At 49.0% G+C, this 56,144-nt stretch carries 56 protein-coding genes and 1 tRNA gene (1 of these 57 running past the window's edge); 35 read left to right on the top strand and 22 right to left on the bottom strand.

What is annotated here, in order from left to right; all coding sequences use genetic code 11:
* From QEZ41_RS05625 to QEZ41_RS05610, 4 genes are all read left to right on the top strand, one after another.
* Window positions 1–581, top strand: the 3' portion of a protein-coding gene (locus tag QEZ41_RS05625) for a GNAT family N-acetyltransferase (RefSeq protein WP_289410417.1). 319 nt of this gene lie to the left of the window's left edge; 581 of the gene's 900 nt are visible here — the last part of the coding sequence; its start codon lies off the left edge, out of view; its stop codon occupies window positions 579–581.
* Window positions 582–793: 212 nt separating this feature from the next.
* The gene (locus QEZ41_RS05620) at window positions 794–1,093 is read left to right on the top strand and encodes a helix-turn-helix domain-containing protein (RefSeq protein ID WP_289410416.1); all 300 of its coding nucleotides are present in this window, start codon (window positions 794–796) and stop codon (window positions 1,091–1,093) included.
* Complete coding sequence (locus QEZ41_RS05615) at window positions 1,080–2,336, top strand: type II toxin-antitoxin system HipA family toxin (RefSeq protein WP_289410415.1); 1,257 nt, start codon at window positions 1,080–1,082, stop codon at window positions 2,334–2,336. The genes QEZ41_RS05620 and QEZ41_RS05615 overlap by 14 nt, the downstream gene beginning before the upstream one ends.
* A gap of 79 nt (window positions 2,337–2,415) precedes the next feature.
* Entirely contained in the window at window positions 2,416–3,816 is a 1,401-nt protein-coding gene (locus tag QEZ41_RS05610) for a PIG-L deacetylase family protein (RefSeq protein ID WP_289410414.1), read from the top strand.
* Between the two features lie 6 nt (window positions 3,817–3,822).
* Here QEZ41_RS05610 and QEZ41_RS05605 read toward each other — a convergent pair whose 3' ends face one another.
* Entirely contained in the window at window positions 3,823–4,581 is a 759-nt protein-coding gene (locus QEZ41_RS05605; protein ID WP_289410413.1) for a Nif3-like dinuclear metal center hexameric protein, read from the bottom strand.
* Between the two features lie 90 nt (window positions 4,582–4,671).
* On the opposite strand from QEZ41_RS05605, the gene QEZ41_RS05600 reads away from it, so the two are divergent.
* From QEZ41_RS05600 to cysZ, 5 genes are all read left to right on the top strand, one after another.
* Window positions 4,672–5,820, top strand: coding sequence for a trypsin-like peptidase domain-containing protein (locus QEZ41_RS05600; RefSeq protein ID WP_289410412.1), 1,149 nt, complete (start codon window positions 4,672–4,674; stop codon window positions 5,818–5,820).
* Window positions 5,821–5,946: 126 nt separating this feature from the next.
* Complete coding sequence (trxB, locus tag QEZ41_RS05595; RefSeq protein ID WP_289410411.1) at window positions 5,947–6,900, top strand: thioredoxin-disulfide reductase; 954 nt, start codon at window positions 5,947–5,949, stop codon at window positions 6,898–6,900.
* 15 nt (window positions 6,901–6,915) lie between these two features.
* Entirely contained in the window at window positions 6,916–7,953 is a 1,038-nt protein-coding gene (gene galE, locus QEZ41_RS05590; RefSeq protein WP_289410410.1) for a UDP-glucose 4-epimerase GalE, read from the top strand.
* An 8-nt stretch (window positions 7,954–7,961) separates the two neighbouring features.
* Complete coding sequence (gene rfaH / locus QEZ41_RS05585) at window positions 7,962–8,456, top strand: transcription/translation regulatory transformer protein RfaH (RefSeq protein WP_289410409.1); 495 nt, start codon at window positions 7,962–7,964, stop codon at window positions 8,454–8,456.
* 8 nt (window positions 8,457–8,464) lie between these two features.
* Window positions 8,465–9,208, top strand: a complete 744-nt coding sequence (gene cysZ / locus QEZ41_RS05580; protein ID WP_289410408.1) for a sulfate transporter CysZ — start codon at window positions 8,465–8,467, stop codon at window positions 9,206–9,208.
* Window positions 9,209–9,231: 23 nt separating this feature from the next.
* Here the strand turns inward: cysZ and rfbD are convergent, their stop codons facing one another.
* The 3 genes from rfbD to rfbA form a co-directional block, all read right to left on the bottom strand.
* Window positions 9,232–10,122 carry a dTDP-4-dehydrorhamnose reductase gene (gene rfbD / locus QEZ41_RS05575; RefSeq protein WP_289410407.1) on the bottom strand — a complete coding sequence of 297 codons (891 nt, stop codon included), beginning with the start codon at window positions 10,120–10,122 and terminating at the stop codon, window positions 9,232–9,234.
* 15 nt (window positions 10,123–10,137) lie between these two features.
* Entirely contained in the window at window positions 10,138–10,680 is a 543-nt protein-coding gene (gene rfbC / locus QEZ41_RS05570) for a dTDP-4-dehydrorhamnose 3,5-epimerase (protein ID WP_289410406.1), read from the bottom strand.
* Window positions 10,681–10,777: 97 nt separating this feature from the next.
* The gene (gene rfbA / locus QEZ41_RS05565; protein WP_289410405.1) at window positions 10,778–11,659 is read right to left on the bottom strand and encodes a glucose-1-phosphate thymidylyltransferase RfbA; all 882 of its coding nucleotides are present in this window, start codon (window positions 11,657–11,659) and stop codon (window positions 10,778–10,780) included.
* Window positions 11,660–11,823: 164 nt separating this feature from the next.
* Between rfbA and QEZ41_RS05560 the strand changes: the two genes are divergently transcribed.
* Genes QEZ41_RS05560 through dinB form a run of 3 tightly spaced genes read left to right on the top strand, consistent with a single transcriptional unit; the run spans window position 11,824 to window position 14,830 of the window.
* The gene (locus tag QEZ41_RS05560) at window positions 11,824–12,969 is read left to right on the top strand and encodes a methionine aminotransferase (RefSeq protein WP_289410404.1); all 1,146 of its coding nucleotides are present in this window, start codon (window positions 11,824–11,826) and stop codon (window positions 12,967–12,969) included.
* Window positions 12,957–13,757, top strand: a complete 801-nt coding sequence (locus tag QEZ41_RS05555) for an amidohydrolase (protein WP_289410403.1) — start codon at window positions 12,957–12,959, stop codon at window positions 13,755–13,757. The genes QEZ41_RS05560 and QEZ41_RS05555 overlap by 13 nt, the downstream gene beginning before the upstream one ends.
* An 11-nt stretch (window positions 13,758–13,768) precedes the next feature.
* The gene (dinB, locus tag QEZ41_RS05550; RefSeq protein ID WP_289410402.1) at window positions 13,769–14,830 is read left to right on the top strand and encodes a DNA polymerase IV; all 1,062 of its coding nucleotides are present in this window, start codon (window positions 13,769–13,771) and stop codon (window positions 14,828–14,830) included.
* Between the two features lie 12 nt (window positions 14,831–14,842).
* Here dinB and QEZ41_RS05545 read toward each other — a convergent pair whose 3' ends face one another.
* From QEZ41_RS05545 to QEZ41_RS05505, 9 genes are all read right to left on the bottom strand, one after another.
* Window positions 14,843–15,592 (bottom strand): sulfite exporter TauE/SafE family protein, encoded by a 750-nt coding sequence (locus QEZ41_RS05545; RefSeq protein WP_289410401.1) that lies wholly within the window; start codon window positions 15,590–15,592, stop codon window positions 14,843–14,845.
* A 43-nt stretch (window positions 15,593–15,635) separates the two neighbouring features.
* Window positions 15,636–16,736, bottom strand: coding sequence for a redox-regulated ATPase YchF (ychF, locus tag QEZ41_RS05540; RefSeq protein ID WP_289410400.1), 1,101 nt, complete (start codon window positions 16,734–16,736; stop codon window positions 15,636–15,638).
* A gap of 67 nt (window positions 16,737–16,803) precedes the next feature.
* Window positions 16,804–17,388, bottom strand: coding sequence for an aminoacyl-tRNA hydrolase (pth, locus tag QEZ41_RS05535; protein WP_289410399.1), 585 nt, complete (start codon window positions 17,386–17,388; stop codon window positions 16,804–16,806).
* A 173-nt stretch (window positions 17,389–17,561) separates the two neighbouring features.
* Window positions 17,562–18,200 carry a 50S ribosomal protein L25/general stress protein Ctc gene (locus QEZ41_RS05530; protein ID WP_289410398.1) on the bottom strand — a complete coding sequence of 213 codons (639 nt, stop codon included), beginning with the start codon at window positions 18,198–18,200 and terminating at the stop codon, window positions 17,562–17,564.
* Window positions 18,201–18,296: 96 nt separating this feature from the next.
* Window positions 18,297–19,238 carry a ribose-phosphate pyrophosphokinase gene (locus tag QEZ41_RS05525; RefSeq protein ID WP_289410397.1) on the bottom strand — a complete coding sequence of 314 codons (942 nt, stop codon included), beginning with the start codon at window positions 19,236–19,238 and terminating at the stop codon, window positions 18,297–18,299.
* 85 nt (window positions 19,239–19,323) lie between these two features.
* Window positions 19,324–19,398, bottom strand: a tRNA-Gln gene (locus tag QEZ41_RS05520).
* 4 nt (window positions 19,399–19,402) lie between these two features.
* Complete coding sequence (ispE, locus tag QEZ41_RS05515) at window positions 19,403–20,269, bottom strand: 4-(cytidine 5'-diphospho)-2-C-methyl-D-erythritol kinase (RefSeq protein ID WP_289410396.1); 867 nt, start codon at window positions 20,267–20,269, stop codon at window positions 19,403–19,405.
* A 1-nt stretch (window position 20,270) separates the two neighbouring features.
* Window positions 20,271–20,885 carry a lipoprotein insertase outer membrane protein LolB gene (lolB, locus tag QEZ41_RS05510; protein ID WP_289410395.1) on the bottom strand — a complete coding sequence of 205 codons (615 nt, stop codon included), beginning with the start codon at window positions 20,883–20,885 and terminating at the stop codon, window positions 20,271–20,273.
* A complete protein-coding gene (locus QEZ41_RS05505; protein WP_289410394.1) occupies window positions 20,882–22,786 on the bottom strand; it encodes a tetratricopeptide repeat protein in 1,905 nt (634 codons plus the stop codon). Before QEZ41_RS05505 ends, lolB begins: the two co-directional genes overlap by 4 nt.
* Window positions 22,787–23,039: 253 nt before the next feature.
* Here QEZ41_RS05505 and QEZ41_RS05500 point away from each other — a divergent pair, with 253 nt between their 5' ends.
* The 6 genes from QEZ41_RS05500 (at window position 23,040) to ligA (ending at window position 33,502) form a co-directional block, all read left to right on the top strand.
* Window positions 23,040–24,242 (top strand): sensor histidine kinase, encoded by a 1,203-nt coding sequence (locus QEZ41_RS05500; RefSeq protein ID WP_289410393.1) that lies wholly within the window; start codon window positions 23,040–23,042, stop codon window positions 24,240–24,242.
* A complete protein-coding gene (locus QEZ41_RS05495; RefSeq protein WP_289410392.1) occupies window positions 24,242–25,606 on the top strand; it encodes a sigma-54-dependent transcriptional regulator in 1,365 nt (454 codons plus the stop codon). The genes QEZ41_RS05500 and QEZ41_RS05495 overlap by 1 nt, the downstream gene beginning before the upstream one ends.
* Window positions 25,607–25,714: 108 nt before the next feature.
* Window positions 25,715–26,437, top strand: a complete 723-nt coding sequence (locus QEZ41_RS05490) for a hypothetical protein (protein ID WP_289410391.1) — start codon at window positions 25,715–25,717, stop codon at window positions 26,435–26,437.
* Between the two features lie 27 nt (window positions 26,438–26,464).
* Entirely contained in the window at window positions 26,465–29,956 is a 3,492-nt protein-coding gene (gene smc / locus QEZ41_RS05485; RefSeq protein ID WP_289410390.1) for a chromosome segregation protein SMC, read from the top strand.
* 251 nt (window positions 29,957–30,207) lie between these two features.
* Window positions 30,208–31,014, top strand: a complete 807-nt coding sequence (zipA, locus tag QEZ41_RS05480) for a cell division protein ZipA (RefSeq protein ID WP_289410389.1) — start codon at window positions 30,208–30,210, stop codon at window positions 31,012–31,014.
* Between the two features lie 121 nt (window positions 31,015–31,135).
* Entirely contained in the window at window positions 31,136–33,502 is a 2,367-nt protein-coding gene (gene ligA, locus QEZ41_RS05475; RefSeq protein ID WP_289410388.1) for an NAD-dependent DNA ligase LigA, read from the top strand.
* Between the two features lie 501 nt (window positions 33,503–34,003).
* Here ligA and QEZ41_RS05470 read toward each other — a convergent pair.
* Together QEZ41_RS05470 and upp are read right to left on the bottom strand one after the other, a co-directional pair.
* Entirely contained in the window at window positions 34,004–35,233 is a 1,230-nt protein-coding gene (locus QEZ41_RS05470; RefSeq protein ID WP_289410387.1) for a uracil-xanthine permease family protein, read from the bottom strand.
* Window position 35,234: 1 nt separating this feature from the next.
* On the bottom strand, window positions 35,235–35,873 hold the full coding sequence (upp, locus tag QEZ41_RS05465) for a uracil phosphoribosyltransferase (RefSeq protein ID WP_289410386.1): 639 nt from the start codon (window positions 35,871–35,873) through the stop codon (window positions 35,235–35,237).
* 250 nt (window positions 35,874–36,123) lie between these two features.
* Here upp and QEZ41_RS05460 point away from each other — a divergent pair, with 250 nt between their 5' ends.
* On the top strand, window positions 36,124–36,681 hold the full coding sequence (locus QEZ41_RS05460) for a hypoxanthine-guanine phosphoribosyltransferase (protein WP_289410385.1): 558 nt from the start codon (window positions 36,124–36,126) through the stop codon (window positions 36,679–36,681).
* A 12-nt stretch (window positions 36,682–36,693) separates the two neighbouring features.
* On the opposite strand, the gene QEZ41_RS05455 is transcribed toward QEZ41_RS05460, so the two are convergent.
* The gene (locus QEZ41_RS05455) at window positions 36,694–37,155 is read right to left on the bottom strand and encodes a DUF721 domain-containing protein (RefSeq protein ID WP_289410384.1); all 462 of its coding nucleotides are present in this window, start codon (window positions 37,153–37,155) and stop codon (window positions 36,694–36,696) included.
* Window positions 37,156–37,369: 214 nt separating this feature from the next.
* Here QEZ41_RS05455 and secA point away from each other — a divergent pair, with 214 nt between their 5' ends.
* Both secA and argJ read left to right on the top strand, forming a co-directional pair.
* Window positions 37,370–40,087 (top strand): preprotein translocase subunit SecA, encoded by a 2,718-nt coding sequence (secA, locus tag QEZ41_RS05450; RefSeq protein ID WP_289410383.1) that lies wholly within the window; start codon window positions 37,370–37,372, stop codon window positions 40,085–40,087.
* Between the two features lie 96 nt (window positions 40,088–40,183).
* Window positions 40,184–41,398 (top strand): bifunctional glutamate N-acetyltransferase/amino-acid acetyltransferase ArgJ, encoded by a 1,215-nt coding sequence (gene argJ, locus QEZ41_RS05445; RefSeq protein ID WP_289410382.1) that lies wholly within the window; start codon window positions 40,184–40,186, stop codon window positions 41,396–41,398.
* A gap of 329 nt (window positions 41,399–41,727) precedes the next feature.
* Here argJ and QEZ41_RS05440 read toward each other — a convergent pair whose 3' ends face one another.
* The 4 genes from QEZ41_RS05440 to QEZ41_RS05425 are packed head-to-tail and all read right to left on the bottom strand — an operon-like array spanning window position 41,728 to window position 45,139.
* Window positions 41,728–42,672, bottom strand: coding sequence for a Nudix family hydrolase (locus QEZ41_RS05440; RefSeq protein ID WP_289410381.1), 945 nt, complete (start codon window positions 42,670–42,672; stop codon window positions 41,728–41,730).
* Window positions 42,665–43,240 carry a cob(I)yrinic acid a,c-diamide adenosyltransferase gene (locus QEZ41_RS05435; protein ID WP_289410380.1) on the bottom strand — a complete coding sequence of 192 codons (576 nt, stop codon included), beginning with the start codon at window positions 43,238–43,240 and terminating at the stop codon, window positions 42,665–42,667. Before QEZ41_RS05435 ends, QEZ41_RS05440 begins: the two co-directional genes overlap by 8 nt.
* A 10-nt stretch (window positions 43,241–43,250) precedes the next feature.
* The gene (locus tag QEZ41_RS05430; RefSeq protein WP_289410379.1) at window positions 43,251–44,174 is read right to left on the bottom strand and encodes a 2-dehydropantoate 2-reductase; all 924 of its coding nucleotides are present in this window, start codon (window positions 44,172–44,174) and stop codon (window positions 43,251–43,253) included.
* Entirely contained in the window at window positions 44,171–45,139 is a 969-nt protein-coding gene (locus QEZ41_RS05425) for a response regulator (protein WP_289410378.1), read from the bottom strand. The genes QEZ41_RS05430 and QEZ41_RS05425 overlap by 4 nt, the downstream gene beginning before the upstream one ends.
* Before the next feature lie 148 nt (window positions 45,140–45,287).
* On the opposite strand from QEZ41_RS05425, the gene QEZ41_RS05420 reads away from it, so the two are divergent.
* On the top strand, window positions 45,288–45,767 hold the full coding sequence (locus tag QEZ41_RS05420; RefSeq protein ID WP_289410377.1) for a YajQ family cyclic di-GMP-binding protein: 480 nt from the start codon (window positions 45,288–45,290) through the stop codon (window positions 45,765–45,767).
* Window positions 45,768–45,818: 51 nt separating this feature from the next.
* On the opposite strand, the gene QEZ41_RS05415 is transcribed toward QEZ41_RS05420, so the two are convergent.
* Complete coding sequence (locus QEZ41_RS05415; RefSeq protein ID WP_289410376.1) at window positions 45,819–46,733, bottom strand: DMT family transporter; 915 nt, start codon at window positions 46,731–46,733, stop codon at window positions 45,819–45,821.
* Between the two features lie 164 nt (window positions 46,734–46,897).
* Here QEZ41_RS05415 and erdR point away from each other — a divergent pair, with 164 nt between their 5' ends.
* Entirely contained in the window at window positions 46,898–47,551 is a 654-nt protein-coding gene (gene erdR / locus QEZ41_RS05410; protein ID WP_289410375.1) for a response regulator transcription factor ErdR, read from the top strand.
* On the opposite strand, the gene metR is transcribed toward erdR, so the two are convergent.
* The gene (gene metR, locus QEZ41_RS05405; RefSeq protein WP_289410374.1) at window positions 47,546–48,472 is read right to left on the bottom strand and encodes a transcriptional regulator MetR; all 927 of its coding nucleotides are present in this window, start codon (window positions 48,470–48,472) and stop codon (window positions 47,546–47,548) included. The genes erdR and metR overlap by 6 nt on opposite strands.
* 410 nt (window positions 48,473–48,882) lie before the next feature.
* Between metR and QEZ41_RS05400 the strand changes: the two genes are divergently transcribed.
* The 12 genes from QEZ41_RS05400 to QEZ41_RS05345 form a co-directional block, all read left to right on the top strand.
* The gene (locus tag QEZ41_RS05400) at window positions 48,883–50,427 is read left to right on the top strand and encodes an ABC transporter transmembrane domain-containing protein (protein ID WP_289410373.1); all 1,545 of its coding nucleotides are present in this window, start codon (window positions 48,883–48,885) and stop codon (window positions 50,425–50,427) included.
* On the top strand, window positions 50,331–51,002 hold the full coding sequence (locus QEZ41_RS05395) for an ATP-binding cassette domain-containing protein (protein WP_353061891.1): 672 nt from the start codon (window positions 50,331–50,333) through the stop codon (window positions 51,000–51,002). Before QEZ41_RS05400 ends, QEZ41_RS05395 begins: the two co-directional genes overlap by 97 nt.
* Window positions 51,003–51,070: 68 nt before the next feature.
* Entirely contained in the window at window positions 51,071–51,562 is a 492-nt protein-coding gene (locus QEZ41_RS05390; RefSeq protein WP_289410372.1) for a hypothetical protein, read from the top strand.
* Window positions 51,559–51,774, top strand: a complete 216-nt coding sequence (locus tag QEZ41_RS05385) for a hypothetical protein (protein WP_289410371.1) — start codon at window positions 51,559–51,561, stop codon at window positions 51,772–51,774. The genes QEZ41_RS05390 and QEZ41_RS05385 overlap by 4 nt, the downstream gene beginning before the upstream one ends.
* A 13-nt stretch (window positions 51,775–51,787) precedes the next feature.
* Entirely contained in the window at window positions 51,788–52,426 is a 639-nt protein-coding gene (locus tag QEZ41_RS05380; RefSeq protein ID WP_289410370.1) for an SPM autocatalytic domain-containing protein, read from the top strand.
* Between the two features lies 1 nt (window position 52,427).
* Window positions 52,428–52,733 carry a hypothetical protein gene (locus tag QEZ41_RS05375; RefSeq protein ID WP_289410369.1) on the top strand — a complete coding sequence of 102 codons (306 nt, stop codon included), beginning with the start codon at window positions 52,428–52,430 and terminating at the stop codon, window positions 52,731–52,733.
* Between the two features lie 106 nt (window positions 52,734–52,839).
* Window positions 52,840–53,178: a hypothetical protein gene (locus QEZ41_RS05370; protein ID WP_289410368.1), complete on the top strand. Its 339-nt coding sequence runs from the start codon at window positions 52,840–52,842 to the stop codon at window positions 53,176–53,178.
* 44 nt (window positions 53,179–53,222) lie between these two features.
* On the top strand, window positions 53,223–53,513 hold the full coding sequence (locus QEZ41_RS05365) for a hypothetical protein (protein ID WP_289410367.1): 291 nt from the start codon (window positions 53,223–53,225) through the stop codon (window positions 53,511–53,513).
* Window positions 53,492–53,995 carry a hypothetical protein gene (locus QEZ41_RS05360; RefSeq protein WP_289410366.1) on the top strand — a complete coding sequence of 168 codons (504 nt, stop codon included), beginning with the start codon at window positions 53,492–53,494 and terminating at the stop codon, window positions 53,993–53,995. The genes QEZ41_RS05365 and QEZ41_RS05360 overlap by 22 nt, the downstream gene beginning before the upstream one ends.
* A complete protein-coding gene (locus QEZ41_RS05355; RefSeq protein WP_289410365.1) occupies window positions 53,992–55,011 on the top strand; it encodes an SPM autocatalytic domain-containing protein in 1,020 nt (339 codons plus the stop codon). The genes QEZ41_RS05360 and QEZ41_RS05355 overlap by 4 nt, the downstream gene beginning before the upstream one ends.
* Before the next feature lie 12 nt (window positions 55,012–55,023).
* Window positions 55,024–55,665 (top strand): hypothetical protein, encoded by a 642-nt coding sequence (locus QEZ41_RS05350; protein ID WP_289410364.1) that lies wholly within the window; start codon window positions 55,024–55,026, stop codon window positions 55,663–55,665.
* Window positions 55,658–56,144, top strand: a 487-nt coding sequence (locus tag QEZ41_RS05345) for a hypothetical protein (protein ID WP_289410363.1), incomplete at its 3' end; no start/stop codon positions are given. The genes QEZ41_RS05350 and QEZ41_RS05345, both read left to right, overlap by 8 nt.

Below are 56,144 nucleotides of genomic sequence, written 5' to 3'. Positions count from 1 at the left end.
TGCGGCACCAAGTGCGTTACGTATCGGAGCTTAATCACGGCCGAATCAGCACGCTTAAACAGCAGCAAGAAGGTTTGGCTTTGGCACGAAAACCAGAAGATTACAGCAAGAAATTTCGTTACAACCAGCGTCGTGAATTGCGTTTACTGGAAGAGCAGGGCGGTAAGATTTTACCTTTTACTGAGTTATCGAGTGCTGAGCAAGCAGCAATGTATATTGACTTGTTTGAAAAGCGTTGGGATTTTGCCGCGCCGGGTAAGGAGCATTTAGCTGAGGTGCTGGAGCTGTTGCGTCCTTTTGTAACGGGTTCTTTTATTTGTATCGATGAGCTGCCAGCGGCCGCACAAATTCTTTACCGGGTGGAATCGCCTGAGTGGATTAGTGTTGAATATATCAATGGCGGAGTGGATCCGCAGTTTAGTGCGCACAGTCCTGGTAGCGTATTGAGCTTTGTAAATACCCAAGCTGAGTGGGCGTATGCACGGGAGCAGAATAAACCGCTACGTTACTCGTTTGGACGCGCCGATCGTGAGTACAAAGGCCGTTGGTGTAACACTGCCCCTGTCTACGAGGTGCGCTAATGCAGAGCTCTTAGCAGCCGGTATTTCTTAAACAGTTCTCCCGCTGCTACCCTGCATCCTTTATCTCCGCTATTGATTTCATTTTTCTTATCGAGCCTGCCGAGAAGGTAATCGCTGTTATTTTTGTGTAATAGCGCTGTATATGTTGCTTTTTTTATATAAAGCAACGAAGATGTTGCTTGATCTAATCAAAAGCAACCTGTGTATTTGCCATGCCTTCACTATTAGAACAAATTAAAGCGCGCCGCTTGGCGCTGGGTCTGCGCCAAAGTGATATGCAAGAGCGCACCGCTATGCTGCGACAGCAATATCAGCGCTTGGAGTCGCAGGGCAATCCGCGTTTAAGCAGTCTTGAGCAGGTGGCAACTGGGTTAAATGCTGACTTAATGCTCATACCTCGTGAAAAAAAATATGCTGTTTTAGCCCTGTTACAAGATGACGGTAGCCCCGAAAAGCAGCCTTATGAAGATATTTGGCAGGGTATCTTGGGTGATTTAGATGACGACGATTAGCGTGCTTAAAGTAACGCTCCACGGGCAGCTAGTGGGGCACTTGGTGGGTGAGAAAGGCGGGCGCAACACACTGATTTTTCATAGTGTTTTCCAGCAAGACTCAGATAAGCCAACACTCACCTTGGCGGCTCACCCACGTTTTCCAAAAGCAGATGTTTTTTTTAGCACGCCATGGAAAACTCAGTTTGTTTTGCCTCCCGTATTGTCGAATTTGCTACCCGAGGGGGCTTTAAGGGAGCTGTTGTTGCAGCGCTTGCAAATACATACAAGTCACGAATTCGAGCTGTTAGCTCATTTGGGTGGTGATTTACCCGGCGCTTTAGTGGTCCAGCCAGTGTTGGCAGAAGAGGTGCCGCAAGAAGTGTTGGCGCTGAATAAAAAAGCGGTTGTGATAGCGCCTGAAGCCACTTTGCCGAATAACAAGTTTTCGTTAGCCGGTGTGCAAATGAAATGGTCATTGCAAAGGCAGGGCGATCGTTTCACCTTGCCTGGCAAAGGAGCGTTTGGCGATTGGATTATCAAAACGCCTTCTTTTCATCATGCGGGCGCACCTGTTAACGAATACACCGCTATGCGGCTCGCCCAGCTTGTGGGTGTGGAAACTCCGGAAATATGCCTAGTAGAGCTGAGCCATATTGAGGGCTTACCACCCATAAAACTGCCAGATGAGCCTTTTGCCTTTGCTATTAAGCGCTTCGATAGAGTGGCTGGGCAGCGCGTACATACTGAAGATTTTGCCCAAGTGCTGTTGATGCAGCCGCGGGATAAGTACCAAGCAGCTAACTATGAGCAAATGGGTCGATTGCTATATGAGTTTTCAGGTAATGGATTAGCTGATGTGCAGCAGTTTGCTAAACGTTTACTGGTGAACATTTTGCTAGCCAATGGTGATGCCCATCTTAAAAACTGGAGTCTCATCTATCCTGACCAAAAAACACCACGTCTTGCGCCTGCTTATGATCTAGTGACTACAAAAGTTTATATTCCCGGTGAAAAAGGGGCCGCGCTTAATATGGTTAAAACTAAAGCGTGGGAGAGCTTATCGTTGGCCCATTTTGAGCGTTGGAGTCGTAGAGTCGGGGTTTCTTGGCCCGTGGTACAGAAGCAGCTTGGACAATCTATGGAGATGGCGCGTGAATTTTGGCCGCGGGCCCTTGATGAGCTGCCTATGCACAGCACACATAAGGCACAATTAAAACAGCATTGGGCGAGCTTGCATTTGGATTTTAGAATACAGTCCTAGCAGTGCATGTACGGCTCCGCTCGTGTCATAACTGTTTGTTATACTGCCGTGCCACATCCACCATCTACGAGGTACGTTAATGCAGAACCGTAAACAGCAGCTTCTTAAGCAGCATCGTCGGCAAAAACGCATCAGTATGTTGGTCATTGTTGCGTTTGTGTTGTTATTGACCCTTTTTGTGAAGTGGTGGTTGCTGCCGGTTGGGTTATTGGTGGCTTGGTTGATTCATGAAACTTGGTTTGCGGACCATTTGTTTTATGCGCCGAGCGAGGATTATCGTTATCGGTTTCCTGAAAGCGCGCCAAGTTGGCAGCTAGAGGTTGCTCATGGCTGGCTTAAACTGCCGGATAATGCTGAGATCACGCCAGAAAGCACGCTTATCCTCGAAATTCAGCTTAAAACTGGGATTCTGGGGCGTTTGTTTGATCCGCTGGTGCATGTGGGTGATGACCAGCAGGTGTTTGAGCGAGGTGCGCAAGGTGTGCGTTACCTAAATTTAACCGGCCAAGCGCAGGAGCTACAAGAGCAAGGGCTGCACATCAAGGGCGAGTATTGTCAGCTTGCCAGCAGCGCAAAACTCGTTGCGTTTAATGTGCTTAATCCAGCAGCGCAGCGCCTGATGATTCTGGCGCCTCATGCCGATGATGCGGAGTTGGCAGCTTTTGGTTTATACAGCCAAGCGCGTGAGGTGAGCATTGTCACGCTGACGCAGGGTGAAATCGAGGCTGAGTATTATCAACGTTTAGGTCTTAGCAGTGAGCAGGCGGCCACGCTTAAGGGGCGCTTGCGTGCTTGGGATAGCATGGCGATTCCTTTATGGGGTGGCGTGCCGCAAAGCCAGTGTGTACAGCTGGGTTATTACTGCTTGCAGCTGCCGCAAATGGCGAAGCAGCCTGAACAGGATTTTGCGTCGCGCGAGTCTGGCGAGGTGGATATTCGTACAGTACGTCAGCATAATCCATTCGCTTTGCCTGGCGATACAGACGGTCGGCCGAACTGGACTAATTTAATTGCTGATTTGCGCGCCTGCTTGGAACATTATCAGCCGGACATTGTTGTGCTACCGCACCCAGAACTTGACCCGCACGCTGATCATATTGCTACGGGGCAGGCATTTTTCCAAGCGGTCCAGCAAAGCGTTTACAAACCCAGCGGCTTATTGCTGTATGCCAATCACTTGCATGATAACGACCGTTGGCCGATGGGTAATGCCAATACCGGTGTCGCCTTGCCGCCGGCGATGATTGAATTGTCGACAGATCAGCTGTATTGCTATGTGCTCAGTGCGCAGCAGCAGATTGATAAAGCGCAAGCGCTATTGATGCAGCATGATTTGCAAACTCCGTTAACGCTGAAACGACGCTTACGCCGTCTGGTTCAGCGCTGGCTCACGGGCCGTCAATGGCCTAAGACCGGTGATAATGAGTTCTTGCGCAAAGCCGTGCGCAGGCACGAGCTGTTTTGGTACCGCAAGCTCTAATAGGCATTACACCGGATTCGGACAATCAATAAACTGATGCTCAATCCCAAAGCGTTCTGCTATCCACTCGCCAAGGGCTTGCACACCATAGCGTTCGGTTGCGTGGTGGCCAGCGGAGAAATAACTGAGATCGTTCTCCAAGGCGCTGTGGGTGCTGTGCTCTGAAATTTCGCCGGTAATAAACGCATCAACGCCTGCAGCAATGGCGTGCTCGATGTAACCCTGTGCTCCACCTGTGCACCATGCGACGGTACGAATGGGTTTTTCGCAATCAATCACCAGCGGCGTGCGTGCCAGTTTTTGCTCGATGAGTTGAGCAAATTCTTGGCTCGTCATAGGAGTGTCCAGCTCACCAATTAAACCAACGCTGCGTGGATTATTTGCTTCCAGTGGCCCAGTAACGTTTAAACCTAATAACTTGCCCAGCAATGCGTTGTTGCCGACCTCGGGATGGATGTCCAAGGGCAGGTGGTAGGCCAATAGATTAATGTCATGCTGGATAAGACTTTTGATACGACGGTGTTTCATGCCGACGATACAGGGGTTTTCGCCTTTCCAAAAATATCCGTGATGCACCAAAATAGCGTCGGCTTGCTGTTCAATGGCGGCATCAATTAGAGCTTGGCTGGCGGTTACTCCGGTAACCAGACGTTTGATTTGTGGGCGACCCTGTACTTGTAGTCCGTTGGGGCAGTAATCGCTGATACTGGCTGCATCTAAGTATTTATCAAGTGCGGCTAAAAGTGTTGTGGTGCTGACATTCATGGGTAACCCCTGCAAAATTAACGTATTTCTTTATTAATGCGCACTATAATATAGCGTTTTGCGCTAATGGTTAAATTGTCGGGTATGTTTATGCGTAGGCTTTTACGCCACTATGGCTGGCCGCTAGTCAGTGGTTTGCTGTTTGCTGCACTGATTATGGTTTTATTTCCCAGCTGGATTGGGCTATCTAAAAATAGGCTGCAAGTACAGATTGCACCCGACTATACACATGCGCGTACGGGACCGGAATCCTATGCACATGCGGTGAGCATGGCCTCTCCTGCGGTAGTTAACCTCTATAGTACTAAGATGGTCAACAAGGCCATTAATCCGCTGCATGAGGACCCTTCGCTGCAGCATTTTTTTGGTGATAATTTACCGCAACAGAGGCGTTTAGAGTCTAGCTTGGGCTCTGCGGTGATAATGAGCAAAGACGGTTACCTACTCACCAATAACCATGTAACTGCTGGAGCTGAGCAGATCGTGGTGGCGTTAAAAGATGGGCGTGAGACCTATGCCAGAGTCATAGGCAGTGATCCAGAAACAGATTTAGCGGTTTTGAAAATTAATTTGACTGATTTGCCGGCGATTACCTTGGGGCACTCGGATAGCGTGCAAATTGGCGATGTGGTGCTGGCGATTGGTAACCCCTATGGCGTGGGGCAAACAGTGACCATGGGCATAGTGAGTGCGACTGGACGCAATCAGTTGGGCATTAATACCTACGAAGACTTTATTCAAACCGATGCGGCGATTAATCCCGGTAACTCGGGCGGTGCATTAGTGGATGCGCGAGGGAACTTGCTGGGTATTAATACAGCTATTTTCTCGCGTTCGGGTGGTTCGCAAGGTATAGGTTTTGCGATTCCGGTGAAGTTGGCGATGAGCGTGATGAACTCCATTGTTGAGCACGGTAAGGTGGTTAGAGGCTGGCTCGGTATTGAGGTGCAGGCGTTAACCGCGGAGTTGGCAGAGTCTTTTGGTTTGCCTGAGCGTTCGGGCATTTTGGTAGCAGGTGTGTTTCGTGATGGTCCCGCGGCTAAAGTCGGTTTGCTACCCGGTGATGTCATTTTAGAAATCGCTGGTGAAGCAGCGCATGATGGGCGTATCTCGATGAATCAAGTGGCGCGCATGAAGCCGGGCGAGAAAATGAGTTTAAAGGTCTTGCGTGAAAATAAGCAGCTGACCTTTAAAGCTGAGGTGGGCGTACGGCCTATCATTGCCAGCCCAAAGCAGTAGTCTGTTGCCACCCAGAGTTAGCGCTAGCCCCATCTGCGTCCTTAAATCAGCTGCGTAACGCTTAGCGTTTTAGTATAGTCTAGGCAGTATTTATATGATTTTAGTGCCATTCGTTGGAGAAGAGTTATGTCAGAAGTGCGTCATACCAAGGTATTGATTTTAGGTTCAGGGCCTGCAGGCTACAGCGCTGCAGTGTATACCGCGCGGGCCAATTTAAAACCGCTATTAATTACCGGAATGCAGGCAGGTGGCCAGCTGACCACCACGACCGATGTAGACAACTGGCCGGGCGGCCCAGAAGGATTAACCGGCCCAGAACTGATGGTGCAGATGCAGGCACATGCTGAACGCTTTGACACAGAAATAGTGTTTGATCATATCCATACCGCTAAGCTCGATAGCAAACCCTTTACCTTAATTGGTGACAGTGGCACCTATACCTGTGATGCGCTGATTATTGCAACCGGTGCTAGCGCGCGCTATTTAGGCCTGCCTTCCGAAGAGGCGTTTAAAGGCAAGGGTGTCTCGGCCTGCGCCACCTGTGACGGTTTCTTCTATCGCAATCGTGATGTAGCGGTGGTGGGTGGTGGTAATACGGCGGTAGAAGAAGCGCTGTATTTGTCTAACATTGCTAATAAAGTCACCCTAATTCACCGCCGTGAGACCTTCCGTGCGGAAAAAATCCTGCAAGACAAGCTTTATGCGCGGGTTAAAGAAGGCAAAATTGAGCTGGCATTAAATGAGCAACTCGATGAAGTGCTAGGCGATGACATGGGCGTCACCGGTGTGCGCGTACGTCATAACGACGGCAGTACCCGTGAACTAGCCGTAGACGGCGTATTTATTGCTATTGGTCATTCGCCCAATACGGACTTGTTTACCAACCAGTTAGAGATGAAAGACGGCTATTTGGTGGTTAAAAGCGGTCGTGAAGGTAATGCTACAGCCACTAGCATTGAAGGTGTTTTTGCAGCCGGCGACGTGGCGGATGATGTCTACCGTCAGGCGATTACCTCAGCAGGTGCGGGCTGTATGGCGGCTTTGGATGCGGAAAAATATTTGGATAGCCTAGAAGCATAACAGCAGGTGCGCGCTATGAGCCTTACGCAAAATGCAGCAAAAAAAATACTGGTCACCGGGGGTGCGGGCTATATTGGCTCGCACACTTTGGTTGAGCTGTTCGCCGCAGGCTATGAACCGCTAGTGCTGGATAACTTGTGTAACTCTAGCCGAGAGTCGTTAGCTCGTGTTGAGCAAATCACGGGACATCAAGTGAGCTTTATTCAGGGCGATATCCGTGATGCTGCCCTGTTAGAGCAGGTTTTTGCCGAGCACAGTGTTCGTGCAGTGGTGCATTTTGCCGGTCTTAAGGCGGTGGGTGAAAGCGTTGAGCAGCCACTGAGCTACTATGACAACAATGTACATGGCAGCCAGGTTTTGTTGCAGGCGATGCTTAACGCCGGTGTGTATCAGTTGGTATTTAGCTCCAGCGCCACTGTCTATGGTGAGCCGGCAGAAATGCCAATCAGTGAGCAGTGCCCTGTGGGTCGACCGACCAATCCCTATGGTCGTTCCAAGCTGATGGTGGAAGATATTTTGCGTGATTTGGCCATCAGTGAACCACGTATGCGTATTGCTGTTTTGCGCTATTTTAATCCTGTGGGTGCGCATAGTAGCGGCTTGATCGGCGAAGATCCCAATGGCCTGCCTAACAATTTACTGCCTTATATCGCGCAAGTTGCAGTGGGTAAACTCCAGCAGTTGTCTGTTTTTGGCGATGATTACGCCACTGCCGACGGCACCGGCGTGCGCGACTATATTCACGTGGTGGATTTAGCCCAAGGGCATGTGGCGGCGCTGGCTTATTTAGCCAAGGAGCCGGGTGTGCATACTTGGAATCTGGGCACTGGCAAGGGCTACTCTGTATTGGAAATGGTCAAAGCCTTTGAAGAGGCCAGTGGTCAAAGCGTGCCTTATCAAATTGCACCCCGTCGTGCCGGTGACATCGCTCAGTGCTATGCCAATCCTGACAAAGCCAAGCGCGAACTTGGTTGGCAAGCGCAGCTGGGGCTGTCGCAGATGATGCAAGATACCTGGCGTTGGCAAAGTCAAAATCCGCATGGGTTCCGTTAACTAGCAGCATGAGCAATAACGACTGGTACATTGTTCTTACCAAGCCACGGCAAGAATCCCGCGCTGCTCAGCAGTTAGAGAATCAAGGTGGTGAGGTGTTCCTGCCTATGCTTGAGGTTGAGCGCATCCGGCAGGGCAAGCGCATAAAAAAAATCGAAACTTTGTTTCCCGGCTATCTGTTCTTGCGTGTTGGCGAAGATGACATGTTGCTGAGCCGAGTACGCTCGACATTTGGCGTCAACAAGCTGCTCACCTTTGGTGCAGAGGTGATGCAAATACAGGATGCGTTGATCGAAGATTTGCGTACAAGACTTGCCCAGCGCGAGAGTGCTCCCGCCTTTAAACAGGGTGATGTGGTTACTCTAGCTGATGGACCCTTTCGAGATTATCAGGCTATTTTTCATCAATATAACGGTGAGGAGCGCGCCGTTATTTTGATTAAACTGCTAGGGCAACAAAACCAATTACTGATTGATTTAGCCCAGCTATACCCAAAACTTTAGGAGAACTTATGCCAGCACAGGTTATATCAGGGCCGCAGTTTTTTAATGCCGGTTTTCAGATGGTTTTACGTCCTGGGCTGCGCAAGTTTGTCCTTATGCCCTTTACGATTAATCTGCTGGTATTCGTGGCTTTGGTGAGTTTTGCAGTACAACGATTTAATTATTGGGTGGCTGAATTAATGCCTAAGCTGCCCAGTTGGCTTAGTTTTCTTGACTATCTGCTCTGGCCGCTGTTTGTGCTGTTGGTGTTATTGATGATTTTTTTCACCTTCACCACCCTAGCGAATTTAGTGGCTGCGCCTTTTAATAGTTTCTTAGCGGAAAAAGTAGAAGTAGTTGCGCGCGGACATGATCCTTTCCCATCATTTAGCTGGACCGAGCTGCTGGCGATATTGCCGCGCACTATGATGCGTGAGCTACGTAAGCTGGGTTATTTTCTACCGCGCAGTCTGGGATTGTTTATTCTGTCGTTTATTCCGGGAGTAAACCTCATCGCTGCGCCGTTATGGGTGCTGTTTAATATTTGGATGATGGCGGTGCAGTATCTGGATTACCCAGCGGATAACAATAAAGTCGACTGGCTAGCGACCCTGCGCTGGATTCGTGAGCATCGCTGGGCCAGTTTAAGTTTTGGTGGGGTGACGTATTTGGCACTGATGGTGCCAGGATTTAACCTGATAGCCATGCCTGCTGCTATTGCTGGTGCGACGCTGTTGTGGGTTGAGAATAATCCGATTGTAACGCAACAGTAGAGTGCGGCTATAAATTACCAGTTCTAGGCTTGTGAGTGGGCGCGCAAGCTTAGTAGTACTGCGCTCAACTCCTGACGCCAATCTAATGGATTAATGCCGAATTTCTCACTAAATAACTGATTATCAAGCACTGAGTAGGCAGGTCGCTTTGCAGCCGTAGGGTAGTCGGCGGTGGTGATAGGGTTTAGTGATGGCTGAGCAGCAATTAAGCCCAATTGCAGTGCCTGGGCAAAGATTTCCGTAGCAAATTCATACCAAGTGCAGCTTGGTGTGCCGCTGTAATGGTAGGTACCCCAAGGCTGGCTGGGATTCGTTTGATATAGGTTCACGATGCGCCACAAAGCCATTGCGATACTGCGTGCGGAGGTTGGGTTGCCATGCTGATCGTCTACCACGCTTAGTTCAGTGCGGGTTTGTGCTAAGCGCAGCATCGTTTTAACAAAATTATTGCCATCAATGCCAAAGACCCAGCTGGTGCGCAGAATAATATGCTGTGGGCAGTGTTGTGCTATCGCCTGTTCGCCAGCGAGTTTGCTAGCGCCGTAGATGCTTTGTGGCTGACACAGATCGCTCTCGCAATAAGGCTGTGCTGCCTGACCAGAAAACACATAGTCAGTGGAAATATGCAGTAACGGGATATTGGTTTGTTGAGCAGCATGCGCCAAATGCAGACAGGCATCACGATTGACCGCATAGGCGCGTTCGGTATCGGTTTCAGCTTGGTCAACTGCAGTGTAAGCGGCCGCATTAATAATTAGCGCGGGCTGATATTCAGCTACGGCTTGGTTAACCTGTGCAGCACTGCTGATATCCAGCTCGTGCGAGCCTAGAGCAATGAGCTCGAAAGCCGGTGGTGCTTGGCGTACTAGCTCATGACCAACCTGACCGCGAGCACCAATGATTAAAACACGCATGGTAAATCCTGCAAGTTAGAGTGAGTGGCGCAGCAAATCTTTGAGTAATGGCAGTTGCTTGTCTTTCTCTGAGAGCAACGGCAGTGTGATGGGCCAATTAATATTAAGCTGTGGATCGCTCCAAAGTACACCTGCCTCATCCTGCGGATCGTAGTATTCAGTACAGCGGTAATGAAAGTCGGCACAGTCAGAAAGTACGCAAAAACCATGGGCGTAGCCGGGTGGAATCCACAGCTGTAAATGGTTTACATCGCTTAATTCGATACCAAAATACTGACCAAAAGTAGGTGACCCAGGATTAATGTCAGCTGCGACGTCATAAACCGCACCCTGACTCACATTAATGAGCTTGCCTTGTGGCTTGGTCTGTTGGAAATGTAGACCACGCAGGACACCTTTTTGTGAGCGTGAGTGATTGTCTTGCACAAAGTTGGCAGCAATACCAGCTTGGCGATAGCGCTCAGCCTGAAAGGTTTCTAAGAAAAAACCTCGTGCATCTTTAAAAACTTTAGGCTGAATAACCAGCACGCCGGGAAGATTGGTTTGTGTGATTTGCATAGTTAGCCTGTTTATAAATGCTTATTTTTAAAGTTGACTTTATAAAACAAAGGGGGCTGGGGTCTATGTTAATAACGCCCAGCTTCCTTAGGGCTGTCTAGCCCAGTATGCGTTGCAAGTATTGACCATAACCTGTTTTTTCCAAGGCTTTGGCTTGCTCGGCGAGTTGCGCCGCATTGAGCCAGCCGTTGTGGTAAGCAATTTCCTCTAAGCACGCCACTTTGAGTCCTTGGCGGGCTTCGATGGTTTGTACAAATTGCCCCGCTTCCATCAACGAGTCGTGTGTGCCCGTATCAAGCCAAGCAAAGCCTCGACCTAACCGTTCTACATGCAGATCGCCACGCTGCAAATAGGCATTGTTCACATCGGTTATTTCTAGTTCGCCACGAGCAGAGGGTTTGATTTGTTTAGCTATGTGGGTGACATCGTTGTCGTAAAAATATAAACCGGTAACGGCGTAGTTAGATTTTGGTTGTTGCGGTTTTTCCTCGATGGAGACTGCTTTACCGTTCTCATCAAACTCAACCACACCAAAGCGCTCAGGGTCGGTAACGTGATAGCCGAAAATAGTTGCACCAGACTGGCGCTGTATGGCCTGTTTGAGCGTGGCGCTAAAGCCGTAACCATAAAAAATATTATCACCGAGAATAAGACACACATTGCTGGTGCCAATAAAGGTTTCACCGATGATAAAAGCTTGTGCCAAACCATCCGGTGAAGGCTGCTCGGCATAGCTCAGCTGTACGCCAAACTGACTGCCATCACCCAATAACTTGCGGAAATTAGGCAGGTCGTCGGGTGTCGAAATAAGTAAAATATCGCGAATACCTGCCAGCATTAATACCGATAACGGATAGTAAATCATCGGCTTGTCGTAAATGGGCAGCAATTGTTTGGAAATGCCTTGGGTGATGGGATACAGGCGTGTGCCGGAACCGCCAGCCAAAATAATGCCTTTAGTTGTGTGGGTGTTATGCATGGGCAGCCAAAGTCTCTTTATTTTCTACGATGATAGCGAGTATATAAGACTTTGCACTGTAATGAAGCCATAGAGCCTTTGGCTGGCAATGGTTTATTATATGAGGCGCTAACATTATTCAGCGTTTCCTATAGCTACTTTGTTCAAACACAAGGCTTACCTTCATGATTCAGTCCAAGCTTCCTGATGTGGGTTTAACCATCTTTAGTCAAATGTCGCAGCTCGCACAGCAGCATGGTGCGCTTAATCTGTCGCAGGGTTTTCCGGATTTCCAGGCGCCCGAACCCTTAATTGCCGCCTTGGGGCGTTATGCACAAGCTGGGCACAATCAATACGCCTCCATGGTAGGTGTTGCGCCCTTGCGTGAGCAGCTAGCGCAAAGTATCACGCAGCTTTATGGCGCTACACTGTGCCCGGAGCAGGAGCTCACCATTACGCCCGGCGCAACTCAGGCGTTGTTCTGTGCCATACAGGCCATCGTCGGACTGGGTGATGAAGTCATAGTGTTTGATCCCTGTTATGACAGTTATGCACCGGCCGTGCGTTTGGCAGGAGGACGTACAGTACATGTGCCGCTAAGCAGCGACTTTAGCTATGACTGGCAGGCTTTTGCTCAAGCGCTTTCGCCGCGTACGCGTTTGGTTATTATCAATAGCCCGCACAATCCCAGTGGTGCCACCATCACGCAGGAAGATTTAACCCAGTTGGCCCAGCTAACGCAGGAGCAGGGTATTTATATTCTGAGTGATGAGGTGTATGAGCATTTGTTGTTTGACGGACGCCAGCATCAGTCGGTGTTAAATCATCCGCAGCTTTTTTCGCGCGCCTGTGTGGTGGGCTCCTTTGGCAAAACTTTTCATGTGACGGGTTGGAAAACCGGTTACCTGGCTGCGCCGCCTGCATTGACAGCTGAGGTGCGAAAAGTGCATCAGTATGTGAGCTTTTGTGCGCCCACGCCTATCCAGCTAGCTTTGGCCGATTTTATGCAAAACCATCCTGAACACATTCAGGAGTTGCCCGCGTTTTATCAGGTCAAGCGTGATCAGTTATGTGCAGCGCTAACAGAGTCTCGATTTACTTTTAGCCCCAGCGCCAGTACCTATTTTCAATTGGTGGATTACCGAGCTATTCGTGATGATTTGGATGATGTAGCTATGGCGCGCTGGCTGACTGAGCACAAAGGTATCGCCAGTATTCCGTTGTCGGTCTTTTACCAGCAGCCACCTGAGCAGCAGTTTTTGCTAAGGTTATGTTTTGCTAAAACCACCGCCACCCTTGAACAAGCAGGAGAATTACTATGCGCGATATAAATGATCTGACTGACTTGCAGTTAGCCTTGGTGCAAGCACCCTTAGTGTTTGGGGATGTAAAAGCAAATTTGGCAAACTTTGAACGCTTACTTACCCAGGTTCAGGCTGCTGATTTGGTCGTGTTGCCCGAAATGTTTAATACCGGTTTTAGCATGGAGTCCGCCGCACATGCAGAAGAAATTAACGGGCTAACGACCCAGTGGCTGTTGGTGCAGGCTAAACAGCTTAACGCTGTCGTTTGCGGCAGTTTGATTGTACGTGTGGCAGAGGGTGATTATCGCAATCGATTACTGTGGGCTTGTCCGGATGGCAGTTTGCAGCATTATGACAAGCGCCACTTGTTCCGCATGGTTGGTGAGCACGAGCACTATACTGCCGGTCAGCGGCAGCTGGTGGTCGAACTTAAAGGCTGGCGTATTCGTCCGCTGATTTGTTATGACCTGCGCTTTCCAGTGTGGAGCCGTGATGCGCAAAATACCGATTTACTGCTGTATGTCGCCTGCTGGCCAAAAGTGCGCCGCTCGACCTGGAATCGTTTGTTAGCCGCACGTGCCATTGAAAATCAATGCTATGTGGCGGGTGTTAACCGCATTGGTGAGGACCATAATGGTTACCCACACAGCGGCGACTCCCAAGCGCTGGATTATTTGGGTGATCCATTGTTGCTGGCGTATGAACAAGAAGGCGTTTACCACGTGCGCCTTAACGCGCAATCCTTAGCGCGCTTTAAACAGAAATTTCCTGCCTATATGGATGCAGATGATTTCAGTATTTCAGACAGGGATTGAGTAAGGCAGCCGTGGCAGAGCGCAAAATCATCCATATCGACGCGGATTGCTTCTATGCCGCGGTGGAGACGCGCGAAGACCCGGGTTTGCAGGGCAAGCCTGTGGCAGTGGGTGGTAATGAGCGTCAGCGCGGTGTGGTGGCGACCTGTAACTATGAGGCGCGTAGTTGGGGAGTGCACTCAGCGATGCCCATGGCGCAGGCACTTAAGCTGTGTCCTGACTTAATCGTCATTCACCCCAAAATGGATATATATCGCCAAGTTTCACGTGAGATTCACGCCATTTTGCAGGACTACAGCGACATTATCGAACCCTTATCCTTAGATGAGGCTTTTCTTGATGTAACTGCTAGTGAAAACTGTCATGGCAGTGCGACCCTGATGGCGCAAGAGATCCGCAGTCGCGTTTGGCAAGAGTTGCGTTTGGTGGTCTCGGCAGGCGTAGCGCCGAATAAGTTTTTAGCCAAAATCGCTTCGGACTGGCGCAAACCCAATGGCTTATTTGTGATTACGCCAGCCGAGGTGGATGAGTTTGTTTTGCAGTTGCCGGTGACGAAATTGCATGGTGTGGGGCGAGTGACTGCACAAAAGCTTGAGCGATTAGGAATCAGTGATTGCGCCACCTTACGCAAGTTTGAGCCGCTGCAGTTAATCAAACACTTTGGCAAGTTTGGCGAGCGTTTATGGCAACTGGCTCATGGCAGGGACGAGCGTCCTGTAGAGGCCAATAGTCGACGCCAAAGTGTGAGTGTTGAGCAGACATTTAACCAAGATCTGCCGGATTTGGCGGCCTGTTTGGCGCAAATACCTATGCTCATGGAGAGTTTAAATAAACGTTTGGCGCGCGTAGGTGAGGAATATCGAATTGACCGTCCCTACGTAAAAATCAAGTTCCATGACTTTACCCAAACCACTTTGGAGCAGGCGGGCGCGTTGGTGAGCCAAGAGCGTTACGCCATGATGCTGTCTGCCGCTTATGCCCGCGGTAACAAACCGGTGCGTTTGCTGGGTTTGGGGATTCGCTTGGAAGACTTGCAAGGGCAGGCGCAACAGCTTGAGCTGCCTTTTGATTGAAGTGCGTTAAAATTAATTGAGCAGCTTTTGTGCTGCTATTGTCAGGCTAACCGTCAGTAATACCAAAGCAAATATTCGCTGCAGGGTCGGACCGCCGAGTTTGTAGGCCAAACGATTGCCGAGTAAAACGCCAATTGCACCACCGCTAAACAGTCCAGCCAGTAAGCCAACGGGCGGACTAGCTGAGCTTATATAGATCAAAAAGCCTGAGCCAGAAACCAGCGCAATCACTGCCATGGATGTAGCTGTTGCCGCCAGCATGGACAGTGAGCTAAACCACAGCAGGGCAGGAACGATTAAAAAACCACCGCCAACGCCCATTAAGCCAGAGAGTACGCCGACCAATAAGCCAATACCGACCAAAATAGCAGGGCGGTGTTGGCGTTCTGTAGTATCAGGTAAGCGTGCTTGACGCCACATACGCTGCGCGGACCAAAGCACCAGCAAGCAAAAGGCGATAACCAAATAGGTTTCATTGGTATAGTGCCCCAGAAACTGTCCGATCCAACTGCCTGGCACGCCGGTAATGGCTAGGGTGAGCACGGTACGCGAGTGGATATGGCCGCTACGCCAGCGGCCGATGGCGCCAATCAAGGCGGATAAACCCACAACACCTAAACTTATTCCGATAGCGTCGCGCATGGGTAAGTGTAGGCTGAGCAGTAATGGCAGGGCAACCAGCGAACCCCCAGCCCCAGTTAGGCCCAGCAGGCTGCCTAAAATCAAACCGATGCCAAGTGCTTCTGGGGTAAGTAAAGTCATTAGCGGGGGACTGGATTGCCTATGGTGTAGCTATTAGAACCTATTACACATTGAAGCGGAAGTGCATTACATCGCCATCTTTAACGATATATTCCTTACCTTCCAAGCGCCACTTACCAGCTTCTTTAGCACCGGCCTCGCCTTTGTACTGAATAAAATCGTCATAGCTAACAACTTCTGCACGAATAAAACCGCGCTCAAAGTCCGTATGGATCACTGCTGCTGCTTGCGGTGCAGTAGCGCCTACTTTTACTGCCCAAGCGCGTACTTCTTTAACGCCCGCAGTGAAGTAGGTTTGTAAATTTAACAGTTGATAGCCTGCACGAATAACACGGTTTAGACCGGGTTCATCAAGACCTAAGTCTTCAAGTAGCATGTCTTTGTCTTCGCCATCGTCCAGCTCAGCCAGCTCAGCTTCAACTTTGTTACATACTGCCACAACTAGGGCGTTTTCTTCGGCGGCAATTTCGCGCACTACATCCAGCAGAGGGTTATTTTCAAAACCATCTTCAGCCACGTTAGCAATGTACATGACGGGCTTGCTGGTTAAAAAATGAAAACCTTTAACGATGCGTTGTTCTTCTTCGCTCCAGTCTTTGATAAGTGAGCGCGCTGGCTTAGCTGAAGTAAAGTGATCCAGTAGCTTTTCTAAAATAGCTTTTTGTTGCAAAGCTTCTTTATCGCCACCCTTGGCATTACGGCTTATACGCTGTAATTGTTTTTCGCCACTTTCTAGGTCGGCAAAAATAAGCTCCAAGTCGATAATTTCAATATCTCGTTTTGGGTCAACGCTGTTGGCAACGTGAATGATGTTATCATCTTCAAAGCAGCGCACCACGTGGGCGATAGCATCTGTTTCACGGATATTAGCCAAAAACTTATTGCCTAGGCCTTCTCCTTTAGAGGCTCCTTCCACCAAGCCAGCGATATCCACAAACTCCATACTGGTGGGCAGCACGCGCTCGGGCTTGACGATTTGCGCTAAAGCATCTAGGCGTGGATCCGGTACAGGCACAATGCCGCTGTTGGGGTCTATAGTACAAAAAGGGAAGTTTTCAGCAGCAATGCCAGATTTGGTTAGCGCATTGAAAAGAGTGGATTTGCCGACGTTGGGTAGGCCGACGATACCGCATTTAAACCCCATAAAACGTACCTCAAAATAAAAGAAAGGCTGCTAGGTGGCTAGTGCCGAACAAAAAGGTGGCAGCAGGCTAGGCTTTGTAACTGTGTAATTGTTGCGTGGCGCGTGACCATTGTCCGTCAAGGATTTCAGGCAATACAGCAATGGCGTGCTCTATTGTAGAGTCAATCAGTTGTTGCTCGCTACTAGGCGCACGGCCTAGAACAAAGCCGGTAACCTGACTGCTATGACCTGGGTGGCCAATACCAATGCGTAAGCGATAAAATGTATTCTGATTGGCAAGGCAGGCAATAATGTCTTTTAAACCGTTATGACCACCATGTCCGCCGCCCTGTTTAAGTTTGCAAGTACCGGGTGGCAAATCTAATTCATCATGAACGACAAGGATTTCTTCAGGCTTGATGCGGAAAAAATTAGCCAGCGTAGCAACAGACTGACCGCTACGGTTCATGTAGGTGGTAGGAATAAGCAGACGCACATCTTGGCCTTGATGAGTAAATTTTGCACTAAGGCCAAAATATTTTTTATCTGGGCTGAGCGTACAGTGCATGGCATCTGCGAGTCGCTCAACAAAAAGAGCCCCAGCGTTATGCCTTGTCTGTTCGTATTGTGGACCCGGGTTACCTAGGCCAACGATCAGTTTTACAGCAGTCACGACTGGGGCTCCTTAAGGCAGAGGCAGAATCAGGAAGCCTCTGAATAACTACCTGCGTAGCTATCACTGCGTTAAAAACGTACTCAAAATGCTCATTTACTTGGTGTAAACTGCGCTTTTTCATGCGTTTTTGCCTTGTGCTAGCGTCCTCGGTAACGTTATTCAGACGTTCCTTAGTCTTCTGCTTTCTCGTCTTTTGCTTCTTCAGCAGCATCAGCTGCTTCAACTACTTCGTCTTCTTCTGCAGATACGCGTGCTGCGGTTACCGTAACTACGGCAATACCAGTGCCAACAAACTCAACACCCTTAGGTGCTTTAATGTCTTCAACGTGAATCACCTGACCCACTTCAAGGTTGGCAACATCAACTTCGATGGTATCTGGCAGATCTTTAGGCAAGCAAGAAACTTCTAGCTCAGGAGACGGACGGAACAGTTCACCGCCATCACGCTTAACACCCACACAGTTTTCTTCGTTGATGAGTGTAACTGGGATTAATGCAGTCAGCTTCTGGTTAGCAACAACGCGGATAAAGTCAGCGTGTAACACAAAGCCTTTGGCCGGGTGGCGCTGCAGGTCTTTGATCAGTACGTCTTCTTTTTTGCTGCCAATCTTGAGGGTCAAGATGCTGTTAAAAGCAGCTTCGTTAAGCAATAGCTTAGCCATCTCACGGTTTTCAAGGCTGATTGAGGCAGCTTCTTTACCTGCGCCATAAATGACAGCAGGAATCAGATTGGCGTTGCGACGTAGGCGGCGGCTCGCACCTTTCCCTAAGTCAGAACGCTCTTGGGCATTCAGAGTAAATTCGCTCATTGTGTATCTCCAGTAAACAACACCGCCTAACACCTGCGACCAGTGTTAGGCGGTTGATTTATCAGCCTGTTAATCAGGCTGTAGTTACCAGCGCTATTAACGGAACATAGCGCTGATGGATTCTTCATTGCTGATGCGGCGAACTGCTTCTGCAACTATAGGGCCTATATCGAGTTGGCGAATTTTGCTGCACGCCTGAGCGGCGGCTGACAATGGAATGGTGTTGGTAACAACAATTTCATCCAGTTGTGAGCCTTCAATGTTTTCTAGGGCGCGGCCCGAGAAAATAGGGTGCGTACAGTAGGCTAAAACTTTGGCAGCTCCGCGCGACTTAAGCGCTTTGGCAGCAGTGCACAGTGTGCCGGCAGTATCCACCATGTCATCAACTAGTATACAAGCGCGTCCTTCAACATCACCAATGATATGCATCACTTCTGATTCGTTGGGCTTTGGACGACGTTTGTCGATAATGGCTAAGTCTACACCCAGAGATTTTGCGACAGCACGCGCACGTACTACCCCGCCAATATCGGGTGAAACAATAATTTTATTCTCGAAACGTTGCTCTTGAATATCGTCAACCAAAACAGGCGAGCCGTAGATGTTATCTACTGGTATATCGAAAAAGCCTTGAATTTGGTCAGCGTGCAAATCTACGGTTAAGAGGCGATCTACACCGACGGTGGAGAGCATGTCAGCCACGACCTTGGCGCTAATAGCTACACGAGCTGAGCGCGGACGACGGTCTTGGCGGGCATAGCCAAAATATGGAATAACCGCAGTAATGCGAGATGCAGAAGAGCGACGGAAGGCGTCAACCATTAATACGAGTTCCATAAGGTTGTCGTTGGTTGGTGCGCAAGTAGGCTGAATTAAGAAAACATCCTTACCGCGAACGTTTTCATTAATTTCAACACTGACTTCACCGTCAGAGAACTTACCTACGGACACGTCGCCCAAAGGCATGTGTAACTGACGTGCAACGCGGCGGGCTAAGTCGGGGTTTGCGTTCCCCGTAAAGATCATCATCTTGGACACGCGCAGTACCTGTTTTACTGAGGGTGGGCCTGACGAAAAAAACCTTTGTGGTTTTGCTTTCGCGAACCACAAAGGTTTCGGAATATGGCAGGGGCGGCTGGATTCGAACCAACGCATGACAGGATCAAAACCTGTTGCCTTACCGCTTGGCGACGCCCCTAAATCTAGCGTTCTAGTTTGTTTTGTAATTCTTTGTGCAGTAAAGAAACATTACTGCCTTTAGCAACGAAACAATCAAGTTTGCTTGAAAGCTGGTGCGATACTTTAACAGCATCTATCTCATTTGGGAAGACCCCAAATATGCAGCTTCCAGTTCCTGTTAACCTTGCTTGGGCGTGTTGCTCTAGCAGTGCTAGGGCTTGTCCAACTTCGGGATAATGTTTAACTACTACAGCTTGGCAATCATTTCGACCGCCTTGCTCAAGAACGGTGCGTACTTTAATTACTGCGCTGTCGCGTGTCAAGCCGGGATCGCTAAAAACTTTTGCCGTGCTAATAAAAACGGCTGGTTTAACCACCAAATACCAAGGTTCGGCGAGCTCAACAAAGGTTAGTTTTTCACCAATGCCTTCAGCGAAAGCCGCTTTACCATGGACGAAAACGGGTACGTCAGCACCCAGTTGCACGCCCAGTTCGGCCAGTTGCTCTAAGGATAAACCTAGGTGCCAGAGATGATTTAGCCCCAGCAAGGTGGTTGCAGTATTGGAGCTGCCGCCGCCAACACCACCACCGATGGGAAGGTTTTTCTCTAACCAGATGTCAGCACCCAGCGAGCAGCCTGTGTGCTGCTGTAGCAACTTAGCGGCTTTAACGATGAGGTTGTCATGAGGCAGCACGCCAGCAATGGGTGTTTGTAGCTGAATAAGCCCGTCGGTACGAGAATTAAAGTGTAGATAGTCCGCATAATCTAGAAACTGAAACAGTGTCTGTAGCTCGTGATAGCCGTCATCGCGCTGCCCAACAATATGCAGCATCAGATTTAACTTGGCGGGAGCAGGTAGGCTTAAACAGCCTTGTACCGGTGGTTGCATATCAATCTTGCCATTGTTTAATAAACAAAGTGAGTTCGAGTCCGGGGCCGTAAGCTTTGATACGCTGGGGTAAGCGCGCGCCCGTCTTGGTGGTTTGATAGCTTAGATAATCTAGTTTCCAATTAGCCTGTTGAATTTGGTAGGCAAGGCTGTCGTCATTAAGCATCACCTGATGTTTAATTTTGGGCGCTGGCAGACCGCGCACCCACCAGAGCAGGTGATCCAGTGGAACACTCCAGCCTAGTAACTGTTGCATGAGGTGTTCGACGGAGTTGGACGTGACTTTGTGTGTGTTGGTGGTCAGTTGTACTTGGTTGGGCAGACCGCTGAGGCGTAAGTTGCCTTGCCCTAAGGGGCCGCTGACTTGAATATCGAAGTGTTTTTGCTCTTGCAGCCAGCTTAGTGCGCCGCTGCCCGATTGTTGATTGCTGCGTATGGCGATTTTTCCAGTGATCTGCCAGCTATCTACTTGGCTTATCTGCTGTTGGTGGGCTTGCCAGAGTTTTTCATTGCCTAGACCTGTGGGTTTCTCTGTTTTAGAGAGATTGCTACAGGCGCTAAGCAGTATGAGTGTGGTGAGTAGAAGTAGCGGTCGGCTAAAAAGTTTAAGTCTCATTTAAACCAGTTTTTCCTGTTATCTAGACGTTTGAGCGTATCTAGTAACACGGGGTGCTCTGCGTCCAAGTCGAGGCCTTGCTGCCAGATTTTTCTGGCTTGGCGTTTATCACCTCGCTCCCATAAAACTTCCCCCAGATGTGCGGCAATTTCGGCGTCGGGGTAGGCAGCAAAGGATTGCTCTAAGTATTTAAGCGCTTGCTCAGGCTGTTTGAGCTTGAAATAAATCCAGCCCAAGCTATCAAGAGTGGCTGGATCCTGTGGGTCTATTTCATGCGCTTCTTGAATAAGTTGTAATGCTTCTTCGTATCGATCAGTGCGATCGGCCAGAGTATAGCCTAGTGCATTGAGGGCGATGCTGTGCTTGGGGTCTTGCGCGATGATGGTGCGTAAGTCGCGCTCAAGCTGTGCTAAGTCGCCTCTTTGGTCGGCCACCATAGCTCGGGTGTACAGCAGTCTGTGATCATCAGGAAACTCAAGCAGGGCATGTTCAAGGCGCTGCCAAGCAAGGTCGAGCAGTTTAAATTTGCTTAGCGTTTCAACTTCTATTAGGTAGAGCTCAACGGCTTGCTCGCTGTTGTTTTGCTGCGCTTGCTCAAACAGTAGTGAAAAATTGATCAGGTTGTTTTCGCTTAGCAGTAGGTTGGCTTGGCGCTGGATGGCGGCTAGATAGTTACGGCCCTCGTTCACGGAGCTGTATGCCGTTATAGCGTGCTCGTTGTTGCCCAGCTCTTCGTAGCAGCGCCCCAGATTGTAGAGTGCGGTATCGGTGTAGCTATCGCGTGCTAACAGCTCTTCAAAATAGACGATTGCTTCTTCCCAAGCTTCCAAGTCCAGATTGATGTAACCCAGCGCAAGGCGATAATCATCATCGAAGGGATTGAGCTGTAATAATTCTAAAAACTCGGCACGCGCATCTTCTAAGCGGTTTGCGCTGATTAATTGTCGAGCGTAGCTGAGACGAATGGACTCGTTGTCAGGTTGCTGTTCGAGTATTTGCTGGAATACAGCAAGGCTGGCATCGGTTTGCCCTAATTGTTGTAGCAGTTTGGCTTTAAGGGTGAGTACGGCGACTGCTGCTTGCGGGTGGCTAATCTGGTTGACTAGGTGTAATGCCTGCTGCGGGTTGTTTTTTTGTAGCAAAATAGCTTTAGCCAAAATTAGCGGATTATGGTTTGGGTATTTATCCAGCAAAGCATCAAAATGAATTAATAGTTCTTGTTGCGTATGTTGGTCTGCATGGCTGGCAGAAAAAGCAATCCAATCAAAATAGCTGCTACCTTCTGGATCTAAAGCAATGGCGTGTTCCATATAATCCATAGCTTCTTGGTAGCGCTGCGTTTTAATCAATTCAGCCGCCGCTGCGCGCTGTGCTTGCGCCGAGTTTTCATCCAGTTGCGCCCAGAGTAGAGCATTGCTCAGTGCGGGTTTTTGGAGATCAAGAAACTCTGCGATTTTATAAGCGCGTTCAGCGATTTGTGCGTTTTGAGTTGTTTGCGCTTGAAGGCTGTAATTTTCTAGCGCGATGTAAGGTCGGTTACGATGCCCGGCTATCTCAGCCGTTAATAGACTGAGCATGGCCTCTGTAGAGAAGTTTGCTATGGCTTCCTGCTCATCCTTGGTGGGCTGCTGTTCTAGGCTGTCTTGTGGGTCGGGCGCAGGTGTTGACAGTGTTTGGCAGCCGCTGAGTATGTAAATCAAGATGCCAATAAAAGTCAGCTGGGTGATAAAGCACATGCGGCTGGAAACAAGCTGTACTAAACGAGCAGGCAAGGTTGTGTGCTGGCTGGATTCGGCTGCGCAGGCACACTGAGTTGCACTGGCTAGACGTGCGAGTGTGTTTTTTTCCTGAGCTTGTTCAGGGTATGACTGGGGTGACTTGGACTTGATTTGGTTTTCCATAATTTACACTAAAAGTAAAGATTTCTATGCGTGCATAATGACACAAGCGCCACTTGATTGCATATGCGACGGTAAAAATACTACGCGATTAAATGAAGCGTTGCAGGGGTAAAATTCGCATTGTTTGCTTTATAAAGAGCGCTCATATTTAGAGAGCTTTGCGGCACGAGGCGAGTGTTTTTGATGGTTAGGCACGTAAATTGCTTCTTGCAGGTTAACTGTCTGTTTTTTGACGAATCTGTTGAGGTTGTTTATGTCTGCCAATTTACCGTTGCGTGCTGAATCTGAGCTTGATGCCGTGCATTCAAGCGCACCTGTGTCTGCAACACCGGCTGACTTAGCAGCAATAAGCCAGCTTTCTGCTAGTTTGGCCCAGTCTTTGGAGCTTATGCAACAGCGTTACGCGCAAATCCAAGATGAGCTAGCCAGTGTTAGCCGTCAACGTTTGGATGAGTTGGCTGAGAAAGAGCGTTTAGCGCAGCGCTTACAAAGTACTTTAGACGCCTTACCTAGCGGCGTGATTGTTCTAGATGCGCAAGGCTATGTGCGTCAAGCCAACCCGGCGGCGCAGCATATTCTACAAGTAGAGCTTACGGGCAGACTGTGGCGTGATTTGATTCTGCAATGCTTTCAGCCGCAAGCCGATGATGGACATGAGATTTCTTTGCGTAATGGCAAGCGTATCTCTTTGGCGATTCAAAGTCTGCACGGTGAGCCCGGGCAGCTTATTTTATTAACGGATTTAACCCATACGCGCCAGCTGCAAGATCAGCTGGCGCATCAAGGACGGCTGTCAGCGTTAGGTAAAATGACCGCGGCTTTGGCGCATCAAATTCGTACACCGCTGTCTGCAGCGCTGCTGTACGCAGAGCATTTGCAAGAACCACTACCTGAACCGATGCAGCAACGTTTTGCTCAGCGTGTGCAGCAAAGCCTGTATGAGCTAGAACGGCAGATTCGCGACATGTTGCTCTTTGCGCGCGGCCCTTTGCCGCTTGAAGAGCAACTCACGGCGCAGCAGCTATTGAGTGCGCTGCAGCAGGCGGCTGAACCACATATTAGCGGGCGGCAAGTACGCTGGTGTCTATCCGCCCCAGCAGCGCAACTGCGCTGTAGTCAAGACATGCTGATTGGTGCGCTAATGAACTTGTTGCACAACGCTCTGCAAGCAGCTGCACAGCAAGCAGTCAAGGTGCATATTTATCGTAAACATAAGTATTTACGCATCGCCGTAGTAGATAACGGTCCGGGTATGTCGGCAGATATTTTGCAGCAGGCGGGTGAGGATTTTTTTAGCCGTAAAAGTACCGGAACCGGTTTAGGGCTAATGGTAGTGCAGGCCGTAGCTAAAGCACATCAAGGACAATTTATGTTGCGCTCTAAGGCGGGCTGGGGAACCTGTGCGATTTTACAGCTTCCACTCATGCCACAGGCGCAAGAAGCAGGAGAATACTAATGCAGCGTCATATTTTATTGGTTGAAGATGACCGCGCCTTGCGCGAAGCGCTGTCAGATAGTTTGCAGTTAGCAGGTTTTCAGTGTGAGGCCGCCGCTGATGCCAAGCAGGCGATTGTCGCCTTGCAAGAGCGTAGTTTCAGCATGGTGCTGAGCGATATCAATATGCCGGGCATGGATGGTCAGGAATTACTGGGCTATATCGTTAAAAACGCACCCGGCACACCCGTAGTATTAATGACCGCCTACGGTGATGTGCAAGGCGCTGTCCACGCCATGCGCAATGGCGCGGTGGATTATTTATTAAAGCCTTTTAGCAGCAAAGCTTTGCTTAAACTGGTTGAGCGCTATGCATTGGGCGCTATGTCCGATGAAGAAACCATAGCGGTCGATCCGGCTAGCGTTGAACTGCTTAAACTAGCCAAGCGCGTTGCACTAACCGATGCCACTGTGCTCATTACCGGAGAGTCGGGCACAGGTAAAGAAGTGTTGGCGCGCTATATCCACCAGCATTCGGCCTGCAGCCAAGGGCCTTTTGTCGCGATTAATTGCGCTGCTATTCCAGAAACCATGCTGGAAGCAACGCTGTTCGGTCATGAGAAGGGCGCCTTTACCGGTGCTGTAGCCAGTAAACCGGGTAAGTTTGAACAGGCCAATGGCGGTACGTTGTTGTTGGATGAGATATCAGAAATGCCGGTGGAGTTGCAAGCTAAACTGTTGCGCGTATTGCAGGAGCGCGAAGTTGAGCGTGTCGGTGGCAGCAAGGTGATAAAACTAGATGTGCGGGTATTGGCAACCAGTAATCGCGATCTGCCACAAAATATTGCACAGGGGCGTTTTCGTGAAGATCTGTACTATCGTTTGTCGGTCTTTCCCTTGGCTTGGCTGCCTTTGCGTGAGCGACCCTTGGATATAGTGCCTTTGGCCGAGCGTCTGCTGGCGGTGCATGCAGCAAAGCAGGGGCGTGCTGGTGTATGTTTTGCGCGGTCTGCGCAACAGGCTTTACAGCAGTACGGTTGGCCCGGCAATGTGCGTGAACTGGATAATGTGGTGCAGCGCGCGTTAATTTTGCAGCAGGGTCATTGTATTGAAGTGCAAGACTTGGGATTGCAGGGTTTTTTCTTAAGCGCGACGAGCGCGCAGACAGCAGTAGCGCAGCAAAATGAGACGAGCGTCACAGCGGCAGCCAGTAATGATTTAGAACAAGATACGCGTATGCATGAATTTCATTTAATCGCTCAAGCGTTACGCCAAGAGAATGGGCATCGCGAGGCGACAGCTAAGCGCTTGGGGATTAGTTCGCGCACACTGCGTTACAAGTTAGCGCAAATGCGTGACATCGGCTTGTTGGAACAGTCAGCCTAATACTTATACCTAGGTTGCTGAATACTAATCAGAAGTTGCCTAGTTTTGCTGAACTTTTGGCGTTATCATCAGACTCATTTCATCATGAGCCAGATCGAGGACACATCAATGAGTGAGCTGCAAAAGAAAGCCGGACAGACTTTTAGTGAGGTTAAGTACTCCCATATTAATTGGGGCGTACATATGCTACCGACCATCAAACAAGCTGCTGATGAGTTTAATCAGGAGTTGTCTAGCCAGGAACTTCCACCAGTAAAGCTCTTAATCCATAGCGAAGAAAGCAAAGGTCGTTCAGCCAAAAAGCAAGAGCTAATGGGTGACCAGATTGAGTTTTATTACGATGCTCAGCCTATTGACGTACCTGAGTCAGTACCGGGACGTGACAGCATTGTTGAGCTGGAAGAAGAAAAAGCACGCTTAGTGTTTTCGCAATCGCTATCGGGCGGCATCAGCGCGGAAATTTACCCGCCTCACTCAGAAATTGCCCATCCCGTTAAAGAATCCTATGTGGTCAATAGTTGGGAAAACCCAGGTCTTATCGGTAAAGACGATATTCTGGACTTGTTACGCCTAACCACCAAACTTAATGCGTATTGCGGCTCGATTAACTATCCTAACCCTACCGGCTATAAGCTGTTAGCCAAACTAGAAGCAAAAGATGCCATTTTAAGTCAGGGTAAATCCAAACTATGGACTTGGATTAACTACTACACTCGCGACTCTAAAGCAGGCGGACGTTTTTATAGCCGAGAAGCCGAGTCCGTAGAGGCCGCTGCAGTTACGGAAGAAAAAACCAAGCGTAAACCACGTGCCGCTGCGAAAAAGAAATAATAAACAGCTAACTTTAGCGAGCCATTTGTGCGACTAAAATGCATACGTTTAGCCGGCTTTAAATCCTTTGTTGACCCAACCACTGTTAGTTTCCCCAGTAATATGACAGCAGTGGTGGGGCCTAACGGCTGTGGTAAGTCCAACATTATTGATGCCGTACGTTGGGTGCTGGGTGAAAGTTCCGCCAAAAACCTACGCGGCGAAGCCATGACGGATGTGATTTTTAATGGCTCCAATACCCGTAAGCCGGTTTCCCAAGCTAGCATTGAGCTGGTGTTTGATAACTCTGCCGGTACCTTGCCGGGTGAATATGCCAGTTACGCCGAAATTTCTATCCGCCGCACCGTCACGCGAGAATCCCAAAGCACCTATTACCTTAACGGCACCAAGTGTCGTCGCCGTGATATTACCGATATATTCCTAGGTACGGGTTTAGGCCCGCGTAGCTACGCCATTATCGAGCAGGGCATGATTTCGCGGCTCATCGAGGCACGTCCTGATGATTTGCGAATTTTTATTGAAGAAGCTGCTGGGATTTCCAAATACAAAGAACGCCGTCGCGAGACAGAGAACCGCATTCGACGTACCCAAGATAATCTGGCGCGCTTAAGTGATTTGCGTGATGAGCTAGGCCGCCAAATTGAACGACTGCACCGTCAAGCACAGGCGGCAGAGCGCTATCAAAATCTACAGCAGCAGTTAGAGCAATATAAAAGCCAGTTAACTGCCATGCGTTGGCAAGCGTTGGCGCAGCAGGGCGAACAGCTGGAGCAGTTGCTCGCCAGCCAAGAAAATCATCTGCAAGAGCATATCAGCGCGCAATACCAAGCCGATGCGCAAACAGAGCAGTTGCGTGATCAGCAGCATGAGCTCAACGAAACGTTCAATAAAATACAGGCGCGATTTTACGCCCTAGGTGCCGATATTGCCCGCACTGAACAAAGTATTCAGCATGGTCAGCAACGTCTGCGTCAACTGCATGATGACTTGCGTGATGCGCAGCGCCAGCAGCAAGAAACCCAAGCACATTTGGCGCAGGATCAAGGGTTACTGGAAGAGCTGACTGAGCAGCAGATCTTGTTAGAAGAGAGCTACACCGCTGCCTGTGAGCAGGACGAGATAAATCAGGCCGCTTTTTTGCAGGCAGAAGAACAACTGCAAGAATGGCAAGAACAATGGCAGCGCTTTAACGCAATCAGCAGTACGCCTAAGCAACAGGCTGAGGTTGAACGGCTACGTATACAACAGCTCAGAACGAATATTCAGCAATTACAACAGCGCATCAGCAACCTGAGTAATGAGCAAGAGCAACTGGTTACTGCGGTAGCCCAGCAAACCGCTGCCGAGTTGCAGGAACAGCTGGCCATGCTCGAAGAACAGTTGGCTGAAGTTGCGTTGCAACAAGAAATCAGTAACGAGCAGCAGCATCACCAGCGCCAACGTATTAAAGAATTGCAACACAAGCGCCATGAACAGCAGACCCAGCTACAGCGCTGCCAAGGTCAGCTCAGTGCCTTACAGGCTTTGCAGCAAGACGCTGTGCAATCAACTGATGAATTGCAGCAATGGTTGTCTGAGCAGCATCTGTCGCAAGCACCGCGCTTGGCTGACGTGTTACGGGTGGAGTCTGGCTGGGAACGTGCTGTTGAAAGCGTGCTGGGTGAAGATGTACATGCCCTCTGTGTTGCCCAGTGGCCCAGTGATTTTGCCAAGCTGGATAACGCCCATGTACGTATGCTCAAGCAATCAAGCGCAGATAGCGAGGTTAATCCGCACACATTACTGACTAAGGTTTTAAGCTCAGAGGTTGATTTAAGTGCTTGGCTGGCTAAGGTGCATTGTGCAGAAAACCTCGACCAAGCGTGGACGATGCTCGACAGTCTTGCCGCTGATGCCAGCGTGGTAACACGTGATGGCTTTTGGCTCAGCTCGCATTTTTTAAGGGTGCAGTTAGGGCAGGATAATCAACAGGGTGTATTGCAGCGCGCGCAGCAGTTAGAACAGTTGGCGGAGCACGAGCACATGCTGGTGCAACAGCTGGAGCAAAACACACATGCGTTAGAAGGTGCGCAAAACCAGCTGGCAGAGTTAGAGCAGTCGGCACAGAGGTTGCGTCAGCAGGAGCAGAGTTACAGTACCCAGCTCAGCGAGAAAAAAAGCCAGCTGGCAGCCATACAGGCACGTGCGGAACAGCTGGAAAAACGCCAGCAACAAATATCCGAACAGCTGCAAGAGCTGCATGAGCAGCAGGCTATCGATCACGAGCGGCTAGCCGAATCTGAACTGCTACTCGAACAGGCCGAACAGGCCGTGGCTGATGCGCAAGGGCAAGCGCAGCGGTTACAGCAACAGCAAGCAGATAAGCGCCATGCTTATGAGCAAGCGCGCAACCAAGCGCAGACGAGTCAGCAGCAGGCACAACAGCTCAAGTTGCAGCTGAGTACCGTAATCACGCAAAAGCACTCAACCGAACAGGCGCTGGAACGCTTACGCGTACAAATTGAGCGTGTTAATCAACGTCAAGAACAGCTTGGTTTGGACTTGGAGGAAGGCGAATCACCCATTGAAGAGTTACGTGCCAAGCTTGAAGAGCAACTCCAGCAGCGTTTAGCCGTAGATGAAGAGCTACGCGGCGCACGTATGGCGGTAGAAGAAACAGAGCAACAGTTGCGTCAGCTAGAAAAACAACGTCACCAAGCACAGCAGCAGGCCGAGCAGGTACGCAATGAAGCAGAAAAACTGCGCTTAAATAAACTGTCTCTTGAGGTGCAACAGCAGGCGCACATCGAACAATTAGCCACTACAGGGCTAGCGGTGCATGAGGTATTACTTGGCTTGCCCAGCGATGCGGCCATGGATAGCTGGCAAGCAACGACTGAGCAATTAAATGAGCAGATCCAACGTCTGGGAGCGATTAACTTAGCGGCAATTGAAGAATACCGACAGCAATCCGAGCGTAAAAATTATCTGGATACGCAAAACGAAGATTTAGAAGAAGCATTGTCGACACTGGAAAACGTCATTCGTAAGATTGATCGTGAGACACGTCAGCGCTTTAAGGAAACATTCGACAAAATCAATGCGGGCTTACAAGACTTGTTCCCGAAGGTGTTTGGTGGCGGCATGGCCAGTCTTGAACTTACGGGCGAAGATTTGCTCGATACTGGGGTGGCGATTATGGCGCGGCCACCGGGTAAGAAAAACAGCACCATTCATCTGTTGTCCGGTGGTGAAAAAGCATTAACCGCCTTGGCGCTCGTATTTGCCATTTTCCAGTTAAATCCAGCGCCATTTTGTATGCTGGATGAAGTGGATGCGCCTTTAGATGATGCAAACGTGGGTCGATATGCGCGTTTAGTGAAAGAAATGTCGGATAAAGTGCAGTTTATTTATATCACCCACAATAAAATTGCCATGGAGATGGCGCATCAGCTTTTGGGGGTGACAATGCAGGAGCCGGGCTGCTCAAGGATGGTTGCAGTGGACTTGGAAGAGGCGGCGGCAATGGCTGAACAATAGTCTAATTGTTGTTTATAATATTTAATTACTTAACCTAGGTTCAAAATGAGCTGTGTATTTTGTTAAGATACGCACATTGAAGGGGTAGGCGAATCGAAATACTCATTTATCAAGTGAAAACTGCGTTTATATCTACTTTGCTTTCGCTGCTTGATTTAGGTTGTGCAGAGGTTTCTTGGTAGGTTTTTCCCAATATACTTATTAATTATTGGCTTATTTATTTTTAAAAGTTTTGCGGTTTTGAGGGTTGTATGGATATGGGTTTGCGCGAGTGGCTAGTTATTTGTGGCTTGGTGGTGGTGCTGTTAGTTATTTTAGATAGCGTACGCCGACATTTTGGGCGAAATTCACTTAAATTTAAGCTGGATCGCAAGCTAATCAACCAGTTTTCTGAAGATGTTGATAATCCGGAAATAGTGGGGCCTGTACGTGTAGCTAAGAACAAAGCTGCCAAAGAAAAAACGGTCAAAGAGCCTTACTTAGGTGTGCCTGATTCAACCATTGATGACGCCATGAGGGAATATGAGGAGCGCCAGGCCAACCTTTATATCGATGAGCCTATTCAAGCCAGCCAGGATGCCTTTGAGTTTGCTGATGACGAACCAGAGGTGAGTGATACTCCGGTCGAGTTTGAAGAGATTTTGGTCGTTTATGTAGAGTCGTTTGATGAAGCAGGGTTCCACGGACAAGACCTGCTGCAGTGCTTACTAGAGAGTGGTTTGCGCTTTGGAGAGATGGATATTTTTCACCGTCATGAAACCATGTCCGGTAAGGGTGCAAAGCTTTTCTCCATGGCCAATGCGCTTAATCCTGGCGTGTTTGATCTGGATAATATGGACGACTTTAGCACCAGGGCCGTATGTTTCTTTATGAGCCTACCCGGACCCAAGCAGCCTAAACAAGCCTTTGACTTGATGCTGAATGCAGCACGTAAACTAGCCAACGATCTAGGTGGAGAGCTTAAAGACGATCACCGCAGCGTATTAACTACGCAAACTATTGATCTATTCCGTCAAAGAATTACCGACTTTGAGCGTCGTAACATGCTGCTTAAATAGTAATAGTATCGGTAAAAGTTAACACCCAGCTATCCTGTAGGTCGGGTTTGACGAGACGGCTTACATTAACCATCGCTTCACGCAGCCTTATTGCTTCACGCAGCATTTCAAGGTATTCGCCATGTCCCAGTCTTTGTCCCCCGTACAGCAGTTGGCGCAGTTGCGCGCGCAAATCCAGCAGTATGATTATCAATATTATGTATTGGATAACCCCAGTGTTCCCGATGCTGAATATGATCGTTTATTCCAACAACTGCAAGAATTAGAAAGCCAACATCCTGAGTTAATTACCTCGGAATCCCCCAGTCAGCGCGTGTCCGGCAAACCTATGGAAGGCTTTCAGCAGGTGCGCCACAGTATTCCTATGCTCAGTTTGGGTAATGCATTTGAGCAAACGGATATGCAGGCGTTTGTGCAGCGTATCGAGCGCGCCTTGTCCGGCGGACAGGCGCAGAACGACCTATTTGCTCAGCCGGAGCCCATTATTTTTTGCTGTGAACCCAAGCTTGATGGTTTGGCGGTTAGCATCAGTTATGTGGATGGTGTATTGGAGCAGGCGGCCACTCGTGGTGATGGTGCTGTGGGCGAAGACATTACTCATAACGTACGCACGATTCGTAATGTGCCGCTGCGTTTACTTGGACAGGGCTGGCCGCAACGTTTGGAAGTGCGCGGCGAGGTGTATATGCCCAAGGCCAGCTTTGCTGCACTTAATGAGCGCGCTATTGCTGCCGGAGAGCGGGTTTTTGCCAATCCTCGTAATGCGGCAGCGGGCAGTTTGCGCCAATTAGATGCCAAAATTACAGCGCAGCGACCGTTAGAGTTTTGCTGTTACGGGCTGGGTGACAGTCATATTGCTGAAACGCAAAGCGATATTATGAAGCAATTACAGCAGTGGGGTATTCCTATCAGTCCAGAGTTGCGCGTGGTTGAGGGTGTGCAAGGCTGCTTGGATTACTATCAGGATATTGGCGCACGCCGCAATGATTTACCCTATGAAATTGATGGGGTGGTGTTTAAAGTTAACGCTATTGAACAGCAAGATGAGCTGGGTTTTCGTGCGCGTGAACCGCGCTGGGCAATTGCATATAAATTCGCTGCCCAAGAAGAAATTACTATTTTGCAGGACGTTGAATTTCAGGTGGGGCGCACAGGCGCTATTACCCCAGTAGCGCGTTTACAACCCGTGCAAGTAGGCGGCGTTACTGTGTCTAATGCAACGCTGCACAACATGGATGAAATTGAGCGTTTAGGATTAATGATTGGCGATACGGTGATAGTGCGCCGTGCCGGCGATGTTATTCCCAAAGTAACCCAGGTGGTACTGGAGCGTCGACCTGCCGATGCGCGCGCCATCACGCAGCCGCAACACTGCCCCGAATGTGGTTCACTGGTTGAGCGCACGCAGCTTCGGCGTCACAGCAAGGCGGGTGAGGTGTTAAGTCAGGGCGCTATTTGGCGCTGTGTGGGTCGCTTAAGTTGTCCTGCGCAGCTCAAACAGGCGCTATTGCACTTCGTCTCGCGCAAAGCCATGGATATAGATGGCTTAGGCGAGAAAATTATTGATCAGCTGGTCGAGCGAGGGTTGGTGCGTTCACCGGCGGATTTATACCACTTAACCTATGAACAGGTTATCGAGCTGGAAGGCTTTGCCCAGCTGTCTACGGAAAACCTCCTGAACGCCGTCAGTGCGAGTAAACAACCAGAGCTAGCGCGGTTTCTGTATGCCTTGGGTATTCCCGATGTGGGCGAAGAAACCGCCAAGGTGCTGGCGCGTTGCTTAGGTAGTCTGGCCCGTGTTCAGCAGGCTTTGCCGCAAACCTTGCAGTGGTTGCCGGAAGTGGGGCATGAAGTAGCCCATGAGATTTTTAACTTCTTTCAAGGTGAGCATAACCAGCAGGTTGTCGCAGCGTTATTGGCCGCAGGCATTGAGCTGCAGGACGAAACGGAGCTGGCGGCAGAGCTGGCAGGCTCTGTCACTTTTGCCGACTTTATTGAGCAGTGGCAAATCAGCGGTATTGCCCGCACCACGGCGCAGCGTGTAGCAGAGCATTTTTCCTCATTGAGCGAATTACTTACCGCCGACTGGCTGGCGCTTGCGGCTGTGCCTAAGTTGCCGGAAAAAGCGGCGCAAAACCTATTGTTTTTTTTACAAAGTGCTGAACAAGTGCAGTGCATTGAGCAAGCGGAACAGCAGTTGCTGGAGTTTGGTATGCATTGGACATGCGAGCAGCAAGCACAAGAACAAGCAGCGCTGAGCGGACAAACCTGGGTGTTGACCGGCACGCTTAGTCAGTTGACCCGCAGTCAAGCTAAGCAGCGATTAGAGGCGCTTGGGGCTAAGGTGGCAGGCTCTGTGTCCAATAAAACAGCTGTGGTTGTGGCAGGTGAAAGTGCGGGTTCTAAACTGACTAGAGCGTTAGAGTTAAAGATTCCAGTATTAAATGAACAAGAATTTATCCAGCGTTTAACTGAGCTTGAAAGCTAAGGAACCTCTGAATAACGTTACCGAGGACGCTAACACAAGGCAAAAACGTGCGAAAAAGCGCAGTTTACACCGAGTAAATGAGCATTTTGAGTACGTTTTTAACGCAGTGGTAGCTACGCAGGTAGTTATTCAGAGGCTTCCTAATAAAGCCTGTAAATATAAGGGGTAGCTGTAATTTGTGGATGGCCGGTCATAAGTAGACTGTATAGACTTTTGTTTAGTGGCACTGCGCTATGCTTAGCTCTAGAATAGCGACCGTCTACCTCCTGCGAGAAGACAGATTCATGCGTAAACGTTCCTCCCCCGGAACGTATTTCTTTAAGACGGCCTTCGGGTCGTCTTTTTTTTTCTGCGCTCAGAGTGTACCGCTAGCACTCGAGCTGGTTTGATAATTCGCCTAAGCGCGTAACGGACTCTTGGTTTGCAGGGATGCGGCTAGCAACTAGGGTATTAGAATAGCTACGCGCGTAACGAGCTCCCACACAAGCGGTGCTTTAACAGCTAACGGTTTCGCGGTAAAAGCAGGTTCAGCAGCAAAGCCGCTACAGCGCAAAGAGAAATACCCGATAGCGCAAAATCTCCGCTGCCCATCACCATGCCGCCAATGCCAAACACCAGTGTGACTGAAACGATAATCAAATTACGCGCTTCAGATAAATCAACTTGGTTGCGGATCAGGGTGTTAAGACCGACCACAGCAATAGAGCCAAACAGCAAACACAGAATCCCACCCATCACAGGCACGGGAATACTTTGCATGGCCACGCCAAACTTACCAATAAAAGCCAACGCAATGGCAAAGACAGCGGCCCACGTCATAATGTTGGGGTTAAAGTTGCGCGTCAGCATCACTGCACCAGTAACCTCGGCGTAGGTGGTGTTAGGTGGACCGCCAAACAGTCCAGCCGCAGAGGTAGCGATTCCGTCACCCAATAAAGTGCGGTGCAAACCGGGCTCTTTGATAAAGTTCTTGCCAGTAACACCACCGATTGCAACGATGCCGCCGATATGCTCAATGGCTGGCGCTAACGCTACGGGCAGCATGTAGAGAATGGCACCGATATGAAACTCGGGCGCAACAAAGGCCGGCACGGCAAACCAGCTGGCTTCCAGTATAGGTTGCGTATCCACAACGCCCAGCGCCAAGGAAAGTGCGCAACCCACAACAATACCGGCAAGAATAGGTACCAAGCGAAATAAGCCTTGGCCCAGCACGGCCACCGCTAATGTGCTGCACAGTGCCGACATGGAAATAATCATCGCAGTGCTGTATTCAATCAACTGCACGCTTCCGTCACCGGCTTTCCCCATGGCCATATTGACGGCTACAGGGGAGAGGGCAAGACCGATACACATGATCACCGGCGCAATGACCACAGGCGGCAGCAGGCGATCGATAAAGCCAGAGCCCTTAAGGCGTACCGCTGCGCTCAGAATCATATAAACCACACCCGCCGCAATAATCCCACCCATGACTGCCGGTAAGCCAAAGGCTGTTTTAGCAGCAAGAATAGGGGCGATAAAGGCAAAGCTGGACGCCAAAAAAACAGGAACTTGGCGTTTGGTTACCAACTGGAATAACAGAGTACCGATACCAGCGGTAAACAAGGCAACGTTAGGGTCCATGCCGGTAATCAGCGGCATGAGCACCAGCGCGCCAAAAGCAACAAACAGCATCTGCGCTCCAGCGAGGATTTGCCTTGGCAGCGGTTCTTTAAGTGAATCCTGCATGTTAGCTATCCTTCTGTTTGGTGCCGAAAATTCTATCACCCGCATCGCCCAGTCCCGGCACAATATAGCCATTGCTATCCAAGCCTTGGTCGATGGAGGCGGTATAGATTTTGACCTCAGGATGCGCTTGCTCCACGGCGGCAATGCCTTGCGGCGCAGCCACTAAGACCATGGCGCGGATCTCTTTACAGCCGGCTTTTTTTAACAGGTCGATAGTGGCGACCATCGAGCCGCCGGTGGCAAGCATGGGATCAATAATCAACGCCAAACGTGAACCCATATTAGGAGCTAATTTTTCCATATAGGTTTGCGCTTGCAGGGTTTCTTCATTGCGCACTACACCCACGGCACTGACTTTGGCACCTGGGATTAAGCTGAGCACGCCATCTAGCATCCCAATACCAGCACGCAAAATAGGTACTACAGTGATTTTTTTGCCGGCAATTTTTTCAACCTCAACCGTGCCGCACCATCCTTGGATGCTGTAGCTTTCCAGCGGTAAATCTTTGGTGGCTTCATAGGTCAGCAGTGCGCCAATCTCTTGTGCGAGTTCGCGGAAGTTTTTTGTACTCTCAGTTGCTCTACGCATAAGACCAAGTTTGTGGCGGATGAGTGGATGCTGGATTTCTTGTACTGACATGGCGGTGAACCTTTGTGTGGAATTGACTTGTGCATAGGTTAATGGAATTAACGATAAAACGGCACAGGCAAATTGGATTGAGTGTCTTAGTTTATAAACTGGATTGAGGATTAGGGTGGTGTATGCCAATGGAGCCTGTTGGTCAAATACTCAACTGCACAGGTAGAACAAAAAAAACTATAGTTCTAGCTGGCGCTTTTTTGGCTTAAACTGTGCGTCTTTTAAGCTACTAGATAAAGGATGGGTGCGTATGCCTACAGATCTTGAACATATTCAAAGAGTTATGCGTGAGGCGGATTGTTTGCATCCTATGGCAGAAGTAGAGGCCGCTATTTCGCGGGTAGCGCAAGAAGTTAGCAACACGTTGCGCGATGCAAACCCGTTGGTTTTTTGCGTTATGAATGGTGGGTTGATTTTTTCAGGCAAGTTACTGACGCAGCTGAATTTTCCGTTAGAGCAGTCCTACTTGCATGCCAGCCGTTATCGTAATGAAACTAGCGGTGGAGAGCTGTTTTGGAAGGCTAAGCCGGAAGTTTCATTAATGGATAGAGACGTGTTGATTATCGATGACATCCTTGATGAGGGCCATACGCTGATGGCTATTGTTGATTTTTGCAAGCGTTCTGGCGCACGAGCTGTGTACACTGCGGTGTTATTGGATAAAAAACACGAACGCAAAGCACGTCCGGATTTTGCTGCCGATTTTATAGGTTTGAACTGTATTGATCGCTACGTTTTTGGCTACGGCATGGACTACAAGGGCTACTGGCGCAATGCGGCTGGCATCTATGCGGTGAAAGGGCTTTAGTTTAGTTATTCTTTATTCTTTAGCGGCGTTGCGTGCCAGACGCTCTAGTGCGGCGCGCAAATGCGGGTCTTCAATGGCCTCAGCACAGTTAAAGATAGCTAGTCCGGCCTGGGCGGAAATTTCTAAACGGGGTTTCTGCTCATTAATAGCATCGTTAAAGGCCGTGTTAGGTCGGATTTTAAACTGAATACGCTGCAGGTCAGAAAACTCATTATGCTGACAAAGTTTGTCCATCAATTGGTTTTGCTGATAGCGCAAGCGGGTTGCCCAGTGTGCATTGTCGATGACTAACACCAAACGACCCTGATTGTAGTTAGCCAGTTGGCAGTGCTCAGCCGCCGCGCCTGGTAGGTAAGAGTGCACAATTCTCTGCAACACAGCAAAGGAATTGGCTCGCTGCACTATGTCCCGTAAAACAGATTGTTTGTTCAGGATGGCAGCAGTGTGTTTTAACTGATTGAGCTTGTATGACATGATTTTGCTCCGTGAACTCACACTTTTTTGTACCTTGTGTCACATTATAGACCTGCAGGGTTAGTTTTGCCGGAAGAATCAAATTTTGTTAGTCTCCACAACCTGTATGCTCCTAACTAATTATTTATTTGCTACGAATTAAAGGTAGAATGAATACCTTTTATAGATCGCAGAAACTAAACGTACTTATCACCCGTGTGGAACCCGTATCAATATGTTTGCCCCATTATTAAGAAAGCTGATTGGTAGTAAAAACGAACGTGAAGTCAAACGCATGTATAAAGTGGTTCAGACCATTAATGCGCTCGAAGAAAAAATGGTGGCACTGTCTGACGAGCAGCTGCAGCAGAAAACACAGGAGTTTCGTGAGCGTATAGCAGCGGGTGAAAGTTTAAATAAAATTATGCCCGAGGCTTTTGCCGTAGCGCGTGAAGCCAGTAAAAGGGTTTTGGGCATGCGTCACTTTGACGTGCAGCTTATTGGTGGTATGACGCTGCACGCAGGGCGTATTGCTGAAATGCGTACCGGTGAAGGTAAAACTCTGGTTGCAACCTTGGCGGTGTATTTAAATGCCATTGAAGGCAAGGGTGTGCACGTGGTTACGGTGAACGACTACCTAGCACGTCGTGATGCCAACTGGATGCGTCCACTGTATGAGTTTCTAGGTTTGACGGTCGGTGTAGTCATACCTTTCCAGTCGCCTGAAGAAAAGCGCGATGCCTACGCCTGTGATATTACCTACGGTACGAACAACGAATTTGGTTTTGATTACCTGCGCGACAATATGGCGTTTAGTTCGGAAGATAAATTCCAGCGCGGACTGCACTTTGCCGTGGTGGATGAGGTGGACTCGATTCTCATCGATGAAGCACGCACGCCATTGATTATTTCGGGTCAGGCCGAAGACAGCTCAGAGCTGTATAAAACCATCAATGCTTTAATCCCAGCGCTGAAACGCCAAACTGAAGACGAAGAAGGTGTCGTCATCGAAGCAGGTCATTACACCATCGATGAGAAAACGCGCCAAGTAGAGCTGAATGAAGAAGGCCACCAGTTTGTTGAAGAACAGCTCATCAAGCTTGGTTTGCTGGGTGAGCATGACTCGCTCTATTCAGCCTCTAATCTAAGCCTGCTAACTCACGTATATTCGGGTCTGCGCGCACATAAGTTATTTAATCGCAACGTTGAGTATATCGTGCAAGATGGCGAGGTGGTGCTGGTTGATGAACATACGGGTCGTACCATGCATGGCCGTCGCTTGTCAGAAGGTTTGCACCAAGCGATTGAAGCCAAAGAAGGCGTAAATATCCAACCAGAAAGCCAGACGATGGCTTCTACAACCTTCCAGAACTACTTCCGCCTGTATGAAAAGCTATCTGGTATGACAGGTACGGCAGACACTGAAGCCTTTGAGTTTAGACAGATTTACGGCTTGGATGTGACGGTGATTCCAACCCATAGACCCGTAGCGCGACAAGATTATAACGACTTAGTGTATTTAACCCAGCCGGAAAAATACGAAGCCATTATTAAGGATATTTTGCACTGCCAAGAGCAGGGTCGCCCTGTTTTGGTGGGTACCGCTTCTGTTGAAGGCTCAGAATATATGTCGCAGCTGCTGATGAAGGCTAAGATTGAGCACAAGGTGCTAAACGCCAAGCAGCACGACTCGGAAGCAGAGATAATTGCTCAGGCAGGTCGTCCAGGCCATGTAACCATCGCTACTAACATGGCGGGTCGTGGTACGGATATTGTGTTGGGCGGTAACTGGGAATCCGAGCTGGCAGCTTTACAAGATCCTAGCGAAGAAGTAGTGCAGCGCCTGAAAGCAGAGTGGCAAGCCCGTCACCAACAGGTCATTGATGCCGGTGGTTTGCATGTAATTGCCACTGAGCGTCATGAATCCCGTCGAATTGATAACCAGCTGCGTGGACGTGCTGGCCGTCAGGGTGACCCGGGTTCCAGCCGTTTTTATCTGTCGCTGGAAGACAACCTGATGCGTATCTTTGCCTCGGATCGAGTGAAAAACTTTATGAAAGCCTTGGGCATGAAAGAAGGCGAAGCGATTGAGCACCGTATGGTGAGTAATGCGATTGAAAAAGCCCAGCGTAAAGTAGAAGAGCGCAACTTTGATATTCGTAAGCAGCTGCTGGAATACGATGACGTGGCCAACGAGCAGCGTAAAGTGATTTATCACATGCGTAATACCCTGCTGGAATCCGAAGACGTTGGTGATATTGTTGCTGAGTTCCGCCATGAGGTGTTAAGTAATACCGTTAGCCAGTTTATTCCGCCGCAATCGTTGCCCGAGCAGTGGGACGTTGCAGGCTTAGAAGAGGAATTGAAGCGCGAATTTGCAGCCGAGTTATCTGTTCAGCAGTGGCTTGATAACGAGCCAAGTCTTTATGAAGAAACCCTGCGCGAGCGCATAGAAGAACAGATTGTTGCTCAATACCAAGCTAAAGAAGAGCTGGTGGGTGCTGAGAACCTGCGTATGTTTGAAAAACATATTATCTTGCGCGTATTGGATGACCTGTGGAAAGACCACTTGGCCGCGATGGACCATTTGCGCCAAGGTATTCACTTACGCGGTTATGCACAGAAAAACCCCAAGCAAGAATACAAGCGCGAATCCTTTAACCTGTTCCGTGATCTACTCGATGCCGTAAAGCATGACTCCATTCGTTACTTGTCGTTTGTGCAGGTGCGTCAGGAAAATACTGAGGAAGAGGAGGCACGCCTACGCCAGCAAGCACAAGAACGTGCCTCGCGGATGCAGTACACCCATGGTGCAGCAGAAGCAGAGCAGGCGCAAGGGGACGCGCCAAGCAGTAATGAGCCCGTGCGTAATCTGACCAAAGTAGGTCGTAACGAGCCGTGCCCCTGTGGTTCGGGTAAAAAATACAAACACTGCTGCGGTAAAATCGCTTAAGCAGTGAGCTTGTCAAAAAAACAAAAGTAAGCCCATACTAAGCGCCGTTTTTATTATCGATAAAAGCGGCGTTTTTTATTTAATAGGAGAAATATCATGGCGGTGGGTCTTGGAGCGATGCCGGTAATGCATCCAGTAAAAGGGTTTGAGTTAGGCATAGCCAGTGCTGGCATTAAAAAAGTCGGCCGCCGTGATCTGGTGCTGATGCGTTGCGCTGAAGGATCGCAAGTGGCGGGTGTGTTTACCCAAAATGCTTTCTGTGCCGCGCCTGTGCAGCTATGCAAGCAGCGTCTGGGCCAGCCAGTACGCTTTCTGGTAACCAATACGGGCAATGCCAACGCCGCCACTGGCCAGCCCGGTCTTGTGGCAGCGCAGCAGGTGTGCCAAGCAGTGGCGGACAGTTTTCAGGTGTCGGTAGAGCAGGTGTTGCCGTTTTCTACAGGCGTCATTGGCGAGCCGCTGCCGGTGGACAAAATTACTGCCGCGTTGCCGGCTGCCATGGCTGATTTGCGTGAAGACAACTGGAATCTGGCCGGCGAAGGCATCATGACCACAGATACCCTGCCCAAGGGAGCCAGCGTGCAGTTTGCCCATGATGGCGAAACTTTCACTGTCACCGGTATCAGCAAAGGTGCCGGCATGATCCGCCCCAATATGGCCACCATGCTGGGGTATGTGGCTACTGATGCCTGCGTGGCTGGCCCGTTGTTGCAGGCGCTGGTGAAGGAGGCGGCAGACTTGTCCTTTAACCGCATTACCATTGATGGCGATACCTCGACCAATGACAGCTTTATGCTGATTGCCACCGGTCAGACTGGGCCAGCTATCGACCAAGCCGAAGGCGAGCTGTATCAGAAATTGCGTGATGCGGTCTGTGCTGTAGCCATGCAGCTGGCGCAGGCGATTGTGCGTGATGGCGAAGGCGCAACCAAATTTGTCACCGTGCAAGTGGAGCAGGGCGGCAACGTGCAGGAATGTCTGGATGTGGCCTATGCAGTCGCCCATTCGCCGCTGATCAAGACGGCGCTGTTTGCCTCCGATCCCAACTGGGGGCGTATTGTGGCGGCTGTCGGTTATGCTGGTGTGCCGGCTTTGGAGCAGGAAAAGGTCAATGTGTTCCTCAATGACGTCTGCATTGTGCGTGATGGTGGCCGTGCCGCATCCTATACCGAGGAGCAGGGCGCTGCGGTGATGCAGCAGGAGGAGATCCTGATCCGTATTGAGCTGGGACGCGGTGAGTGTAGTGAAACGATCTGGACCACGGACTTGTCCCATGAATATGTACGCATCAACGCTGAGTACAGAACCTAAGACTCCTGTTGGAGCGCATCTTAACCCCTATTGGAGCGCTATTGGAGTGCAGCTTTAGGGGAGCATTCCACAGCTTCGCGCAAGGCGGAGCTGTGGTTGCAGGTGTAATCTGCGTTCGAATGCAATGCGCGTAACGGTTTTTGGTGGGAGCGCAACTTTTGCGCGATTGGGATTAGCCGGAAGCGCTGAAGCTTGCTGCTCGTCCCCATTGCCAGAAGCAGATGGGTTTTCCGGCAGCACTTGCGTTGGTTTTATCGTTCGCATCGCGCAGAAGCTGCGCTCCCACAAGACTGCGCTCCCGCAGTAGAAATTGGGCTTAACAAGGCAGCTTACGACCACAGTCCACGGATGGCGGCGATGCCTTGGGCGCCGATGATGAAGGCTTGGGTTAAGTCGCTTGGCTGCAAGCCGCCGAGCAGGTAAACAGGCACTTGTGCCTCAGCGATTAATTCAGCCGTCGCAGCCCAGCCTAAAGGCTGCGCATCTGGGTGGCTGGCAGTGGCCTGCACGGGTGATAAACAGGCAAAATCCGCGCTAATCTGCGTCGCCCAAGCCAGCTGCTGTGCGTTATGACACGAAACCGCCAGCCAACGATTGCTTGGCAAGGGCCGCTCAGACTGCTGCGCAAACTGTTCCAGTTGCGCGCTGGTCAGGTGCCAGCCGGCCTGCTCATAATCCTGCACCTGCGCCCAACTGCCTTTAATCAATAAGCGGCAGCTTACGGGCAATGCCTGCAATAGCCGCTCCACTAAGGCAAAATACGCCTGCTCACTTAACTCAGGCGCCCGTAACTGCACCAGCTCAATTCCTTGCGCTGCTGCCCGCATCACGCCCTGATACAGTGCCTCTGCATCCAGTCCCGTTGGGGTGACCAAATACTGCTGCGGCAGTTGCACGGCGCAAACGATGGGGCGATTCGCCGCTGGAAAAGCAATCTGCTGCAGTTGCGCCTTCGCCACCCACTGCATCGGTTGACCCTCAGCGCCGTGCGCGTCACCGCGATACGCCGTGACGCGATGCACATCCAGCAACACGTTTAACTCAGGGTATTGATAGGGGATTTGAATCAAAGGCTCGGCATTGACGACCTCGATGCCCAACTCTTCCTGCAGTTCGCGGGCCAGCGCCTGCAATACCGACTCTCCCGCTTCGCATTTGCCGCCAGGAAACTCCCACAAACCGCCTTGGTGTTTATCCGCAGCACGCTGGGTCAGCAAAATACGCCCTTGGGTATCTTCAATCACCGCCACGGCGACATGCAGCTGTTTATTCATTGCTCACCACGGGCGCAGGTTGTGCTTGCCAAAGAACTTCATGACTGGCCTCATGCAAAGCAATCATGCGTGCGGCAACAAAAAACACATCGGATAAACGATTAATAAACCCTAATACTTCAGCGCGCAAAGGCTCGTGTTCATGTAACAACTGACAGCGCCGCTCAGCCGTACGCGCTGCACAACGACAGATATGCGCTTGGGCAATCAACACCGAGCCGCCGGGTAAAATAAAATCTTTCAGCGGCGACAATTGCTCAGCCCAGCGGTCAATTAGTGTTTCTAACTGTTGAATGTGTGCCGCCTGCAACACCTGATATTCAGGCATCGCCAGCTCACCGCCCAGATCAAATAACAGGTGCTGGTAAGGTGCTAATGAATCGAAAATATCGGTTAAACCCTGTAGCTGCAACTGTGCTAATAACAATCCTAGCTGACTGTTGAGCATATCCAGCTCGCCAATGGTTTCAATGCGAGGATGACTTTTGGCCAAACGTTGTCCGTCGGCCATGCCAGTCGTACCTGCGTCGCCGGTGCCGGTATAGACTTTACTGATGCGATAACCCATGTTGCTGTGCCTAATCTAGAGGTAAACCCAGTTGCTGCAGTCGCGCTTGTAACTGGCTGTGTAAGTCCAGTAAGGCGCGGTGTGAGGTGCCTAGCTGTTGGCTTTGCGCCAAGGCGAACCCTGTTATATAGCTGATTTCGGTACGCCTTTGATTGAGCACATCCTGCAGCATGGAAGAAGTGTTCTGCGCTGTATTCTGGATGACCTGCAGGCACTGTGCAAACACATCCTCTGCGGTGCAAGGGTAACCCGCCGCACTTAACAGCTGTGCCAACTCATGGGCTAGCGCAGTCAAGCGTTCAGTCTGCTGGGTGAGCTGTCCGTTTTTACACTGATACAAAACAGTCAGCGGGTTAATCAGGCAGTTGATGGCCAGCTTACGCCACAAGGCTGCCAGAATAGTATCTGTCCATTGATACGAAATCTGCGCCTGCTGCCAGTCGCGCAAGCAAGTAGGCTCAGGTTGAGTGTGGACTAAATCGCCGAGTAGCGTGGTTCCTTGACCTGCATGTGTGCAGTGGAACGGCTGGGTTAGAAAAGCGCCTTCTGTGGAACTAGCAGCAATTACCCGAATGCCCGGTAATAACTGCGCGATAGCCTGTTGACTGCCCATACCGTTTTGCAGCAAGAACACACCGCTGTTTGAGCTAAGGCGCGTTTTGACTGATTCAACTGCAGCCACCGCATCATAGGCTTTGCAGGCAACGATTAATCTTTCTATAGGCTGTGGATGACTGGCCAGCTGCGCATTGATAGCAATATCTAGTGGACTGCTTTGCCCGTAGGCAAGATAGCTGATTTGGTTACCTTGGCGTTGTAGGGCAGCCAAGCGGTGTTGATTGCGCAGGATTAGGCTGGCAGGTATGTGCGCTTGGCTTAGGCGTGCAGCCCACAGGCAGCCAAGGCTGCCGGGACCTAAAATATGCCAACTCATACGAGTGAGTGTTTTATCACTTCCAAATGGACTCTGCCGCTGTTGCGTGCGTAATCAAGGTTGTTTTTGGCTAGTTCCATGATTTTTTCTGGAACGCTAGGTAAAGCAATGGAGCGCATAGTGACTAAGCTCAGATTGGCCTGAACGCTAAGAAAACCCTCGCTTGTTTTAAAGGCCTTAAGGTTTAAGCCATCGTGCAGTCTTTTGAAGGTGTTCGATGAGCACTCCTGCTGTTTGGGCAGCAAGGTGAGCATAGCAAACTGATTGCTATCGAGGCGCACTAAGGTGTCTAGCGGGCGCACCAGTTGCTGTAAACGGCTGGCAATACTTTGCAACAGCTCACGATGGATACGTTTGCCGTACTGCTTGTTGTAGGCTGTTAAGTTATCAATATGAACAAGCAGATAACAGAGTGTGCCACCACGTGCTTCAAGCTGGCGCAGACTTTTTTTAAGCTGCTGCATGATTAGACGACGATTACCCAGCCCCGTCAGAGGATCAGTAAGATTAACCGCTTCAATGCGTTGTAGGTTATGTGCCAGTAGATGTTTTTCATGCATTAATTTAAGCAATGTGCTGTAAAGACGATTAGCAGCATATACTCTAGGCACTAGCTGTTCGTTCATCACTGATTTACTAATAAAATCGTCCACACCCTGATCAAAGGCTTCAACCAGCGCGTCGTCACCTTCTTTGCCTGTGAGTAAAATCACATAGGTATAGTGACCTTTTGCGTCGTCTTTGGAACGAATTTTTTTGGTGAGCTCCAAACCATCCATTTCCGGCATCAGCCAGTCTGCAAGCAGGATTCCGGCTGGGCGTTCTTCCATAAGTTTGAGTGCTTCGTTAGCGCTGCTGGCAAAGCGAATATCGGTATACCCAGCTTGGCTGAGCGCGCGTCCAACCACCACACTAGAGAATTTGGCATCATCCACAACTATAATGCTCAGACGAGAGCTTGGCATAAATCGTTCTCTTAATTTATAGTTACGTAAAAGTTTATAAAATAATAAGCGTTACAGCATGTTTTATAATGCTGGAATATTATAATCGCAAGCGCGCAAACTGTTAATTGTGACGCTAACTACAATGTTTTAAAAGTGGAGACCAAAGATGCCGTCTTTTGATGTGGTATCAGAGCTGGATAAGCACGAGATAACCAATGCCGCAGACAACGCAGCCAAAGAGTTAGAGCGCCGTTATGATTTGCGTGGTAAGGCTAGCTTAGAGCTCAGTGATAAAACCATTACCATTACCGCTGAAGCTGACTTTATGCTGGAGCAAGTGATCGAGATCATTAAACTTGCACTGGTAAAACGCAAAATCGATATCCAATGCCTTGAATACAAAGATGCTTATGCTTCTGGGAAAGTAGTAAAGCAAGAAGTTATTCTGCGCGAAGGTATCGATAAGGAGCTGGCAAAAAAAATAGTCACTGTTATTAAGGACGCCAAGCTTAAGGTTCAAGCCTCTATTCAGGGTGAGCAGGTGCGCGTAACAGGTAAAAAACGTGATGACTTGCAAGAGGTTATGGCGTTGTTGCGTGGTGAGTCTTTAGGCTTGCCGCTGCAGTTCACTAACTTCCGTGACTAAAGGAGCCCCTGAATAATTACCTGCTTAGCTACCACCGTGTTAAAAACATACTCACGGGTGCGCGCCGGGCAGATTAGTCACTTCTTTGGTTGTGTTATGTGGCCACAGCTGAGCTACGAGCATGCCAGTCAGCATTAAAGCCGCGCCAAAATAGCCTTTGCTGTTTAGGATTTCGTTCAAAAATAGCATAGCAGCCAGTGCAGCAAAGACGCCCTCTAAAGATAAAATGATGGCGGCATGGGCAGCTTTAGCATGCTTTTGTGCAATCGCTTGCAGGCTAAATCCAACGCCAACAGAAAGGATTCCTGCATAGGCAAGAGCGGGAATGGCCTGTTTGATGTTTTGCCAAACCATGGTTTCAAAGTAAGCGGCTGCGCTTAAGCTGGCTACCGCGCAAAGCAAAAACTGTATAAAAGCTAGGCGTAACGGGTCGTAGCGTTTGGCGAAATAGCCCAGCGCCAGTACATGTAACGCCCAGACCAGAGCACCCGTTAGCTGCAGCCAATCACCACGAGCGATGGCGAGACTGTCCTGTACGCTGAGCATATATAACCCAGCCACGGCCATCAGTGCGCCAAGCCATACACCGAACCCGGTACGTATGCCAAATAGCAGGCCTATTAAGGGTACGAAAATTACATATAGGCCGCTGATAAAACCGGCGTTGGAAACCTTGGTATATAGCAGGCCGACTTGCTGTAAGTTAATGCCCAGCGTTAAGAGTAGGCCAAGCAGCAAGCCGGCGCGCAGTAGCCCAGCGTTTAAAAATTGACCTTGGACAAGGGCTTTATGGCGTCGATAGAGTAAAAAAGGCAGTACTACTGCGGCGCCCAAACTAAAACGAATACCGGAAAATAATAAAGGGCCAATATCATCCATGCCGATACGCTGTGCAACCAAAGCACCACCCCAGATTATGGCGGCAGTGAGCATGAATAGATTGGCCAATAGGCGTTTATTTTGCATGGTTTAAAATAATAAATGCTTGCGAGTCAAATGGTTAGTTGTTTTTTTAATTAGTATACGTGGAATGCGGTTTGGTCATTTAGTCTTGTGCTAATGTATTCCTTCGTATAAGGTAAGCGCTGCAATTTGCGCAAGGTTATTATACAAATTTAGGATATTAACTCATGGCTGCCTATGAAATACTCATCGCTGACGATCATCCATTGTTCCGTAGTGCTTTACATCAAGCACTGACGATTTCTTTGGGTGCCAATATTCGTTTGGTCGAAGCTGAAAGTATTGCGCAGCTGGAAGCGCGTTTGCTTGAAAAATCTGATTGGGATCTGGTGTTGTTGGATTTAAACATGCCGGGTGCTCATGGCTTTTCGGGTCTGGTTTTATTGCGCGGTCAGTATCCGCAGGTTCCTGTGGTAATGATTTCAGCGCAGGAAGAAACAACAGTAATGGCACGTGCGCGTGAATTCGGTGCCAGCGGCTTTATTCCTAAATCAAGTCCGTTAGAAGATATCCAAAAAGCTGTGCAAACTGTTTTAGATGGCGATGTTTGGTGGCCTAGTCAAACCGCAGCTACTGCAGCAGTTACCGAAGAAGAAAAAGCAGCCAGCGAAGGCTTGGCCAGCTTAACGCCGCAGCAGTTTCGTGTCTTGACCATGGTGTGTGATGGCTTGCTGAATAAACAAATCGCCTACGACCTTAATGTGTCAGAAGCAACGGTTAAAGCACACGTAACGGCGATTTTCCGCAAGTTAAACGTTCGTACTCGTACCCAAGCAGCGCTATTGTTACAGCAGATGGAATCCATTCCGCAGTCGTCATAATTCTTCTTTTGCCGCGATAACGCCCGCCAGGGTGGTAAAAGATGTGTCCTTGGCGGTCAGCAAGAAATCTTGCATAAACGCAGCTTCTAACATATCTGTACGCACGGCTGCATACAGCGTAGAAAACAAGCCTTTCTCCCCCATGTGACAGGTGCTGACATAGCCTTTTGAGCTGTATTCGTGCAGCGCCCAATTCGGCAGGCAGCTCACCCCGCGGCCACTGGCCACCAGTTGCATCATCATAATCGTCAATTCTGCCGTGCGTACGCTAACGGGTTCGACATCGGCTGGCTCTAAAAAGTGATTAAACACATCCAAGCGGTCGCGCTCCACCGGATAGGTGATTAGCACCTCTGTGGCTAAGTCCTGCGGCTCTATAAAAGCTTTTTGCGCTAAGGGGTGTTGCTTAGAAACGGCCAGCAAGGCTTCGTAGGTAAACAGAGGGATATAGCTGATGCCGGTGAGCTCGATCGGATCAGCAGTAACCACCAAATCTAAGTCTCCACGGGCCAAGGCGGGTAGAGGAGCAAAGGAAAAGCCAGATGATAAGTCTAATTCAACTTCAGGCCATGCCTCGCGGAATTGGTCAATGGTGGGCATGAGCCATTGGAAACAGCTGTGGCATTCAATCGCCATATGCAGGCGTCCGGCGTTACCGCCTTGTAAGCGGGCGATATCACGCTCGGCTGCACGCATCAGGGGCAGCACTTCATCAGCCAGTTTAAGCAAACGTAATCCGGCGCTAGTAAAGCGTACGGGTTTGGTTTTGCGCACAAATAACTGCATGCCGAGGCGCTCTTCCAGTTCCTTGAACTGGTGCGACAGCGCGGACTGAGTTAGGTGCAGGCGCTCGGCGGCATCAACCATGCTGTCGGCATCACGCAGGGCAATTAGGGTTTTTAAATGGCGGATTTCTAACATGGTAGTTTTCTTTTTTGTTTGAAGGGGGTGGTGATGTTTGTGGTTTGTGCGATTAGGCGGAGAACCCTGATTACGCAAAGACGCCGCAAGTACATCCCTGTAGGCTCCATGCCACGCATGGTATCAAAAACCGAGGTAGGTTACTCTCAGTCGGCGTACCGGACGGCGAGCCATATTGCCTCAAGCGTTTGTTGGTCAGCGCAGTTAACCAAGCTGTTGCCTGTTCAGACGCTTTGACAATACCTGTGGTGTTTTTCAACAGCAGGAGGCCAAGGAAGCAGCTGCTAGAAACCAGGCTTGCTTCGCGATACATTGCATATATGTGAACCGCTTTGCAGTTCGTATTTTTTTGATTGATATAAAAGTATATTCTGAGATTATCTGCTATCCCACTTTATGGAATGCTGGGCATGCAGGGATCTTTTTCGCACAGTCTTTTATTATCAAAAACACTGAAGACTGATGATGTCGTTTGGTTGCTTAGCAACTTTTCAGATTATTACCGCCAGCCGTTTTCTGCCGAGCTTTTGCTACAGCAGTTCACCCCGCCACTTCTTGTTTCTGACCTGATTGAAGCCTGCAAGGCGCTTGGCTTACAGGTTGGAGTTGTGCCTTGGCATAACGGCCAGCTCGCTCAACCGGCCATTGCATTTCAGAGGGATGAGCCGCAACAAAATGCAGAAGAAGGCGGACAGGTTCTTCCTGTCATCATTACAGAACTGACAGAAAGCGGTGCAAAGGGAGTATCAGTCGGCGCTAACCAGCCAGTAAATTTCACATCGGCAGCGCTGCGACAGGATTTTCTTGATGTATTGCTTCTGGTGCAGAAAAAAGAAGCAGGGCTTGAAGAAAGCCCCGCGGCAGATAGCGTTACTGCCGAGCCAAAGAAATTCGGTTTTTCCTGGTTTGTTCCCGAGCTGTTAAGACACAAAAAAATCTGGCGCGATGTGCTGTTGGCCAGCCTGGCCATTCAGGTTGTTGGGCTTTCCACACCCCTGTTTACCCAGGTCATTATTGATAAGGTCATTGCGCACCACTCAGAAAGCACGCTCTTGGTGTTGGGGACAGCGCTTGTGGTCTTCATGCTGTTCACCAGCACCATGACCTGGCTGCGGCAATACCTTATTTTACATACCGGCAACCGCATTGATGCCGTCTTGGGCGACAAGGTTTTGCATCATTTGCTGCGTTTGCCCGCACCGTACTTTACCCAGCGCCCTACCGGCACTCTGGTCGCCAGGCTGCATGCTGTGGAACAGCTGCGGGAATTTATTTCCGGCGCAGCCATTAGCCTGGTACTGGACTTTCCGTTCTTGCTCATCTTCCTTGCGGTCATGTTTGCCTATAGCTGGCAGCTGACGCTGATAGTCCTGGGTATTCTTTTTCTGATTGTTTTGGCCAGTTTATTTATGGTTCCCATTCTAAGGGCCAGACTGGACAAGCAATTTCTACTGGGTGCACGCAATCAGGCTTTTTTGACGGAGTATGTTGCAGGTATCGAAACGGTAAAGTCCTTGCAACTGGAGCCGAACGTCAACAAGCGTTACGGCACCTACCTCGCACAATACCTTGATGCTGGTTTTGCGACCAAGCAAGTCAGTAATACCTACAGTGTGGTTGCTGGTGGTCTTGAGCAAATCATGACGTTACTGGTGCTGATTGTCGGTGCCTGGTTTGTCATGCAAAACATCGGCTTTACCGTAGGCATGCTGGTCGCCTTTCAAATGTTTGCCAGCCGCCTGAGCCAACCATTGATGCGCCTTGTAGGCTTGTGGCAAGAATTTCAGCAGGCCAGTATTTCCGTTAAACGTCTGGGTGATATTCTGGATGTGCCCCAAGAGCCTTTTGCCTTGATTCCCTGCCGCGCCTCATTGGCGGCGGACACGTACAGTTCAAAGATGTCAGCTTCCGTTACTCTCCGCAGCATCCATGGCTCTATCAAAAACTTAACCTGACCCTTTCTGCCCGTAGATTAACCGTAATTCGCGGGCCATCGGGTTGTGGCAAAAGCACACTGGCCAAACTGTTGCAGGGGGTTTACTGGCCTGAAGAAGGGAAAATCACAATAGATGACAAGGATATCCGTTTACTGGCGGCCAATGAACTACGCAGCCACTTTGGCGTGGTACCACAAGAGACGGTGCTGTTTTCCGGCACCCTGTATGACAACCTGACCATGGCGCATCCCCATGCCAGCGAATCCGATGTCTATGCAGCCTGTCGGGCGGCTGAAATACATGAAGTGATTGAACAGCTGCCCGAAGGCTACCAAACCATCATTGGCGAGCGCGGCAGCGGATTGTCTGGTGGCCAGAGACAACGCATTGCCATTGCCAGAGCCTTGTTGAAACAACCCAAGGTACTGATATTTGATGAGGCCATATCCAACCTGGATCAACAAACTGCGGAACAGTTTGCTCAAACCATTAACCGGCTTAAGGGTAAAGTCACCATGGTTTTTATTACCCACCAACTACCAAAAGGGTTGTTGGTGGACAGGGTAATCGAGATGGATAAATTAAATGGATAACCTGCAAACCAGAATGCCAATGATGAACGGCTCCGGCAATGTGCGGGATTTACAACAGGCGGCTTAATATGAAGAAGTTTGTTTCTATAGATCGATTAGAAGTTTGTTGTTTTGTAGCATATTTGACGCTATGTTTTTATTTTTATATTTCTGATGGGTTTTGTTTTATTTTACGAACAAGAGATTTCTTTTCATGGGTGTATTCTGTCGTTGGCTTTGAGTGGTCGGGAATTGGTTCTTATTATTTTTCTTTAAGTGTTGTTTTTGGTGTTGTGTTTAACGGTATTTCTCGCCTTTTTAAAATTTTTAAGCTTGGGTGGCCTATATATAAAGAACATAACTCTAGCAGTCTAATAGATTCTTTTTTCATGTTTGTTTTTTACAGCTTGATTGTTTTTTTTGCTGTAGGTTTTGCTGGTCAAAAATATTCAATCGAGGATAAAAGGCTTACATTGATCTTGGGGGTTTTTATATCGGGATATGTTTTTGGTTTGATTGTAAATGTTTGGGATGAATTTCTTTCAGCTGTATATGTCGTAATTTTAAGGGGTAGGAGATGAGTGATTTTTTCCTTGTTATTGGAGTTTTACTTCTGGTTTTTTGCTTTATTTCGATTTATGTATGGCTTGAAATATTTAGAGACCCTAAGAAGGAGCTGGAAGATTTTTATATTGAAAATCCCAGCATGAAAAAAATAGTTGTTTTTCTTAGAGAAAAATGGACTATTTTTTTTCTGACTGGAATATTTTTCGTTTTAGTTAGCTTGCTTTAGAGAGAGACTTATAATGAGTGTAATACAAAATACAGCAGCAGGAACACTCGACCTTGACGGCAACGGTCTGCAAACGGTCGGTCTGGCTTCCAATATCTACTTCGACCACAACGGCGATGGCATTCTTACTAAAACCGGCTGGGTCGGCGAAGGCGATGCCTTGTTGGTTTGGGACCGTAACGCCAATGGTTTGATTGATAACGGTGCTGAGCTGTTTGGCGATTTTACCCCAATGCCCGATGGCAGCTTGGCACCCAATGGCTTTGCCGCCTTGGCTGCTCTGGATGCTAACGGCGATGGCATTCTGGATGCTTCTGATCCCGCTTTTGCCGAGCTCAAACTCTGGATCGACAGTGACCAAAACGGCGTTACCGGCGAGGGCGAACTGATGTCTCTGGCCGATGCCGGTATTGCCTCGCTCAATCTGGGCAGCACTCTAAAAAACCAGAAACAAAGCAACGGCAATACCCTGGCCCGTGAAGGCAGCTTCACTCGCACTGACGGCACAGAAAGCGCCATGGGTGAGTTTCATTTGGCCATTGATACCTTTGACACTCAGTTTGCCGAACAGATTGAAGTGCCTGAATCCCTGCGTGGCTTGCCAATGATAAGTGGCTCCGGCAATGTGCGGGATTTGCAGCAGGCGGCTTAATATGAATAAAAATATATCTTTAATACGATATTTAACAGAAATAATGAGGCAGGTAGATGGTAAGGTTCTTTTATTGATTATGGTTTTTTCTGTTTTTATGCTGGTTGATATTGTTCTTGGCGTTGGTCTTATTCCTATGAGATGGCGTGAAGACTTTGGAAAGGCATTGGTATTAATTCTATTTAGTCCCCTGCTTTGTTTTTTGATTATTACAGTAATGAGACTTTTTCCTTTTGCGAGCAAGCCATGCTCTGCATGGTTTAGAGCAGGTGCCTGTATTTATTTTTTTATAACTATTAACTTCTAGGGGCTACTATTATGAGTACTTTAAAAACTTGTCGAGATAACACAAAATGTTGAGGGATTGGCTGGCGTCAGTGAGGCAATAGTTGAGGTGGAAGATGAGGCTTGTTATGTTGGTTCTGCAGGCAATGTTACTTCTGTTGGCGATAATCGTACTGTTTGTGTTTTTTGTGGATGCAAGATTTGAAACGGTTGGTTTTTTTATTTTTGGTGTGGGGCTAAGTCTATTGTTGGTTTGGGTTTTGAATAAAGTTAAAAATAGATGGCCTTTAAATAGTTATCTGCCTAGATTTTTGTTGTGCTTGAGTTTTCTGTTCTGTTTTGCTGGCTTGCATGAGTTTATTGGCTATCTTTTTTATAATAAAGAAGGGGTGGTTTATTCTTTGATTTTAATTTTTGTGTCCGTTATTCTTTTTCTTATGGGGGTAGACAAGGAAAACAAACGGTGAGGATGACTTGTTAATGGTGTTGTGCTTGGATATTGGAGAGTGACATGACTAATAAGGCTGGTTCAATTAATGAGGTTGTTAAGGCTATTGAAAATACTGCCTCCATGGCGGAAGCTGCTGATACGCTTTCGTCTGAAAACTCATCAGCAATAGCAGCTTTGGGTGCAGTACATACGTTAGCTTCTAACATTCCTGGCACTGGTGCTCCAGGGGCTGTGTTTTTAGGTAGCGTTGGTCAGGCGATAAGCTTCGCATCTGTAGCTTCGGCAGCTTCTGATGGAGAGTTTACTTTTGCTGATAAAGGGAGGTGGGTATGCGAGATGTTTGCATGTTGATAAGCATAGTTGCTTTTTTAGGTTTATCTGGCTGTAGCACTCCAGAGGAAAAAGAAATTAAGGAGTATTTTTATAATGTTCACTCCGGGTTAAATGACATTGAAATCCCTAGTGTTTTTAAAGAGGCTGAAGTTGTTTGCTTAATGCATCCTTATCAAATGAAGATAAAGCTTCCAGAGCATGTTGGAATACAAGATAGTCTTAATTTGTATCTTGAGTCTGAAGGTGTTTTTAGTGTGCCAGAGAGTAGCTGGTACTTATTATTCATGACAAGTAAAGATTTTTTTATTTATCGTCATAAACGCAATAATATTGACATGGTTAGTCCAACAGGCACAGTGGGGCTGAGAGACAAATGGAAAAGTATAGATGGATACCCTGCCAAGGATTGCGTGGCTTATGAATATGCATATATAACTGTTTTTTTAAATGATTTAAATGAACGAAAAATTGGACTTATTAGCAAGGGTGAACCTAAATGAAATACTTGGGAGACTTACAGAATAGATCAGCAGAATACTCTAATAAATATGGCCTTGATGGCCCTATAAATGGCGCTGCTGATGCTTTCCGTCACGCATACTCCAGTGCTGAAATGACTAGGGACTTTGGGCCGCAGAGTGCAAATCATGCAGGAACATGGTGGGAAATTTTAGGTTTAATAAAAGGGCAAAGTGAAGCTGAAGCCAGAATGGATGCTTGGAACAACTATGTCGGACAAGAGATTGCAATCAAGCTTGGGCCGAATGCAACAAATGATGAGCTAGCCGAAGCGGTTTATGATGCAGTGCTTTCTGGACGATTAGTGCTTGAGCCCAAGCCGGGTAAAAATCCTTTGAAAGAATTATGGGAGCAAGCCAAAAACTGGGTCATGCCCCGCGACCCCATCATCCTCGACCTTGACGGCAACGGTCTGCAAACCGTAGGTCTGACTTCCAATATCTACTTCGACCACAACGGCGATGGCATTCTTAGCAAAACCGGCTGGGTCGGCGAAGGCGATGCTTTGCTGGTTTGGGATCGTAATGCCAACGGACTCATTGATAACGGCGCGGAATTGTTTGGCGACTTTACTCCGATGCCCGATGGCTCTCTGGCACCCAATGGTTTTGCTGCGTTGGCTGCTCTAGATGCTAACGGCGACGGCATTCTGGATGCTTCTGATCCCGCTTTTGCCGAGCTCAAACTCTGGGTTGACAGTGACCAAAACGGCACGACTGGCGAGGGTGAATTAATCTCTCTGGCCGATGCCGGTATTGCCTCGCTTAACCTAGGCAACAGCCTGAAAAACCAGAAACAAAGCAACGGCAATACCCTGGCCCGTGAAGGCAGCTTCACCCGCACCGACGGCACAGAAAGCGCGATGGGCGAGTTCCATCTGGCCATTGATACCTTTGACACCCAGTTTGCCGAATCAATAGAAGTGCCCGAATCTCTGCGTGGCCTGCCGATGATGAACGGCTCCGGCAATGTGCGGGATTTGCAGCAGGCTGCTTAATGGAGTTCTTTTATGAAAGGAAAACAAAAAGATCCAAGGGACTCGATATTTTATCGGGAACAACGTCGGCTAGGAAGGTCGCTTTATTTGCATGAGAAAATCAAAGTTATTTTGTTTTGGGTTTTGGTGATTGCTTTGGTTTGGATTGCCCCTGTTACATGGAGCCAAATGTTGCATCACAATGTCAACAAAGAACCTGTTTTGCTTAGACATGCTGATGTCTATGGATATATACCTCCCCGTGCAGGAAGAAATTTGCCGGTAGTCCAGTTTATCGGTAGTGATGGTGGTCTATTATTTGTAGCGCCATGCGGGAGTATGGCCAATGATATTTGTCGAGGATTGATTTCCACTAATAAGAAACTGCCTACACCCATAAAGAGTGTAGTTGCTTGGGAAACTGTTTCTAAGTCAGCGAACATCCCACCCTATGGTCAAGCTCGGGCGATAATTGAAGAGATATCAATACTCGGAGGGAGTGATAAAATTTTAACATATAACAATAAAAGTGTTGGCTCTGATTTATATGGCGAAATTATATCTCCATACCATAAGTATCGTTACTTTTTAAGGTGTTTTGTTTTAATCCTTTCGTTATACATTGTTTTGCAGGTTTATCAGTCTTTCATAAATAAAGGTGAGCGTAATGAGTAAGTCAGAAACTGTAGCTTTGGTCCTTGGTCATGCCGGAGGAAAGATTGGTGCTTATGACGGTATGATTAATGCAACTGTAGAAGCGAAGAAAGGTGATAAAGATTCTGCTATAAGTGCAACAGTTAATGCTGTTGGTAGCGGTGCTACCATGTTCCCCGGTAAATATCCGGGTCCAATTGGCGGGCTCGTGGTCACTGTAGGGATGTTGCAAAAATCAGGAATGGATGCATCCAAATTTACTGTGGCTGATGTTTTAGCGCTGGGCGGTGCTGTGGCTGCTTTATTTGGAGCGCCAGTTATAGGGTTCGGATTTGCTGTCGCTGGTATAGGTTGGACTTTATATACTTTAAACGACCCGCTTCGGGATAAAACAATATCAGACTTTTACCGCTCTGCCAAAGACTGGCAACCACCCCGCGACCCCATCATCCTCGACCTTGACGGCAACGGCCTGCAAACGGTCGGTTTGTCCTCTCATA

Source organism: Thiopseudomonas acetoxidans (genome assembly GCF_030362935.1).
Classification (GTDB): Bacteria; Pseudomonadota; Gammaproteobacteria; order Pseudomonadales; family Pseudomonadaceae; genus Thiopseudomonas; species Thiopseudomonas acetoxidans.
This window is presented reverse-complemented; position numbering and strand designations above follow the sequence as displayed.

What these genes read in the sequence shown, in the direction of transcription:
- QEZ41_RS05620 (WP_289410416.1), top strand. Translation starts at nt 794, where the DNA reads ATGCCTTCACTATTAGAACAAATTAAAGCGCGCCGCTTGGCGCTGGGT.
- QEZ41_RS05380 (WP_289410370.1), top strand. Translation starts at nt 51,788, where the DNA reads ATGAGTGTAATACAAAATACAGCAGCAGGAACACTCGACCTTGACGGC.
- QEZ41_RS05355 (WP_289410365.1), top strand. Translation starts at nt 53,992, where the DNA reads ATGAAATACTTGGGAGACTTACAGAATAGATCAGCAGAATACTCTAAT.
- erdR (WP_289410375.1), top strand. Translation starts at nt 46,898, where the DNA reads ATGGCTGCCTATGAAATACTCATCGCTGACGATCATCCATTGTTCCGT.
- QEZ41_RS05370 (WP_289410368.1), top strand. Translation starts at nt 52,840, where the DNA reads ATGTTGGTTCTGCAGGCAATGTTACTTCTGTTGGCGATAATCGTACTG.
- argJ (WP_289410382.1), top strand. Translation starts at nt 40,184, where the DNA reads ATGGCGGTGGGTCTTGGAGCGATGCCGGTAATGCATCCAGTAAAAGGG.
- QEZ41_RS05600 (WP_289410412.1), top strand. Translation starts at nt 4,672, where the DNA reads ATGCGTAGGCTTTTACGCCACTATGGCTGGCCGCTAGTCAGTGGTTTG.
- QEZ41_RS05385 (WP_289410371.1), top strand. Translation starts at nt 51,559, where the DNA reads ATGAGTGATTTTTTCCTTGTTATTGGAGTTTTACTTCTGGTTTTTTGC.
- QEZ41_RS05495 (WP_289410392.1), top strand. Translation starts at nt 24,242, where the DNA reads ATGCAGCGTCATATTTTATTGGTTGAAGATGACCGCGCCTTGCGCGAA.
- secA (WP_289410383.1), top strand. Translation starts at nt 37,370, where the DNA reads ATGTTTGCCCCATTATTAAGAAAGCTGATTGGTAGTAAAAACGAACGT.
- trxB (WP_289410411.1), top strand. Translation starts at nt 5,947, where the DNA reads ATGTCAGAAGTGCGTCATACCAAGGTATTGATTTTAGGTTCAGGGCCT.
- QEZ41_RS05500 (WP_289410393.1), top strand. Translation starts at nt 23,040, where the DNA reads ATGTCTGCCAATTTACCGTTGCGTGCTGAATCTGAGCTTGATGCCGTG.
- QEZ41_RS05350 (WP_289410364.1), top strand. Translation starts at nt 55,024, where the DNA reads ATGAAAGGAAAACAAAAAGATCCAAGGGACTCGATATTTTATCGGGAA.
- rfbD (WP_289410407.1), bottom strand. Translation starts at nt 10,122, where the DNA reads ATGCGTGTTTTAATCATTGGTGCTCGCGGTCAGGTTGGTCATGAGCTA.
- QEZ41_RS05440 (WP_289410381.1), bottom strand. Translation starts at nt 42,672, where the DNA reads ATGAATAAACAGCTGCATGTCGCCGTGGCGGTGATTGAAGATACCCAA.
- rfbA (WP_289410405.1), bottom strand. Translation starts at nt 11,659, where the DNA reads ATGCATAACACCCACACAACTAAAGGCATTATTTTGGCTGGCGGTTCC.
- QEZ41_RS05610 (WP_289410414.1), top strand. Translation starts at nt 2,416, where the DNA reads ATGCAGAACCGTAAACAGCAGCTTCTTAAGCAGCATCGTCGGCAAAAA.
- QEZ41_RS05375 (WP_289410369.1), top strand. Translation starts at nt 52,428, where the DNA reads ATGAATAAAAATATATCTTTAATACGATATTTAACAGAAATAATGAGG.
- cysZ (WP_289410408.1), top strand. Translation starts at nt 8,465, where the DNA reads ATGCCAGCACAGGTTATATCAGGGCCGCAGTTTTTTAATGCCGGTTTT.
- QEZ41_RS05490 (WP_289410391.1), top strand. Translation starts at nt 25,715, where the DNA reads ATGAGTGAGCTGCAAAAGAAAGCCGGACAGACTTTTAGTGAGGTTAAG.
- QEZ41_RS05455 (WP_289410384.1), bottom strand. Translation starts at nt 37,155, where the DNA reads ATGTCATACAAGCTCAATCAGTTAAAACACACTGCTGCCATCCTGAAC.
- QEZ41_RS05615 (WP_289410415.1), top strand. Translation starts at nt 1,080, where the DNA reads ATGACGACGATTAGCGTGCTTAAAGTAACGCTCCACGGGCAGCTAGTG.
- QEZ41_RS05415 (WP_289410376.1), bottom strand. Translation starts at nt 46,733, where the DNA reads ATGCAAAATAAACGCCTATTGGCCAATCTATTCATGCTCACTGCCGCC.
- QEZ41_RS05505 (WP_289410394.1), bottom strand. Translation starts at nt 22,786, where the DNA reads ATGGAAAACCAAATCAAGTCCAAGTCACCCCAGTCATACCCTGAACAA.
- rfaH (WP_289410409.1), top strand. Translation starts at nt 7,962, where the DNA reads ATGAGCAATAACGACTGGTACATTGTTCTTACCAAGCCACGGCAAGAA.
- metR (WP_289410374.1), bottom strand. Translation starts at nt 48,472, where the DNA reads ATGTTAGAAATCCGCCATTTAAAAACCCTAATTGCCCTGCGTGATGCC.
- QEZ41_RS05360 (WP_289410366.1), top strand. Translation starts at nt 53,492, where the DNA reads ATGCGAGATGTTTGCATGTTGATAAGCATAGTTGCTTTTTTAGGTTTA.
- QEZ41_RS05365 (WP_289410367.1), top strand. Translation starts at nt 53,223, where the DNA reads ATGACTAATAAGGCTGGTTCAATTAATGAGGTTGTTAAGGCTATTGAA.
- rfbC (WP_289410406.1), bottom strand. Translation starts at nt 10,680, where the DNA reads ATGCAAATCACACAAACCAATCTTCCCGGCGTGCTGGTTATTCAGCCT.
- QEZ41_RS05435 (WP_289410380.1), bottom strand. Translation starts at nt 43,240, where the DNA reads ATGGGTTATCGCATCAGTAAAGTCTATACCGGCACCGGCGACGCAGGT.
- ligA (WP_289410388.1), top strand. Translation starts at nt 31,136, where the DNA reads ATGTCCCAGTCTTTGTCCCCCGTACAGCAGTTGGCGCAGTTGCGCGCG.
- QEZ41_RS05430 (WP_289410379.1), bottom strand. Translation starts at nt 44,174, where the DNA reads ATGAGTTGGCATATTTTAGGTCCCGGCAGCCTTGGCTGCCTGTGGGCT.
- QEZ41_RS05470 (WP_289410387.1), bottom strand. Translation starts at nt 35,233, where the DNA reads ATGCAGGATTCACTTAAAGAACCGCTGCCAAGGCAAATCCTCGCTGGA.
- QEZ41_RS05460 (WP_289410385.1), top strand. Translation starts at nt 36,124, where the DNA reads ATGCCTACAGATCTTGAACATATTCAAAGAGTTATGCGTGAGGCGGAT.
- ispE (WP_289410396.1), bottom strand. Translation starts at nt 20,269, where the DNA reads ATGCAACCACCGGTACAAGGCTGTTTAAGCCTACCTGCTCCCGCCAAG.
- QEZ41_RS05390 (WP_289410372.1), top strand. Translation starts at nt 51,071, where the DNA reads ATGAAGAAGTTTGTTTCTATAGATCGATTAGAAGTTTGTTGTTTTGTA.
- upp (WP_289410386.1), bottom strand. Translation starts at nt 35,873, where the DNA reads ATGTCAGTACAAGAAATCCAGCATCCACTCATCCGCCACAAACTTGGT.
- QEZ41_RS05425 (WP_289410378.1), bottom strand. Translation starts at nt 45,139, where the DNA reads ATGCCAAGCTCTCGTCTGAGCATTATAGTTGTGGATGATGCCAAATTC.
- QEZ41_RS05545 (WP_289410401.1), bottom strand. Translation starts at nt 15,592, where the DNA reads ATGACTTTACTTACCCCAGAAGCACTTGGCATCGGTTTGATTTTAGGC.
- lolB (WP_289410395.1), bottom strand. Translation starts at nt 20,885, where the DNA reads ATGAGACTTAAACTTTTTAGCCGACCGCTACTTCTACTCACCACACTC.
- QEZ41_RS05560 (WP_289410404.1), top strand. Translation starts at nt 11,824, where the DNA reads ATGATTCAGTCCAAGCTTCCTGATGTGGGTTTAACCATCTTTAGTCAA.
- QEZ41_RS05555 (WP_289410403.1), top strand. Translation starts at nt 12,957, where the DNA reads ATGCGCGATATAAATGATCTGACTGACTTGCAGTTAGCCTTGGTGCAA.
- zipA (WP_289410389.1), top strand. Translation starts at nt 30,208, where the DNA reads ATGGATATGGGTTTGCGCGAGTGGCTAGTTATTTGTGGCTTGGTGGTG.
- QEZ41_RS05530 (WP_289410398.1), bottom strand. Translation starts at nt 18,200, where the DNA reads ATGAGCGAATTTACTCTGAATGCCCAAGAGCGTTCTGACTTAGGGAAA.
- galE (WP_289410410.1), top strand. Translation starts at nt 6,916, where the DNA reads ATGAGCCTTACGCAAAATGCAGCAAAAAAAATACTGGTCACCGGGGGT.
- ychF (WP_289410400.1), bottom strand. Translation starts at nt 16,736, where the DNA reads ATGGGGTTTAAATGCGGTATCGTCGGCCTACCCAACGTCGGCAAATCC.
- QEZ41_RS05400 (WP_289410373.1), top strand. Translation starts at nt 48,883, where the DNA reads ATGCAGGGATCTTTTTCGCACAGTCTTTTATTATCAAAAACACTGAAG.
- QEZ41_RS05420 (WP_289410377.1), top strand. Translation starts at nt 45,288, where the DNA reads ATGCCGTCTTTTGATGTGGTATCAGAGCTGGATAAGCACGAGATAACC.
- QEZ41_RS05605 (WP_289410413.1), bottom strand. Translation starts at nt 4,581, where the DNA reads ATGAATGTCAGCACCACAACACTTTTAGCCGCACTTGATAAATACTTA.